The sequence below is a fragment of the Pseudomonas sp. CNPSo 3701 genome, from assembly GCF_028674975.1.
Taxonomy (GTDB): Bacteria; Pseudomonadota; Gammaproteobacteria; order Pseudomonadales; family Pseudomonadaceae; genus Aquipseudomonas; species Aquipseudomonas straminea.
Map to the genome: position 1 here is coordinate 56,088 of NZ_JAQZSI010000006.1, position 56,746 is coordinate 112,833.

The following is a 56,746-nucleotide window of genomic DNA, read 5'->3' on the forward strand; positions in this document are numbered from 1 at the left end:
CGGTCCTGGTTACAGCTGGTCAGGCACTACCTGCGTAAAAGATCCGCCCAAGCAGTGCGACCCATCTACGGGCGAAGTCTGCCCGCCAACCGATCCGACTGATCCAACAGACCCCACCGATCCGACCGATCCAAATAACCCCGGCGACGACGGCAACGGGCCTGGGGACGGCGACGGTGAGCCCGGCACGCCCGGTGGTGATGGTGACGGCGACCAAGAAAAACTCGGCCCGAAAATCGACAAGACCAACAGCCTGCTTGATGGCATCAGCAAGGCCCTGGGCAACCTGGGCGATGCCTTCAAAGAGTTTGCCGAGGATGCCCTGGGCGAGAAGTACGACGGCGAAGGTGAGGGCGATGAAAAGAGCATCGGTGATGCCGCTGCAGGTCTGGCTGGCAATTTCGCCGGTGCCTTCGGCCAGGGCATGACGGACACGCTCGCGGCTCAGGAAGCCTCTGATATTGCCACCCTGGCGGACATCTCCAACATCGTTAACAACGAGTGGTTTAGCCCCGGCACCGCTGCCTATAAGGCCATCTACATCATCGATGGCGTGTTGCCTCGCAGCACCTCGTGCTCGCCCTTCGACGTGAAGATCGATGCCGGAAAGCTGCACACCAACCTGCGCCTGGATGCCTGCGAGCTGAGCCGTATCAAGCCATTGCTCGAGTGGATTATCTGGATGCTGACCCTTATCGGGGTATGGCGCATCGCCTATGCCGGTCTGCGGCTGGAAAACGCTAAAGCTGAGAAAGGAGGCTTCTGATGTTCGGGCTTCGCTGGATTACCGGTTGGCTGGGCAAGTTCTTCCCCAATCTGTTCAAGCGCCTCAATGGCTGGCTCCTGGCCTTTATCACGCCGCTGATCGCGCCGTTTTTCGAGTTCATCACCAAGTTCTTTCGCAAGGTCGTCTTGTTCCTCGCGATTATCGCCGCCATCGGCGTTCTGCTGATGGCCTTCGCCGCCGCTATCAACGGCATTGCCGGTGGGCTGGTAAACGCCATGGCGCCCGACCTGATCAGTTTCGGGCGCATGTTTCTGCCTTCCAACCTCAGCGCGGGCATCACCATTTTGCTGTTCGCCCGGCTGCAGTCGCTGATTTTCATGTGGGCACACCGCCTCACCGAAAAGTTTATCCACACCTGAGGATCGCCCATGGCCGTCTATATCGTTACCGGCAAGCTGGGTGCTGGCAAAACCCTGCTGTGCATTCTCAAGATTCTGGAGTACCTCAAGGCCCGCCGCCGTGTGGCGGTCAACGTCGATGTGAAGATGGACAAGCTGTGCCGGGCCGATAACAAGTACTCGCGCCTTGTCCGCCTGCCTGACCTGCCATCGGCTGAAGATCTGGTCGGCCTGGGCTTCGGCCATGAAACCTACGACGAAGAGAAATTCGGCGGGATCTTCCTCGACGAAGCCGGCGTGTGGCTCAACTCCCGCGACTGGAACTCGGGTGGCCGTACCGACCTGCTGAAGTTCTTCCTGTTCCTGCGTAAACGCCGCTGGGATCTGTGGTTGTGCGTGCAGAACGTCAACGTCATCGATAAGCAGATCCGCGAATCCATCGCCGAGCACGTGGTGTACATCAACCGCTGGGACAAGCTAAAGATTCCCTTCGTGTTCCGCCTGCCGCTGCGTGTTCTGAGCCTGGGTATGTGGAAAGGCAACCTACCGAAACTGCATCAGGCCATCGTGAAATACGGCGCCAAGTTCAACTCGCCCAAGGTGGAAGACTGGTTCTATCAGGGCAAAGAGTTCTACAGCTATTACGACACCACCCAGGAATACAACAAGGACTACGACAAAGGCTCGTACTCCATGCTTCCGCCCGGCTACTGGCGTCGCCGCCTTCCTGCATCACCTCGCGACCTGGGGTTTCTCATGCGCACCACCAAAATCTTCTTCCGCCGTACTCGGGTGGTGAACGCCTTTTTCCTGGGCGGCCTGATCACCCTGTTTGTCTCGCTCCCGGTGTTCGCCGCCATTGCCTGGATTCGCTACCCAAGCGCGTCGGTACAGGCACAGGCCGCTGAGCCTGAGCAGAAGAAAACGACGCTTGAAGACGAATTCGCCGGCCTTCGCATCGCCTCCTATGGGCTTATGTCCGGGCAGGCCCGCTACGTGTTCGTGGATCCAGACGGCAAGCGCATCCGCTCAGAGGATCTGCTCTCCCGCGCTATCACCATCGATCCACGGGGGTCGCGAGAAGTGCGGTTGCTGCGTGGCACTGACTCTCTCACCGTCTACAGGTAATCGGCCATGAAACGTTGGTTTTCTCTGGCACTGCTGCCACTTGCCCTCACTTCCACACTCGCCCGCGCTGCAGTGGAGAAGATCGAACTGTACGACTCCACTCTGCAGGATTTCGTCGAGTGGGCCGCCGTGATGCTGAATAAATCGGTGGTGGTGGGCTCCGATATCCGCTCCGCGCCTATCTCCATTTTTGCCACCTTCGATGGCCCTCAGGAACTGGAACAACTGCTGGAAAACGCCGTCCTGTCCTCGGGCTTTCACTACTCCAAAAGCCCCAACGCGATCCGCATCAGCGCGCAGCCGATTCAGGAATCGCCCGTCCTGGTCACTGAGGTGATTCAGCTGCAGCACCTGCAATCCGACTTTGCCGAACAGTCCGTCCGCGATGTGCTGGCCTCCCGCGCCGACCGCACCAACGAGGCAGCCAAAACCGGCCAGGTACTCGTCACGCCGTCGCCTACCTCGAACGCGCTGATCGTCACCGCCACGCGCCCCCAGCTCGACGCCATCAAAGAGGTGGTAAGCGAAATCGACCGACCGCGGCGCCAAGTTCAAATCACCGCGGTGGTGGCTGAACTCTCCGACAACGACTTCGAGGCGCTGGGCCTGAATGCCGCTGCAGGCTCTAACCGTCTCGATCTGTCGGGCCGCACCATCCGGTCTTCTGATCGCTCCGACCTGGGCTTTAGCCTCACGTTCTCCGGGCCCACCATCTCGGCCTTCCTGCAGGCGGTGCGCTCCAGCTCCAGCAGCAACCTGTTATCAACGCCACAACTGCTAACCCTCAACCGAGAGTCAGCATCCATCGTCGTCGGCCAGAACGTCCCATTCATCACCGGCCAGACCACCAGCGGCTCCACACCGGCATCAGATCCGTTTCAAACCATCGTGCGCCAGGATGTGGGCCTTACCCTGCAGGTGACCCCGTTCATTACGCCTTCCGACGCTATAGAACTGAAGGTCAGCCAGTCTGCCTCGACTGTTTCTGACGACAACACAGCCGCCGACATCATCACCAACACGCGCCGAATCCTTACCAATGTTCAGCTCAAGGATGGCCAGGGGGTGCTCCTGGGTGGGCTGCGATCCACGCAAACCGATCGCTCGACCAGCTCGGTGCCCATCCTCGGCGATATCCCCTATCTGGGGCGCGCCTTCCGCTACGAATCCAACCGCGTACGCACCACCAATCTCGTGGTGCTCATAACCGCCCGTATCCAGGCCCTGAACCACAACGAGCTGATGCCGGCTGATGCGGGGCCGTGGATGGATCTTTCGTTCGGCGCGTTGCCCGGCGGTGGTTTGGGCGCAGCCCGTGACACCGCCGGGCGCGCGACGGGCGCCCGGTGACGTCCCTGTAACACGTCAGATAAACGTACGTAGATAACCAGACAAAACCAGAGTGATACACAAATGAGCAGAGCAAAGGATTTCACCCGGCTTGATATCGAAACGGGTCTGGTCAGCGACACAAGCCGGCTTTTCGTTGATCCCGGCTGTTCGGGTTTCGTTGACCTGTCGGGTGTGCGCCTTCTGCGCTGTGGCGTCGATACCGTGCGCCAGTTGTACCGGGGGCTTATCCGTCCCGACATTATGTGCCTGTTTGAGAAGCCCGGCACCATGGTCGAATTCGCCGGCCAGATCTGGCACTCGGGCCGTGTCAGCAAGGACTCTGGTTACCAGTACAAGCTCCAGAACGCTGACCTGGGCATCATCCTGCTGGTGAAGAACTTCAACGCCAAGATCGACGCCATCGGCGCCCACCTGAAAATCGAAGTCTCGCCCCATGCCATCGACGCGCTGTCGCCTGAGCGCTTGCAAGACCGCATGAACTATTACGCCTCGGCTGTCCTAACCCATCGCGAAATCAACCAATGCGCCGTCCATCTCGCACTAGACCTGCAAGGCTGGAAACCGCCTTTGGATCTGGTGGCCCGTATGCACTGCCGTGCACGTACCCAACGCGATATTTCCGGCATCAATGAAATCAACTGGACTACCAAATCCAGCACCTATGGTCGCGGCGAAACCTTCATGTTCGGCTCTGCCAGTGGTGTGCAACTGGCGATCTACAACAAGACCGAGCAAGCCCGGGCAACCGACAAGCTCGACTACTGGGAAAGCGTCTGGAAGCGCCGCGACAGCTTCGACCCGCAAGATCCGGACAACTATGACCCTGAGTCCGATGTATGGCGTGTAGAGCTGCGTTATCACCACTCGGTCATCCAGCAGTTCGCCAGCGGCTCAATCGACCTCAAGTCCGGCGCCCTGATCGACACCAGCTCCTTTGCCGCCTTCGCGGGGCATCTTGACGGCCTGTGGCGCTATGGCCTGCGTCAATTCAAGCTGCTCTGCCGCCCTGGCTATTTTGAGCCCATCTGGACGCTGATCCGTGAAGGCGTGCGCGTCGATCTGCCGGTGGACTCCCTGCTCGATGACACCGAATACAAGCGCTACTACAAGACCTCGCGTGGCTTCTCCGGCAAGAACGTGGAGCTGTTCTTGGGAAACTTCGTAAGCCTGCTGGCAAGGGAGAAGGTGGGCGCAAAAAAGGCGTTTAAGACCCTGCAGCAATGGGACTGCTGGCCGGTCATTCGCGATCACTATGCCGCCAAGGACATGACTCAGGACGATCTCTATAAACACATCAAGGATCTGCTGCAGGAACGTCACGTGCGGTGGGGTAGGGCGGTATGACGGCACGTAAAGACGGTGCCACTTGGACGGCTGATTTCTATGAGAATGGCCGGGCAGGGCGCCGCATTCGCAAGAAGGGCTTCAAGACCAAAACTGCAGCCCAGCGCTATGAGTCGGATTACTTCGCCTCACTGCAGGACACTGGCAGGCCAATTGATGATCGCCTATCCGATTTGGTGACCCTATGGCACTCACTGCACGGCAGCAGTCTCAAGGACGTGAAGGGCCGACTGTCTCGCACCCTGGCTGTCGTCGAACGCCTCGGTAACCCTCTGGCCTCTCAGTTCGATGCACTCGCCTGGGCTCGTTATCGGCAGTCTCGTCTCAAGGACGTCTCGCCCCACACGGTCAACCATGAGCAGCGCTATCTATCGGCGGTTTTCTCTGAGCTGATCCGCCTCGGCGCATGGCACGGCGTCAACCCGCTGGCCAAGATCCGTCAGATCAAGACCGATCAGACCGAGCTCACGTTTCTGACCCTGGATCAGGTCGGCCTGCTGCTCGATGAGTGCCGCAAGTCGTCCAACAACCATACCTACCCCGTCGCCCTAATCTGCTTGGCCACTGGCGCACGCTGGGATGAAGCCGAAAGCCTGAGTCGCGCTAGCCTGTTTGGTGGTAAGGCGCACTTTCACCGGACAAAGAACCGAAAGTCCCGGTCGGTGCCGATCCCCAAGGAGGTTGAGGAAGCTGCGCTATCGGTTGCTATGCCAGGATCTGGCCGGCTGTTCATGCCCTGCAGGGCCGCTTTCCGTAGTGCGTATCAGCGTTGCGGATTCCATACGCCGGGACAGCTAACCCATATCCTGCGGCACACGTTCGCCAGTCATTACATGATGGGGGGAGGGGATATTCTCAGTCTGCAACGCATCCTGGGGCATTCGTCCATTGCGATGACCATGCGCTATGCGCACCTGTCGCCTGATCACCTGTCATCCGCTTTAAAGCTCTCCCCGCTAAGCCAGAGCGGCCATCTTCCTACCTCGACGCGGTGTCTAATTGTCTAGCGCGTTCACCAATCGCCATAATGGTGGTTCTAAAGGATCAGCATTAAGGCGTTTTATGGAAAGCAGGATTCCCGTTCCAACTGACAACCTCTTTAAGTTTTATGCGCTTTTTGGACTCTTACTTTTTGTGTTCGCTTGCGGCGCACTTATATACGTCAATCAAACTACAAACACGTTGATGTTTGAGTCCGTCGTCGAGCTTGAGAGGCTCAAAGAGCAAGAGAACCCTAGCCCATCTGTCGTTGCTAAGATTTCTGCGTTAGAGCGAATGATGGACGTTGGTCGTGAAAATAAGCGGTTCTATGTCAGCTCTACAGGTTTCTTAGCTGGCATCGGTTTTTGGCTTGCTGTGTACGGTTTCGCTCGATGGCATCGCAAGCTTCAACCACTCATCGATGAGTCACAGAGGGTTCAGCTTGAGATCGCAAAGCTTCAGTTGGCGAAGCTACAGCTTGAAGTCGATGAGCTGAAAGGGAAGCGAGTGGACACGCCGTAGTCACTTTGTAGTCACTGGCGCAAACAAAAAAGGGCTTACCTTTCGGTAAACCCTTGTTTTGTTTGGTGGCTACGCAGGGACTTGAACCCCGGACCCCAGCATTATGAATGCTATGCTCTAACCAGCTGAGCTACGTAGCCGAGTGGCGCGCATTTTCCTTGTCTGTCGGGGGGGTGTCAAGCCCTGGTGCAGAATAAATTTACGAACTTTCAACTGCTTAGGCGTCTGGCCTGGTTTTTCTCCTGCCGCGGCTCACTCAATCGATCTCCACGCGATTGCGTCCGTTCTGCTTGGCGCGGTAGAGCGCCTTGTCGGCGCGGCCGAGGGCGTTGTCCGGGGTAGCATCCTGAGGGCTCAGTTGGGTGAGGCCAATACTGAGGGTCAGGTGGATTTCCTCACCGTCGACGCGCAGCGGCTGGCAGGTCATGGCGTGCTGTACGCGACAGGCGAAGTCGCGTGCCGGAAAGCTGTCGGCGCCGCTTAGCAGTACAGCGAACTCCTCACCGCCGATGCGCCCGGCCAGGTCACTGGTTCGTAGCTGCGCACGCAGGATGTCGCTGAAATGGCGCAGGGCGCGGTCGCCGATGCCGTGCCCCCAGCGGTCGTTGATCAGTTTGAAGTGGTCCAGGTCGCACATCAGCAAGCTCGAGGTACTGATGTCGCGGCGCTGAATGCGTGCTTGTTCGGTTTCCAGATAGTTCATGAACACGCGGCGGTTGGCGAGTTGGGTGAGGGCGTCCATGGAGGCGAACTCGTGCAGTTCGCGCTCGAAGCGTTTGCGCTCGGTGATGTCGGTGACCATGCCATGCCAAACGACGCTGCCATCCGCTCTACGCTGTGGTCGTGCTTCGCCCAGGTGCCAGCGCAGGCCTTGCACAGGTAGTTGCACGCGGTATTCGATGTGCCAGATGCAGACCTCACGCAGGGCTTGTGCGCGAGATTGATTGAATATCTCCAGGTCGTCCGGATGCAGGCAGCTATCGAGCAGTGTCGGGTTCTGCAGCATCTGTTCCTGGGTCACTTCGAACAGGTCGCGAACGCCAGCGCTGAGATAAGTGAAGTGGCCACTACCATCCACCTGGCTACAGAACTGAAAGACCACACCTGGCACTTGGTCGGTCAGTTGGGTGATCAGCTCGACGTTCTGTTGCAGACGCTCGGACAGTGAACGCAGTGTGCTGATATCGGTGGTGATACCAAGCATGCGCACGGGGTTTCCGCTTGCGTCCCGGCTGACCACCTTGCCGCGGCTGCATACCCATTTGTAACTGCCATCTCGGCAGCGCAGGCGATGCTCAACCTGATATTGCTCGGTCTGGCCGCTGATGTGGGACTGTATCGTCTGCTTCACCTGTTCGAGTTCGTCGGGGTGAACGCGCGTGTAGGCATCCTCGATACGGTTGCTCACTTCACTGGCTGTATAGCCAAGCATGGATTTCCAGGCGGCAGAGTAGTGGATCCTGCCAGTGCTCAGGTCGCGATCCCATACCCCGGTGCCGCTGCCTTGGATGGCCAATGCCAGCAGCGTTTCCTCGGCCTTGGCATGAGCCAGGGTGAGTATCTGGGCGGCGCTGTCTGCGATGTCCTGCAGTGACAGGTGCAGGTCGGTATCAATGCTTCGTGGCGTTGTGTCAGCCGCATAAAGCACGCCCAGGCACTCGCCCGTATTAGTGTGCAACGGATACCCAGCAAAGCAGCTCAGGGGCTCGGGGCAGGCCGTCGTTTCCTGAATCAGCAGGGCGGACTGGCCAAGTCGAGTGCGTGCGATCAGCAGTAACAGGGCATCCTGAATACTGCCGGACTGCGGAGAGTCGAGCTTTATTGGCTCATTACCGCTGCCGATGGTAACAACGCCACAGAGACTAAAGCCGGAACAGCGCTTGGCAAGGCGCAGCAGCGCATCTAGGCGCGCTGGCGCAGTGCTGGCGGGCGACAATCCAGGGGCAGAACACTCACGGTCGGGTTTCACGGTTCAGCGCCTGCAGGGAAGGGCAGGGCCAGTATACTGCTGCGCCGCACAAAGCATAGGCCAATACTGGCAAAAAGCCGTATCGCAGGTCGCCTTGTACAACTATCGAGCTGCAGAAACAACAAAGCCGCGTCTTTCACGCGGCTTTGTCGGTCACGGCGAGGGCTCAGACGTTGAAGCGGAAGTGCATTACGTCACCGTCCTTGACGATGTATTCCTTGCCTTCCAGGCGCCATTTGCCCGCTTCCTTGGCACCGGCTTCGCCCTTGTACTGGATGAAGTCGTCGTAGGCGATGACTTCGGCGCGGATGAAGCCTTTCTCGAAGTCGGTGTGAATGGCGGCAGCGGACTGCGGGGCGGTGGCGCCGACTTTGACGGTCCAGGCGCGAACTTCCTTCACGCCGGCGGTGAAGTAGGTCTGCAGGTTGAGCAGCGAGTAACCGGCGCGGATCACGCGGTTCAGGCCGGGCTCGGTCATGCCCATGGTTTCCAGGAACATCTGCATCTCTTCCAGATCGTCCAGTTCGGCGATCTCGGCTTCGATCTTGTTGCACACCGGTACGACGATGGCGCCTTCTTCCTCGGCGATGGTTTTCACCACGTCCAGGTGCGGGTTGTTCTCGAAGCCGTCTTCGGCAACGTTGGCGATGTACATCACCGGCTTGGTGGTCAGCAGGTGGAAGGTCTTGGCCAGGCGCTTCTCGTCGTCACCCAGGTTCTTGAGCAGGCTGCGCGCCGGCTTGCCTTCGGTGAAGTGCGGGATGAGCTTTTCCAGCAGCGCCTTCTGCGCCACGGCTTCCTTGTCGCCGCCCTTGGCGGTACGGGCGACGCGTTGCAGCTGCTTCTCGCAGCTGTCGAGGTCGGCCATGATCAGCTCGAGGTCGATGATCTCGATGTCACGCTTGGGGTCAACGCTGTTGGCGACGTGGATGACGTTCTCGTCTTCGAAGCAACGCACCACGTGGGCGATAGCGTCGGTCTCACGGATGTTGGCGAGAAACTTGTTGCCCAGGCCTTCACCTTTCGAGGCGCCGGCGACCAGGCCTGCGATGTCGACGAACTCCATGGTGGTGGGGATCACGCGCTCGGGCTTGACGATCTCGGCCAAGGCGTCGAGGCGCGGGTCGGGCATCGGCACGATGCCGCTGTTCGGCTCGATGGTGCAGAACGGGAAGTTCTCAGCGGCGATGCCGGACTTGGTGAGGGCATTGAACAGGGTGGACTTGCCGACGTTGGGCAGGCCGACGATGCCGCAATTGAATCCCATGGTGTATCCCTCGCGCCAATGGCGTTAGCTGAAATTAGAGAGTGGCTTTCTGGCTGTGCAGCTTGCGCTTCGCTACCGTCCAGTCACCGGCGAGTATTTCCGGGAGGACGCCCAAGGCGAAGTCGATGCTGGTATCCAGCAGTTCCTGTTCGCCCCGCGGCGCGCGGCCGAGGACGAAGTTGGAGACCATGCTGGCGTGCCCGGGGTGGCCGATGCCAAGCCGCAGGCGGTGGAAATTGTTCTGGTTGCCGAGCTGGGCAATGATGTCGCGCAGCCCGTTATGTCCGCCGTGCCCGCCACCCTGTTTGAGTTTGGCGACGCCGGGAGGCATGTCGAGTTCGTCGTGGGCCACCAGGATTTCTTCGGGCTTGAGCTTGAAGAAATTCGCCAACGCCGCTATGGACTGGCCGCTGCGGTTCATGAAGGTGGTGGGGATGAGCAGACGAACTTCGCGGCCCTGGTGATTGAACTTGCCCACCAGGCCAAAATACTTGCGATCAACGCTGAGATTGACGCGTTGGCTGTCCGCCAGGCGCTCAACGAAAAGGGCCCCTGCATTGTGCCGGGTCTGGTCGTATTCGGGGCCCGGGTTACCCAGGCCAACGATCAGTTGTACGGCAGTCATACAGGAGCCCTTTCTTGAAGCAGGCGTAGCGAGCCGGAATTACTCGGCGGTGCTTTCGCCTTCGCCTTCGGCTGCGTCTTCTGCACGAACGCGCGGCAGGTGAACGCTGGCAACCGGCAGATCGCTACCGTGGGCCAGAGCAACCAGCTCAACGCCTTTCGGCAGTTTGATGTCGGACAGGTGAACGGTCTGGTCCAGATCAACGTTGGCGAAGTCGACTTCGATGAACTCCGGCAGGTCTTTCGGCAGGCAGGAGACTTCAACTTCGTTCAGCGAGTGCAGAACTTCACCGCCTTTCTGCTTCACGCCAACGGAGGTAGCTTCGTTGATGAAGTGCAGCGGAACGTGTGCAGTCAGTTTCTGGCCGGCAACCACGCGGATGAAGTCAGCGTGCAGAACGAAGCCTTTGGCCGGGTGGCGCTGCAGTGCTTTGATCAGAACGTTTTCTTTCTTGCCGTCAACGGTCAGGTTCAGCACGTGGCTGAAGGCTGCTTCGTTTTCCAGCAGCTTGGCGAAATCCTTGGCAACCAGGCTGATGGACAGGGGAGCCTTGTCGCCACCGTAGATCACGGCAGGAACCAGGCTGGCGTTACGACGCAGGCGGCGGCTCGCACCTTTCCCCAGGTCGGAACGCGCTTCGGCATTCAGGGTAAATTCAGCAGTCATTTCACTTCTCCAGAATAACCAAACCGCCCGTTACGCTTGCGACCAGCGGCGGGGCGGTTCGGTGAAAGGCCTGGCCAGGTGGCCAGGCATGTTTCGTCAGGGGCGTTCCGGGTTAGCGGAACATCGCACTGATCGATTCTTCATTGCTGATGCGGCGTACCGCTTCAGCGACAACCGGCGCGATGTCCAGTTGACGAATACGCGAACAGGATTGCGCGGCGGCGGACAGCGGGATGGTGTTGGTCACCACCAGTTCGTCCAGTACCGAGTTCTCGATGTTCTCGATGGCACGACCCGACAGCACCGGGTGCGTGGCATAGGCGTACACCTTGGCAGCGCCGTGTTCCTTCAGAGCCTTGGCCGCGTGGCACAGGGTGCCGGCGGTGTCGACCATGTCGTCGACCAGGATGCAGGTACGACCTTCCACGTCACCGATGATGTGCATCACTTCGGAGTGGTTGGCCTTTTCACGACGCTTGTCGATGATCGCCAGATCGACGCCCAGGCTCTTGGCCACGGCGCGAGCACGCACCACACCGCCGATGTCCGGGGAAACGATCATGAGATTGTCGAAGCGTTGATCTTCGATGTCGTCGACCAGTACGGGCGAGCCGTAGATGTTGTCGACTGGAATATCGAAGAAACCTTGAATCTGATCCGCGTGCAGGTCGACGGTGAGAACCCGGTCGATGCCTACCACGGTGAGCATGTCGGCCACGACCTTGGCGCTGATTGCCACGCGAGCGGAGCGCGGGCGGCGATCCTGGCGGGCATAGCCGAAGTAGGGAATGACTGCAGTGATTCGAGTCGCTGAGGAGCGGCGGAAGGCGTCGGCCATCACCACCAGCTCCATCAGGTTGTCATTGGTTGGCGCGCACGTCGGCTGAATCAGGAAAACGTCCTTACCGCGGACGTTCTCGTTGATTTCGATCATGATTTCGCCGTCGGAGAATTTACCGACCGAGGCATCACCGAGGGGAATGTGCAGCTGACGAACGATACGTCGCGCCAGATCGGGGTTAGCGTTCCCCGTAAAGACCATCATCTTGGACACGCGCAGTACCTGCCGGCTGAGGGTAACCTGGATGAGTATAAAAATGGCAGGGGCGGCTGGATTCGAACCAACGCATGCCAGGATCAAAACCTGGTGCCTTACCGCTTGGCGACGCCCCTGTATCGTGTGTGACGCAATGCTGCTCAATTCGGTAGTACGAGCCACCCTTGGGTGGTTATGGCAGGGGCGGCTGGATTCGAACCAACGCATGCCAGGATCAAAACCTGGTGCCTTACCGCTTGGCGACGCCCCTGTAACGTATAACCGATGCTACGCATTCACTTCCTGGCCAGTTCTTGCAGCTTGCGGTGCAACATCGAAACGTTGGCACCCTGCGCAACAAAACTTGGCAGTGTGGCTGGAAGTTGGCGGGCGACTTTATCAGCATCGTCCCGGTTTGGGAAGCTCCCAAACACACAAGCTCCAGTGCCGGTCAATCTTGTCGGAACAAATTTGTTCAGCAAGATCAGCGCGTTACGAACAGCTGAGTAACGCTTCTCGACGACCGGCTGGCAGTCGTTACGACCACCCCCCTCAAGAAGGCTGCGAACTTTAATGGGCGGCGTATCGCGTGTCAACTCAGGGTCGGAGAAAACTTCTGCTGTACTGACAAGCACTTGCGGTACGGCGACGAGAAACCAGGGCTCGGGCAGCTCGACCGGTGTGAGTTTTTCGCCGACACCTTCAGCGAAGGCCGCGCGGCCGCGCACGAAGACCGGTACGTCGGCGCCCAAGCCGAGGCCCAGGGTGGCCAGGCGATCTTCTCCCCAGCCCAGTTGCCACAGGTGATCGAGGCCGAGCAGGGTGGTTGCCGCATCCGAGCTGCCACCGCCGATGCCGCCGCCCATGGGCAGGCGCTTGTTCAGCCAGATGTCCGCGCCCAGGCGGGTGCCGCTCTGCTGTTGTAATTGCCTGGCGGCGCGCACGATCAGGTTGCTGTCGTGGGGCACGCCGTCGATTTCGGTATGCAGGCGGATCACGCCGTCCTCGCGACTCCTGAAGCCCAGTTCGTCACCGTGATCGAGAAACTGAAACAGGGTCTGCAGCTCGTGATAGCCGTCGTCGCGGCGCCCGAGAATGTGCAGCATCAGGTTGAGCTTGGCCGGTGCCGGCAGGATCAGTTCGGCGTCAGCGGAAATGGCGTGGGTCGTCATTGGGCAATGGCTGGCAAGAGGGGATGAGTGAGTCGCGCAGGCTAGCGCAGCCGGTAGCCCGGGTCGAGCGCAGCGACGACCGGGATGATGATCCTGGGTATCGCTGCGCTCAACTGCAGGCTACGACGGGGGAATTACGAGCATAAAAAACGCGCGATGCGGAGGGGCATCGCGCGCGGGACTGGGGCGATTACTGGCCGAGGTGGCGCGGTTGCCAGTCCTTGATCACCAGGGTCACCTGAATATCGTGGCCTTCGAGGCGCAGGCGCTCGGGCAGCCAGTAGCCATCCTGTTCGGCGTAGCGGGTGTAGCTCACTTCCCAGCCATCCTGGCTGAGCTGCGCCAGGCGGCTGTCTGCGTCCAGGGTGATGCGGCTCTTGCTGTCCGGTGCTGGGAGGCCGCGAATCCACCATAGCAGGTGCGAGACGGGCAGGTTGAGGCCCAGTTGCTGTTGCAGCAGCTCTTCCGGGGACTCGGCCTGGTAACGACCCTGGTTGGCGACTTCCAGCTCGACCTTGCCGGGGCGACCAGTCAGGCGCGCTGCGCCGCGGCCGAGCGGGCCAGAGAGGCGGATATCGGCGTAATCCTGGCGTTGCAGCCAGAACAGTGTGCCGCTACCCGAGTCGCGTGGGGCACGGATGCCGACCTTGCCGTTGATCTGCCAGCCATCGAGGGTACCGATCTGTTGCTTGTGCGCCTGCCAGCGAGCCGGGTCGCCCAGGCCCTGTTCCACCGCCTCGCGCGTGGAAAGGCCAGAACAGCCGGCCAGCAGGGTAATCATGGCGAGTACGAGTAGGGGGCGAAGCGACATCAGGGGGTCTCCGATCCGGTCAGGCGCTGCACGGTGCTGCGCAGAATTTCACTCTCGGGTTGTTCCTTCAGGGCGTCGCGCCAGATCTTCCGCGCTTCGCGCTGTTTGCCCTGAGCCCACAAGGCTTCGCCCAGGTGGGCGGCGACTTCGTGATCCGGGAAACGCTCGAACGCCTGGCGCAGCCACTTCTCCGCGTCGGCCAGGTTGCCGAGGCGGTAGTTGGCCCAGCCGAGACTGTCGAGAATGGCCGGATCTTCCGGATTGAGGTCATGGGCTTTCTGGATCAGATCCAGGCCTTCCTGATGGCGATCGGTGCGGTCGACCAGGGTGTAACCCAGGGCGTTGAGGGCCATGGCGTTGTCTGGTTCGCGCTCCAGGATCAGGCGCAGGTCGCGCTCCAGCTGCTTCAGATCGCCACGCGGCTCGGCGAGCATGGCGCGGGTATAGAGCAGGTTGATGTCGCCCGGGTATTGCTTGAGCGCCTTCTGGATCAGGTCCCAGGCCTGGTCGGGCTTGTTCTGCTTGGACAGCGACTCGGCTTCGATCAGGTACAACTGCAGGGCGTACTCCGGATCGCTATCGCGGGCTTCGGCCAGGTGCTTGGACGCTTCTGCGCCGCGGCCGTTGGCGACCAGCAGATCGGTCATGCGCGCCTGGGCGGGCAGGTAATCGGTGCCAGTGCCGACCATCGAGTAGGCGAGCAAAGCTTCATCCACTTCGCCGAGGGCTTCGTGGGCACGGCCGAGGTTGTATTGCGCCGCGTCGACGTGGGCGTCGCGCTGGATCAGCTCTTCCAGATAGACGATGGCCTCGCGCCAGGCTTCGGCCTCCATGCAGACCAGGGCCAGGGAGAAGCGCAGGTCGTCGTCTTCCGGGAATTGCTGCAGCAGCGAAGAGAATTCGCCACGGGCTTCATCCATGCGGCCCAGCTCGACCAGCTGGCGGGCGTAGGTCAGGCGCAGGCGCTTGTCGCTCGGGTTGCGCTCCATGCCTTTCTTGAGCAGCGGCAGCGCTTCCTCGCCGCGACCCAGGCTCTGCAGCAGGCGCGCGCGCAGCAGCAGGGGGGCGGACTGGTCCTGTTTGGCTTCGCTGGTTTCCAGCAGCTTCAGGGCTTCTTCGGCACGGCCGTCCTGTTGCAGGAGCAGGGCTTTGCCGAACAGCAGCTGGCCGTCGTTCGGGTATTTCTTGAGCAGGCGGTCGAAGCTCTGCAAAAGACCTGCGCGGGTGTCCGGGTCGGTTTCCGCGGCGGCCAGGGCAAGGAAGTCGAAATGCGTGTTGCCCTGGCGCTGGCGTACGCGCTCCATGTAGTCCATGGCTTCGTCGTAGCGGCCGGCGCGGGCCAGTTGCACGGCGGCGGCGCGCTGGGCGTCCATATCGTCGGGCGCGTTTTTGGCCCAGACCAGTGCGGTATCCAGCGCTTCCTGGTCGGCGCCTAGGTATTCGGCGATGCGGAAGCCGCGCTCGGCGACGCCGGCATCCTGGGTCGCGTTGGCCTGCTGCACATAGTTGCTCAGAGCAATGTCGAAGCGGTTGCGCTGGCCGGCCAGTTCGGCGGTCAGCAGCGCCAGTAGGGTTTCCTGGCTGAACGAGCCGTAGTTGTCCGGCGCTTTGGCGGTGGCCTCGGTGCCCGGATCTTCCACGGGAACGTTGCCGTCCGGCGCGGACGGCGCAAAAGTCTGACAGCCACCCAGCAAGGCCAGGGCGGTGAACAACGCGATGGGTCTATTCATAAGAGGGGATGCGACTAACCTGCGGTTTTGGCCATCATGACACAAGCCGTTGGGCAAGCCCATGGGGCAGCCCGCGTGTCCTGGCGATGTGAGGTTGGACTGCCGAAGCCCGGGCGGGTTGCATTCAATCCGGGTGCACCCTTGTGGTGCTGGCGAAGTCATTCTCATTGCCGTCGATCAGCCCTGGCTATCGGCGCCATGCATGGTGCAATGGTTGTCCTGCACCGGCCGAAGTAGGACAATTACCGGCTTCCACCCCCCTGTCAGCGACGTGCATGGCCTTTATCGCCCTCGGTATCAACCACAAGACCGCTTCGGTGGATGTTCGCGAGCGCGTGGCTTTTACTCCCGAGCAGCTCGTAGAGGCGTTGCAGCTGCTTTGCCGCGACACGCCGAGCCGTGAGGCGGCGATCCTGTCGACCTGCAACCGCAGCGAGCTGTACCTCGAACAGGACGGTCCTGGCGTCGATGCGGTGCTGCGTTGGCTCGCCGATTACCACCATGTGAGCGTCGAAGAGCTGCGCGCCTGCGCTTATATTCACGAAGATGATGCGGCTGTTCGTCACATGATGCGCGTGGCCTCCGGCCTCGATTCCATGGTGCTCGGTGAGCCGCAGATTCTCGGCCAGATGAAATCCGCCTTTGCCGTGGCTCGCGAGGCCGGCACCCTGGGCCCGCTGCTGGGGCGCCTGTTCCAGGCCACCTTCAGTACCGCCAAGACCGTGCGCACCGATACAGCCATCGGCGAGAACCCGGTGTCGGTGGCCTTTGCCGCCGTCAGCCTGGCCAAGCAGATCTTCGCCGACTTGCATCGCAGTCAGGCGCTGCTGATCGGTGCCGGCGAGACCATCAGCCTGGTGGCCCGCCATCTGCACGACCAAGGCATCAAGCGTATTGTGGTCGCCAATCGCACCCTGGAGCGCGCCAGCAGCCTGGCCGAGCAGTTCGGCGCCCACGCTGTGCTGCTCTCCGACATTCCCCAAGAGCTGGTGCACAGCGACATCGTCATCAGTTCCACTGCCAGCCAGCTGCCGATCCTCGGCAAGGGCGCCGTGGAAAGCGCCCTCAAGCAGCGCAAGCACAAGCCGATCTTCATGGTCGACATCGCCGTGCCGCGTGACATCGAGCCCCAGGTCGGCGAGCTGGATGACGTGTACCTTTATACCGTCGATGACCTGCACGAAGTCATCGCCGAAAACCTCAAGAGTCGCCAGGGCGCGGCCCAGGCTGCCGAGGAACTGGTCGCCGCCGGCACCGACGATTTCATGGCGCGCCTGCGCGAGCTTGCCGCCGTCGATGTGCTCCGCGCTTATCGCCAGCAGGCCGAGCGCCTGCGCGACGACGAACTGGCCCGGGCCCAGCGCATGCTCGCCAATGGCGCTGCCGCCGAAGATGTGCTGGCCCAGCTGGCCCGAGGCCTGACCAATAAGCTGCTGCACGCGCCCAGCGTGCAACTGAAGAAATTCTCCGCCACCGGGCGCATCGATGCGCTGGGCGTGGCTCAGGAGCTGTTCGCCCTCGACGAAGGCGCGTCGTCCCGGCTTGGTCAATAAATAGAAGGCATGCAATGAAAGCTTCGCTGATCAATAAACTCGACCTGCTGCAGGACCGCTTCGAAGAGGTCACGGCGCTGCTCGGCGACGCCGAGGTGATCACCAACCAGACTCAGTTTCGCGCCTATTCCAAGGAATACGCCGAGATCGAACCGGTGATCGCCGCGTTTCGCGAGTTTCGCAAGGTGCAGGGCGACCTCGAAGGCGCACTGGCGCTGCTCAAGGACAGCGACCCGGACCTGCGCGAAATGGCCGAGGAAGAAGTCGACACCGCCCGCGCCCGCCTGGCCGAGCTGGAAGACAGCCTGCAACGCATGCTGCTGCCCAAGGACCCCAACGACGGCCGCAACGTGTTCCTCGAAGTGCGCGCCGGTACCGGTGGCGACGAGGCGGCGATCTTCGCTGGCGACCTGTTCCGCATGTATTCGCGTTACGCCGAGAAGCAAGGCTGGCGCGTAGAAGTGTTGTCCGCCAATGAGGGCGAGCACGGCGGCTTCAAGGAAGTGATCGCCCGGGTCGAGGGCGACAACGTGTTCGGCAAGCTCAAGTTCGAGTCCGGCGCCCACCGCGTGCAGCGCGTGCCGGAAACCGAGTCCCAGGGCCGCATCCACACTTCGGCCTGCACCGTTGCCGTGCTGCCCGAGCCGGACGAGCAGATGGCCATCGAGATCAACCCGGCGGACCTGCGCGTCGACACCTACCGCAGCTCTGGCGCCGGCGGTCAGCACGTCAACACCACCGACTCGGCGATTCGCATCACCCACATTCCCACCGGCACCGTGGTCGAGTGCCAGGAAGAGCGCTCCCAGCACAAGAACCGCGCCAAGGCCATGGCCTGGCTGGCGGCCAAGCTCAAGGACCAGCAGGATGCCGCTGCCCACAAGGAAATCTCCGACACCCGCAAGCTGCTGGTCGGCTCGGGCGACCGCTCCGAGCGCATTCGCACCTACAACTTCCCGCAAGGGCGGGTGACCGACCACCGCATCAACCTGACCCTGTATTCCCTGGGCGAAGTGATCGCCGGCGGCGTCGATGCGGTGATCGAGCCGCTGCTCGCCGAGTATCAGGCCGATCAGTTGGCCGCGTTGAGCGACTGAACCGAAAGCAGGGTGGAGCGGGGACTTCTTTATCCACCCAGGATGCCAGCGCCCCGATCCGCCCAGGAAGCCCGCCATGGCCACTATCGAATTTCTGCTTAACAGCATTGCGTTGCCCGACTCACCGACGCCGCGCCTGGACGCCGAGCTGCTGCTGGCCCATACATTGGGCAAGCCGCGCAGTTACCTGCGGACCTGGGCTGACCGTGAAGTCGAGCCAGCTGTCGCCGAAGCCTTCGCCGCCAGTCTGACGCGTCGGCGCAACGGTGAGCCGGTCGCCTATATCCTCGGTCGTCAGGGGTTCTGGAGCCTGGATCTGGACGTCGCGCCCCACACCCTGATCCCGCGCCCGGACACCGAGCTGCTGGTGGAAACCTCGCTGGCGCTGCTGCCCGGTGGCACGGCCAGGGTGCTCGACCTGGGCACCGGCACCGGCGCCATCGCTCTGGCGTTGGCCAGCGAACGGCCGGCCTGGCAGGTCACCGGCGTCGACCGGGTGGATGAAGCCGTGGCGCTGGCCGATGGAAATCGCGCCCGGCTGGGCCTGGCGAATGCCTCGTTTCGCCCGAGCCACTGGTTCGCGGCGCTGGCTGGCGAGCGCTACGGGCTGATCGTCAGCAACCCGCCCTACATTGCCAGCGATGACCGTCATCTGGGCGAAGGCGACGTGCGGTTCGAGCCGAGCAGTGCGCTGGTCTCCGGCGTCGACGGGCTGGACGACATCCGCCTGATCATCGAGCAGGCGCCGGCGTATCTGGCGGCGCCCGGCTGGCTGCTGCTCGAACATGGTTTCGACCAGGCCGAGGCGGTGCGCGGGTTGTTGAGCCAGCGCGGTTTCGTCGAGGTTCACAGCCGCCGTGATCTCGCCGATCATGAGCGCATCAGCCTGGGGCGGTGGCCACATGAATGAACACCTGAGCGACGAGGAGCTGCTGCGCTACAGCCGGCAGATTCTGCTCTCGCAGATCGATGTAGACGGGCAACTGCGCCTCAAGGGCAGCCGCGTGCTGATCGTCGGCCTTGGCGGCCTCGGCTCGCCCGTGGCCCTGTACTTGGCGGCGGCCGGTGTGGGCGAGCTGCACCTGGCGGATTTCGACAGCGTCGACCTGAGCAACCTGCAGCGGCAGATCGCCCACGACACCGCGAGCATCGGCCGGAGCAAGGTCGACTCGGCACTGGCGCGGCTCGGCGCGCTCAATCCCCAGGTAACGCTGCGCCCCCATCGCCAGGCCCTGGATGCGGACTCCCTGGCCGCAGCCGTTGCGGCAGTAGACCTAGTACTCGACTGCTCGGACAACTTCACCACTCGCGAAGCCGTCAATGCCGCTTGCGTGGCGGCGCGCCGGCCGCTGGTCAGTGGTGCGGCGATCCGCCTGGAAGGGCAGTTGTCCGTGTTCGATCCGCGCCGCGAAGACAGCCCTTGTTACCACTGCCTGTACGGTCATGGCAGCGAAGCAGAGCTAACCTGTAGCGAAGCCGGCGTGGTCGGGCCGCTGGTCGGTCTGGTCGGCAGCCTGCAGGCGCTGGAAGCGCTGAAGCTGCTCGCCGGCTTCGGCGAACCCCTGGTCGGCCGCCTGTTGCTGATCGATGCCTTTGGTTCGCGCTTCCGCGAACTGCGGGTAAAGCGCGACCCGGGTTGCGCCGTATGCGGGAATGGCGCCGATGTGTGACGCGCCGATCGGGGTATTCGACTCCGGCATTGGCGGTCTTACGGTGTTGCGGGAAATCCGCACGCTGGTGCCGCAGGAAACCTTGTTCTACGTGTCCGATAGCGGCCACGTGCCCTACGGTGAAAAGAGCCCCGAGTACATTCGTGAACGCTGCCGGTTTATCGCCTCGTTCCTGCTCGAACGCGGCGCCAAGGCCTTGGTGCTGGCCTGCAATACCGCGACTGTTGCTGGTGTGGGTGAGCTGCGCACTCTTTATCCGCAGCTGCCGATTGTGGCCATGGAGCCAGCGGTAAAGCCTGCGGCAGCCGCGACGCGCTCTGGGGTGGTTGGCGTACTGGCCACCACCGGGACGCTGAAAAGCGCGCGTTTCGCTGCCTTGCTCGACCAGTTCGCCAGTGATGTGCGGGTGGTCACCCAGCCCTGTCCGGGTTTGGTCGAGTTGATCGAGGCGGGGGATCTGCACGACCCTGCTTTGCTTGCTTTGCTGCGCGGTTACGTCGAGCCTCTGCTGGCCGAGGGCTGCGACACCCTGATCCTCGGCTGTACCCACTATCCCTTCCTGCGGCCGCTGCTCGAGCAGTGGCTTGACCCGTCGATCAGCCTGATCGACACGGGCGCGGCGGTGGCCCGGCAACTGCAACGGTTGCTGGCCAGTCGCAACCTACTGGCCAACGGGCCGCGTGGCGTCGATCGCTTCTGGTGCAGCGGCGAGCCGGCGGCCATGCAACGGGTGTTGCCACTGCTTTGGGGGAGCGCCGAGCCGGTGGCCGTGCTGCCTGGAAATTAATTGGCCGTTAGGACAGTAAATATTTTTAGAACGAAGGGAACTTGTCTAAAGTCTGTAACTGTAGTTTTCACCCTGCCTCACTTAAAAGACTAAAAAAGTCCCTATACAAGGATGCTCCAATGAAGAAGCTGGTTGGCTTGGCCGCTGCAGTTGCGTTGTCTCTTGGGTCCGTTACAGCAGTTCAGGCCGCAGGCCTGAGCGTTTCCGTCGGCCAGACGGGCGACTCCACCATGGTTTACCGCCTGGGTGCGCAGTTCGATTTCAACAGCCGCTGGTTCGAAAGCAGTGTCGGTCATCTGGGTGGTTACTGGGATGCCGGTTACACCTACTGGCAGGGTGATGATACCGCCACCAACCACAGCATTTCCTTCGCACCGGTATTCGTTTACGAGTTCGCCGGGCAGACCGTCAAACCCTACCTGGAAGCCGGTATCGGGGTGGCAGCATTCTCCAGCACGCGCCTGGAGTCCAATGACCTGGGGTCGTCGTTCCAGTTCGAAGACCGCATCGGTGCGGGCCTGCGTTTCGCCGGTGGTCATGAAGTGGGCATCCGTGCGATGCACTACTCCAACGCCGGCATCAAACAGCCGAACGATGGGGTAGAGGCGTATTCGCTGCACTATCGCTTCAACTACTAAGCCGTAGGTAATACATAAAAAAACCGGGCCAAGGCCCGGTTTTTTAGGCGCCAGGTCAGCGATAGATGCTGCCGATACCGCGGCGTTCTTCCAGGCACTCTGGCGCGCCCATTTCGAACTCGCGGCAGATCAGTGGGCGCACTTCGTAGATGGTGCAGCGCATGGTGTCGCGATCCAGTGCCGCGCACCAGCCATCGTCCAGGCGGCGCATCACTTCGCCGCCCCATTCGTCGCTGTCGATGAAACGCTCAGGCACACAGGTATCGGTGATCAGCATCACTTCCAGTTGGCAGCAGCAGGCCGCGCAGGTGCTGCAGCTGACCTGTTCGTCGATCTGGGTATGGGGAATCTGTAGGGCGTCGCTCATCGGCCTAGTCTACGCGAGGCTGCACGGCGCCACGCAAACCTTACATCGGGCGGGCAGCGTAGAGCCGGGCGAAACCATGCAGCAGCGGCAGCATGATGGCCCAGAGCAGCGCCACCAGTGCCAGAGTAGTGGCCTCGCCGAAGGGCAGGCGCAGCAGACCGAGCCAGGTGCTGGCGCCGTAGGAGAGTAGCGCGAAGCAGGCGCCAACGAGGCTGGCGCGCCACCAGGGCGCGGCCGTCCACGCCATGCAGTGATAGAGCGTGGTGCCCACCAGAAGCCAGACAAATGCCTGCCAGAGCGGAATCAACTGGCGCGCCTCACCGAAATCGAACAGGCCCAGCTGCAGCAGAAAGCTGTCCACGGCGCTGCCGAACAGGAAGGCGCTGACCAGCAACTTGCCTTCGCGTTGCCAACTGCCGATACGCATCAGGTGTACCAGCAGTACCACCGCAACCACCCATAGCCAGTCGCCGCCGCCGAGCAGGCAGGCGAGCCAGCCGATTAAAAACAGCAGGGCGTTGAGCAGGTTTCTAGACACTGGATGCTATCCGGTTGCTGAACATAAAGGGCGCCGATGGTGCCTGTGCCAGCAATGTTGGTGCAAGCTTCGGGCGTGTCAGGAAATGTCCCGCTCGCTACGCAGCAGGCGGCGGCTTAGGGCCAAACGCAGGCGCGCAGGCAGCCGACCGAGCAGGCCGAGCGCAGCAATGAACGGGCCGGGAAAGGCGATTTCCAGCGGGCGCGCTTGTAGGCGCTTGGCGATATGCCGGGCGGCCTTGTCGGCTGACCAGCGCATCGGTGTGGAGTAGCCGCTGTTTTCCGAGTGCGCCGTGTCGACGAAACCCGGGGTGACCACGGTAACGGCGATACCTTCCCGGGCCAGATCCACGCGCAGGGATTCGAGCAGGTAACGCACAGCGGCCTTGGCGGCCCCGAAGGCGCCGGCGCCCGGCAGCGGCAGGTAGGTGACCGCACTGGCAACACCGACCAGGTGCGGCGCCTGACCACGACGCAGCAGCGGTAGGGCAGCGACGATGCAGTGGCTGGCCGAGAACAGGTTGCCGCGCATCACCCGGGCCAGGGCGTCCGCCTCGAAGTTGCTGGCGTCCACATGTTCATAGACGCCGGCATTTAGGATCGCGCAGTCCAGCGCGCCCCACTGTTCGGCGAGCCTGGCGGCGATGGCGTCCACATCGGCGGGTTCGCCCAGATCGCCTGGCAGCACCAGCACCCGACCAGGAAAGCGCTCTGCCAGCACCTGCAGTGGCTCCTCGCGTCGCGCGCTCAGGGCCAGCAGATGGCCTTCTTTCAGCAGGCGCTCGGCTAACGCATGACCGATGCCACTGCTGGCACCGGTCAGCCAGATGCGCCGGCTGAACGCGCTCATGACGCCTCGCTGGCCGAAGGCAGGTTCTTGAAAGCGTCCAGCGCGCGTTGGCGGCTGGCGCGCAGGTCGACGATGGGCTTGGGATAGTCCACGCCACCGCCGAACAGGCTGGCCTGGCCCTTGCTGCCGGCGTGCGGATCGTGAATCGCCTTGTCGCTGAGTGAGGCCAACTCGGGCAGCCACTGGCGGATGAAGCGGCCGTCAGGATCGAAGCGTTGGGATTGGCTGATCGGGTTGAAAATACGGAAGTAGGGTACCGAGTCGGTACCGGTGGAGGCGCTCCACTGCCAGCCACCGTTGTTGGCAGCCAGATCGCCGTCGATCAAGTGGCGCATGAAGAAGCGCTCGCCCTCGCGCCAGTCGATCAGCAGGTTCTTGGTCAGGAACATCGCCACCACCATGCGCAGACGGTTATGCATCCAGCCGGTTTCCAGCAGCTGGCGCATGGCCGCGTCGATGATCGGGATGCCGGTGCGGCCTTCCTGCCAGGCCTTCAGGTCTTTGGCTGCATTACGCCAGGGCAGCGCTTCGGTTTCCGGGCGGAAGGCACGGGCCATGGACACGTGCGGGTAACCGACCAGAATATGGGCGTAGAACTCGCGCCAGATTAGCTCGTTGATCCAGGTGACGGCGCCCTGGTTGCCGCTTTCGAACTCACCGCCGTTGGCATTCAGCGCCGCGTGCAGGCACTGACGCGGCGACAGCACGCCGGCCGCCAGATACGCTGACAGCTGGCTGGTGCCGGGGCGAATCGGGAAATCGCGGTTGTCGTGATAGTCCTCGATCCACTCATCAGCGAAGCGCTGCAGGCGTTCACGGGCCGCTTCTTCACCGGCGGGCCAGGCATCGCGCAGCGCTTTGTTGGGTGTATCGAAACCGGACACCTGCCCAGGGATCGGGTCGCCAGCTATCTTCAGTTTTTCTTGTGCCTTGGGCAGCGCTACCAGTTTCGGCAGGGCCGTATGCAGGCGCTGATAGCAGACGCCGCGGAACTGGCTGTAAACCTTGAAGTAGGTGCCGGTGCGGGTCAGCACGCTGCCTGGCTTGAACAGCAGGCGATCGAGGTGGCTGTGGAAATTCACGCCCAGCTCGTCCAGCGCCGCGCTCACGGCTTCATCACGGCGGCCTTCGTTGACGCCGTATTCCTCATTGACGTGTACGGCATTGGCCTGCAGTTCCTGGGCGAGGGTGCCAAGCACCTTTGGCGCGGTGTCCCAGTCATCCGCTGTGCGAATCAGCAGCGGCACGTTGAGGCGTTGCAGCTCGCGGCTCAGCTCGGTCAGGTTGCGCAGCCAGAAATCCACCTTGCACGGCGCATCATCATGCTGCTGCCACTGGCCCGGGCTGAGCAGAAACACTGCGACCGTCGGCCCGGCCTGCATGGCGGCGGCCAGAGCCGTGTTGTCGGTGACACGCAGGTCGGTTCGAAACCACATCAGTTGTAGCATGGGGCGTCCTATTCGAGCAGATGGCGATCTGCGAGGTTTTGCAGCGCCGCCAGCGGATCGGCGACCACGGTGACGTCCGCTGAGTCGGGAGCGCGGGCGACCAGTTGCTCGGCTTCCTGCTGATTTTCGATACCGATCAGCAGGCAGGGTATGCCGTGGTCGCCCAGCCACTGCTGCAGGGTCGACTGGGCGTCGGTATTGGAGTCGGCTTCGCAGAACAGCAGCAGTGCGCGAGGGCGACGGCGGCTGATGGCCAGCGGCAGCTCATCAAGGGGCATCGGCCCGTCGAAGGCATCCACCGGGCAACCCGCGGTGCCGATCAGCCAGGCGCACAGCCACAGCTGCGGCGACATCGGCGACTGGCAAAGGTTGATCAGCATCAGTGGCTGGCCTTGGTGCTGACGATTGTCGTGATACACCCGTGCGCCCAGCTTGCTGCGCAGCCAGCTATGCAGGAACAGCCGTTCGGTGGCCGCTCCGGGCAGTTGTGGCCAGCGCGCTTCGAGGGTTACCAGCAATGGCAGCAGCAGGTGCTGGCAAAGGATCTGCACCGGATAGAGCGCGAGTTCGGCGTTGAAGCGTTCATCCAGCTGGCGCTCGTCCAGGGCGTGGATGGCATCGCACAGGCGGTCACGTTTCTCCTGCCACTGCGAAGCCTGCTCGGCAGGCAGCGGCTGGTCGGCGCGCAGCAGGCTTTTCACTTGGCCGACGGAAACGCCTCGATTAAGCCAGCCGAGTACGGTCTGGATGGTCTGCACCTGCTCGGGTGAATACAGGCGGTGGCCCTTGGCGGTGCGGTGCGGGACGATCAGGCCGTAGCGGCGCTCCCAGGCGCGCAGGGTCACCGGGTTGACGCCAGTGATGCCGGCCACGTCGCGAATCGGCAGATAACCGGCGGCGACCAGGTCCTGCGCAGTGCCTGGCTGGTTGGAAATTGGCCGGCTCATATGGCGTTTCGCAGGCTGAGGTTTTCCGGGTGCGGCTGCAGGTAGACCTGCTGGGCGATGTAGCGATCCGGGTGCTGACGGAAATGGTGCTTGAGCAGGGTCAGCGGCACCACCAGCGGGATGATGCCCTTGCGGTACTGGGTGATCAGCTGCTGCATTTCCTGCTTTTCCTCGGCGCTGAGGGCGCCCTTGAGGTAACCGCTCAGGTGCTGCAACACGTTGCTGTGGGTGCCGCGAGTGGCGCAGCGCTTGAGGGCGGTCATCAGCTCGGCGATGTAACGGCCGGCCAGTTCGTCCAGATCCTGCGCGGAGAGGTCGCTGAGCATCTGGCCCAGGCGCTTGTAGCGCAACGGGTCCGTGGCCATCAGCAGGTACTTGTGGCGGGCGTGGAATTCGATCAGCGTGCTGCGGGTCAAGCCCGATTCACAGAGTGTCTGCCACTGCGAGTAGGTGAACACGCGGGTCAGGAAGTTCTCGCGCAGCACCGGGTCGTTGAGGCGGCCTTCTTCCTCGATGGGCAGGTTCGGGTGTCGCTCGCAGAGCACGCGGGTGAATATGCCGCGGCCTTTGGGTTCGCTAGGATGGCCATTATCCTGGTAGACCTTGACCCGCTCCAGGCCGCAGGACGGTGACTGCTGCATGACGATATAGCCGCTGATCGCCGGCAGTTCGGCCGCAACCTGTTCACCGTAGGCGGCTAGCGCATCGGTGTGATCCTGATCTGGATGCGCGGTGCCTACCACGCGCGGCGCGGACGGGTCGCCGACCAGGCGAATGGGCTCGCGTGGCGTACCCAGACCGATGGCCACTTCGGGGCAGTAGGGTATGAAATCGAAGTACTCGCTGAGCTGTTCCAGGCACAGCCTCGACGCCTTGTGGCCGCCGTTGTAGCGAACTTCGGCTCCCAGCAGGCAGGCGCTGACGCCGAGTGTGGGTTTTCTGCGGTACTGCGGGCTCACGGACATGGCGCACCTTCAAAAATGACCTTGTACAAGGCTTTGTTTTTGTACAGGGTTATTTCATCTTAAGCCTGATCTTGTACAAGTCAAATTTCGTGTACAGGGTTATAGGCATAGAGCCGGTCAATTCAGCCAGGTTCAACGCCATCCCATCAGCCAGCGTTCGGCGTCCTGCAAGTCACGCCAGTCCAGGCGCTGGACGCGCTTGCTAAGCACCGCCTGCAGCTCCACTTCGAGCACGGTGCCCTCTTCGTCGCAAAACAGTTCGGTGACCAGAAAATGCTTTTCGCGGTTTTGCGGCGTTGCTGCCGTCCACTTCGACAGCAGCAGTTTGCGTGGCGTCAGCCAGTGTTTGGCGGCGTTCATTGGTTGTGGGCGATCAGTTTGCGGGCTGCTTCCTGGCCGCTCAGCCAGGCGCCCTCGACACGGCCAGACAGGCACCAGTCGCCGCATACGTAAAGGCCCAGGTCGGCATCGGCCAGGGCGCCAAGCTGATGAGCGCCGGACGGGCGCGCGTACAGCCAGCGATGGGCCAGACTGAACACCGGCGCGGGCACGGCGCAGCCGATCATTTCCGCAAAGGCGCCGTGCAGCTGTTCGATCACCTGATCTTTAGCCAGATCCAGATGTTGGCGGCTCCAGGTGCTACTGGCGTGCAGCACCCAGGTGTCGGGGATGGCATCGCGGCCTGGTTTGCTGCGGTTGCGTGCGGTCCAGTCGAGCACCTCGTCCTGCACGAAGCAGCCCTCCAGCGGTGTCTGTAGCGGCTCGGCAAAGGCCAGGGCTACCGCCCAGGTCGGTTCCATGGTTACCCCGGCTACGGTGCTGGCCAGCTTTGGTGCGGCTGCCAGCAGGGCGCTGGCCTGTGGTGCGGGAGTGGCAATGATCACCTGGGCGAACGGGCCGTGACTCTCGCCGTCGGCATCGAGCAAGTGCCAGTGCTGTTCGCCGCGAAACACCTCGGTGATGCGGCAGGAAAACTTCACCGGCAGCGCACCGAGCATGGCACGGGTAATGGCGCTCATACGCGGTTTGCCGACCCAGCGCATCTGCTCGTCGGCCGAGGGGCTGAGCAAGCCGTTTGCGTATTGGTAGAGGTTGGGCGTCCAGGGTTCGACCCAGCCACGGGCCTGCCATTGGGCCACAGTGGTGGCGAAGCGGCGATCACGGGCGGTGAAATACTGGGCGCCGAGGTCTAAGGCGCCAGCGTCGCTGCGCTTGCTGGCCATACGGCCGCCGCTGCCGCGACTCTTGTCGAACAATTGCACGGTGTAGCCGGCGGCGTGGAGCGCCTCGGCGGCGGACAGGCCGGCGATGCCGGTGCCGATGATGGCGATTGGAGCTGCGTTGGTCATGGTTACCTCACCTACTGTCGAGTCGCCGCGACTGCCTGTCGTCGACTCGCTGGGCCTCAGGCTACGCCTCGAACATCGCTCGTACAACGTGCAGGACATACACGAGCACGTTCGTGTCGGGCAGTATCTGCAGCCAGGGCATCTACTCTTCAGAATAGGTGCGCCCGACAATAGTTTCCCCCGTTTCCGTCGGCGGCAGGCGGGGGCGCGGATTGTTCTTGAGCAAGCTTACACGCGTCGTGTTGAACGCTGAGACACAGCATAACGAGGAGTCTGTCATGCATATCCTGATCACCGGCGGTACCGGCCTGATTGGCCAGGCGCTCTGCCATCAGTGGGCCGCTCAGGGCCACCAGCTGACAGTGTGGAGCCGGCGCCCCGAGCAGGTGCCGGTGCTGTGTGGCACGGCCGTGCGGGGCATCGCACGCCTCGAGGACATCGGCGATGAGCCCCTCGATGCGGTGGTCAATCTGGCTGGCGCGCCGATTGCGGACCGCCCCTGGAGCAAGGCGCGCAAGCAACTGTTGTGGGAAAGCCGTATTGGGCTTACCGAACGCCTGGTGAGTTGGCTGCAGGGGCACGAGCAGAAGCCGGCGGTGCTGCTATCCGGCTCGGCGGTCGGCTGGTATGGCGACGCCGGCGAGCACATCATCGACGAGCAGGCCAAGCCAGGCGCTGATTTCGCCGCGCAGCTGTGCATCGCCTGGGAGGAGACCGCCCAGCAAGCCGAGGCGCTGGGCATTCGCGTAGTGCTGCTGCGTACCGGTCTGGTGCTGGCCAAGGAGGGCGGCATGCTCAAGCGCATGGCCACGCCGTTCCGTTTCGGTCTCGGTGGGCGCATCGGCAGTGGACGCCAGTGGATGCCTTGGATTCATATCGCCGACCAAATCGCCCTGATTGATTTTCTCTTGCAGCATGAGGAGGCGCGCGGTCCCTATAATGCGTGCGCGCCACATCCGGTGCGCAATGCCGAGTTCGTCAAGGAGCTTGGTCATGCGGTGCACCGGCCCACGCTGATGCTGCTGCCGGGCTTCGCCTTGCGCGCGGCTCTTGGCGAGATGTCGCTGTTGTTGCTTGGCGGCCAGCACGCGTTGCCGGCCAGGGCGCAGGAGGCAGGCTTCGAGTTTCGCTTCACCCGCCTGGACGTGGCGCTGGTCGACCTGCTGAGCCTTCACTAACACCTGTTCGCGATCCGGCTGGGGCTTGATCGCGACACCTTCAAGGGATATTGCATGACCGATCACGCCTTACTGCTGGTCAACCTCGGCTCGCCGGCGTCCACCGAGGTTGCCGATGTGCGCAGTTATCTCAATCAGTTCCTGATGGACCCCTACGTGGTCGACCTGCCCTGGCCGCTGCGCCGACTACTGGTTTCGCTGATCCTGATCCGCCGCCCGGCTCAGTCGGCCCACGCCTATGCGTCGATCTGGTGGCCGGAAGGCTCGCCGCTGGTGGTGCTCAGCAAGCGCCTGCAGGAAGCGATGAAAAACCAGTGGACCCACGGCCCGGTGGAACTGGCCATGCGCTACGGCGAGCCGTCGCTGGAAACCGTGCTGGCACGCCTGGCCGGGCAGGGCATCACCCAGGTCACCCTGGCGCCGCTTTACCCGCAGTTCGCCGACAGCACCACTACCACGGTGATCGAGGAAGCCAAGCGTGTGGTGCGCGAGCGCAAGCTGCCGATCCGTTTCTCGATCCTGCCGCCGTTCTTCCAGGATCCCGATTACATCGAGGCCTTGGCCGACAGTGCTCGTCCGTACCTGGAGAAAGACTTCGATCACCTGCTGCTGAGCTTCCACGGTTTGCCGGAGCGCCACCTGCGCAAGCTCGATGCGACCAATCACTGTCTGCGCGGGCCGGACTGCTGCCGCACGGCATCGCCCCAGGTGCTTGCCACCTGCTACCGGGCCCAGTGCATGCGCAGCGCCGAAGCCTTTGCCACGCGCATGGGGCTGCGCCCGGAGCAGTGGTCGGTGTCATTTCAGTCGCGCTTGGGCAGGGACAAGTGGATCGAGCCCTACACCGAGGCGTGCCTCGACGAGCTGGCCGCGCAAGGTGTGAAGAAACTTTTGGTGATGTGCCCGGCCTTCGTCGCCGACTGCATCGAGACCCTGGAAGAGATCGGCGACCGTGGCCGCGAGCAGTTCGTCGAGGCCGGCGGTGAAAGCCTGGAGCTGGTGCCCTGCCTGAACGACCACCCCAGCTGGGTGGAGGCGCTCAAGCGGCTGTGCGAGCGAGCCCCGCGGAGCGTGTAAAAAAATGCCCGGCTAGTGCCGGGCATTTTTCTTTGCTTCTCAGATGTCAGGCGCCTCGTCGGCAGCCTTGCGTTTCCACCCATCGTTGCCGGGCAGAATCAGATTCAGCAGGATCGCGACGATGGCGCACAGGGCGATGCCCTTGAGGCCGAAGTCGCCCGGGCCGTCGCCGGTGCCGATCAGCACGCCGCCGATGCCGAATACCAGGGTCACCGAAACGATCACCAGGTTGCGCGCCTCACTGAGATCGATGTTATGGCGGATCATGGTGTTCATGCCCACCGCGGCTATTGAGCCGAACAGCAGACACAGGATGCCGCCCATCACCGGTACCGGAATGCTCTGCAGGATGGCGCCGAACTTGCCGATGAAGGCCAGGGCGATGGCGAAGATCGCCGCCCAGGTCATGATCCTCGGGTTGTAGGCCTTGGTCAGCATCACCGCGCCAGTGACTTCGGCGTAGGTGGTGTTGGGCGGGCCGCCGAACAGGCCGGCGGCCGAGGTGGCCAGGCCGTCGCCGAGCAGTGTGCGGTGCAGGCCTGGCTTCTTCAGGTAGTTCTTGCCGGTTACGCCGCCCACCGCGATGACACCGCCGATATGCTCGATGGCCGGTGCCAGGGCGACCGGTACGATGAACAGGATCGCCTGCCAGTTGAATGCGGGAGCGGTGAACGCCGGCACCGCCAGCCAGGGCGCATCGGCCACGTGGCCCAGATCCAGGGCGCCGAAATAAAGCGACAGGGCGAACCCCACCACGACGCCGGAGATGATCGGCACCAGGCGGAAGATGCCACGGCCGAACACGGCGACGACCAGCGTGGTCAGCAGGGTCGGCATGGAGATCCACATCGCCGTGCTGTAAGGCAGCAGCACGCTGCCGTCACCGGCCTTGCCCATGGCCATGTTGGCGGCGATCGGCGCCATGGCCAGGCCGATGGAAATGATCACCGGGCCGATCACCACCGGCGGCAGCAGACGGTCGATGAAACCGGTACCCTTGATCTTCACGGCCAGGCCGAGAAAGGTGTAAACGAAGCCCGCCGCGACCACGCCGCCCATGGTTTCCGCCAGGCCGAACTGGCCCTTGGCGAGAATGATCGGGGTGATGAAGGCGAAGCTCGAGGCCAGGAACACCGGTACCTGGCGACCGGTGACGATCTGGAACAGGATGGTGCCCAGGCCCGCGGTAAACAGCGCCACGTTGGGATCCAGGCCAGTGATCAACGGCATCAGCACCAGCGCGCCAAAGGCCACGAACAACATCTGGGCGCCGGACAGCACCTGGCGCCACAGCGGATCGTTGAATTCGTCGCGCATCGATCAGGCGTCCTTCTGCTTGGTGCCGAAGATCTTGTCGCCGGCATCACCGAGGCCCGGGATGATGTAGCCGTGTTCGTTGAGGCGCTGGTCGATGGACGCGGTGTAGATCTGCACATCCGGGTGCGCTTCATTCACCGCCTTGATACCTTCGGGGGCAGCGACGAGCACCATGGCGCGGATTTCCTTGCAGCCAGCCTTTTTCAGCAGGTCGATAGTGGCGACCATGGAACTGCCGGTGGCGAGCATCGGGTCGATGATCATCGCCAGGCGCTCGTTGATTTCCGGCACCAGCTTTTCCAGGTAGGTGTGCGCCTGCAGGGTTTCCTCGTTGCGGGCCACGCCGACGGCGCTGACCTTGGCGCCGGGGATCAGGCTGAGTACGCCGTCGAGCATGCCGATGCCTGCGCGCAAAATCGGCACCACGGTGATCTTCTTGCCGGAGATCTTCTCGACCTGCACGGGACCCGCCCAGCCTTCGATTTCATAGGTTTCCAGGCGCAGATCCTTGGTCGCCTCATAAGTGAGCAGGGCGCCCACTTCCTGGGCCAGCTCACGGAAGTTCTTGGTACTGATATCCGCGCGGCGCATGAGGCCGATCTTGTGGCGAATCAGCGGGTGGCGGATCTCGAGGACGGGCATTGCAGGGTCTCCGGCAAAAATGGGCAAAAAACACGCTAGGTTAAAGCATTGCATTGCAACTTGGCGCTGCCGATATGGAACTTTTTGCATTCGTCGAGCAACGGCTGTGCCATTTGTCGTGTGTCGCTGCCGGCGCTTGCGCCTTGTCAGGCGGATGCGTAACGTGGCCGACTTTTTTCTGACCCGGTGAAAAATCCCGCGCCGGGGCCACCCATGCGGAGCCGCCTGCGCCCGCCAACGAGGACACCCTATGTCTGCCGATCTCGCCCACATCCGCCAGGTCATGGCCGAAGCCGACTGCCTGTACAGCGAAGCCGACGTGGAAGCCGCCATCACCCGCGTCGCCGCCGCCATCAACGCCGATCTGGCCGAGCGCAACCCGGTGGTGTTCTGTGTGATGAACGGCGGGCTGATCTTCTCCGGCAAGCTGCTCACCCAGCTCGACTTCCCCCTGGAAGCCAGCTACCTGCACGCCAGCCGCTACCGCAACCAGACCAGCGGCGGCGAGCTGTTCTGGAAGGCCAAGCCGGAAGTGTCGTTCATCGACCGCGACGTGCTGATCATCGATGACATCCTCGACGAAGGGCACACCCTGGGCGCGATCATCGATTTCTGCCACCACGCTGGCGCCGCCAACGTGCACACCGCGGTGCTGATCGACAAGGATCACGACCGCAAGGCACGTCCGGACCTGAAGGCCGATTACGTGGGCCTGCCGTGCATCGACCGCTACATCTTCGGTTACGGCATGGATTACAAGGGGTACTGGCGCAACGCCCCGGGCATCTTCGCGGTCAAGGGGCTCTGAGAGCCTGTTCACGGTCTTTTTGGCGACATGAGGAGACGGCTACAAGACAGAAGCGGACATCAGCGCAGTATCTGTGGGAGCGGGGAACGGCTGCTCCCGCCACTTTGCAGGCAAAGCGCTGAAATCACCCCCGAAGATCGTGAATGGCTTCCAAGCCCCTCGGCTGGCTGGCACGCGATTCAGGCGTCGCTTGGCCAGCTCTCGCAGATCGCTCGCGCCTGTGGCAGATCCCGGGCATAACTTAGGCGCCCATGGGCCCGCTGCAGGCCGGCGCGACGCAGTTTCAGGCGCAGTGACGGTGAGGCGCCGCTGATGATCAGGGCGATGCCCTGCTGGCGGTATTCCAGTACGGTGCTGTGCAGGGCGGCGAGGGCGGTCATGTCGAGCATCGGCACTGCGCTGACATCCAGAATCACCACGCGGATATGCGGATCGAGCCGGCGCAGTGCTTCCAGTGTGCGCTGCGCCGCGCCGAAGAACAGCGGCCCGCGGATGGCCAGGGCCAGCACGTGTTCGGGCAGGTCGCTCAGGGCCTGATGGCCGTTGCGCGGCAGGCGCTGGGCATCGGTCAGCTCGCTCATCCGTTTGATGAACAGCCCGGCGGCTAGCAGCAGGCCGACGCCCACTGCCAATACCATGTCGAACAGCACCGTCAGCGAGAGGCAGGTGAGCAGCACCAGCACGTCGCTACGCGGCGCGATGCGCAGGGTATGAGCCACGTGATGGGCCTCGCTCATGTTCCACGCCACGATCAGCAGCAGAGCGGCCAGCGCGGCCATCGGCAGGTAGCTGAACAGCGGGGCGAGAAACAGGATGGCCGCCAGCACCACGCCAGCATGAATGATTGCGGCCAGCGGCGAGCACGCGCCGGCCCGCACGTTGGTGGCGCTGCGGGCAATGGCTGCGGTGGCGGTGATACCACCGAACAGCGGTGCGACCAGATTGCCGATGCCTTGGCCGAGCAGTTCGGCATTGGGGTCGTGCTTGCTGCCGGTCATGCCGTCGGCCACCACCGCGCAGAGCAGCGACTCGATAGCGCCGAGCATGGCGATGGCGAAGGCCGGCGCCAGTAACTGGCGGATCAGTTCGAACGACAGCACCAGCGGCTGACCATCGGCGCCCGGCAGTTGCCAGGGCCAGGCGAAGCTCGGCAGGAAAGGTGGAATGCCTGGGTAGCTGACGCCGTCGACGCTGTAACTGAAACGCTCACCGAGGGTCGCTACCGGCAAGCCACCGTGTTCCAGTGCCAGGCCCAAGAGCGCACCGACCGTCAGCGCTACCAAGTGTCCGGGTACCCGCGGCACCAGCCGCGGCCAGACCAACAATACGCCGAGGCACGCCAGCGCAACCATCGTGTCCCCGGGCTGGATGCCTGGCAGCGCATGCCAGAGCATCTGTATCTGCTGTACGTAGTGGCTCGGCTGCCCGGCCAGTTGCAGGCCGAGCAGATCCTTGAGCTGCAGGGTGGCGATGACGATGCCGATGCCGGCGGTGAAGCCAAGGGTGACCGGATAGGGCACGAACTCGATCAGTCGCCCGGCCTTGAGCAGGCCCAGGGCGATCAGGATAAGCCCGGCCATCACCGTGCACAGCAGCAGGCCGCCAATGCCGAACTGCTGGGTAATCGGCAACAGGATCACCACGAAGGCCGCCGTAGGGCCGGAGATGTTGAAGCGCGAACCGCCACACAGGGCAATCAGCGGTGCGGCGACCAGCACCGTGTAGAGGCCGTGTTGCGGCGCTACGCCGACGGCGATCGCCAAAGCCATGGCCAGTGGAATGGCGATGATGCCCACCGTGAGGCCGGCGGCCAGGTCGCCGCGCAGGCTGGCCCAGGAGTAGCCTCTACGCAGGCTCTGGCGGCAGGCGGCGAACAGGGTAGGCATGGCGGCGCTTCCTGAAAGGAATGCCGGCAGTATAGAACGGCGCCGGACGCCCGGGTGTTGACTTAGGTCGCGTACCGCCTTGCCTGTGGCGGTGATAGGAGCGCCGGATGCGCGGTGCGTTGAGCGCTCGTCACGCCAGGGGTACACTGCCGGCCCCGTGTTCTGGTTGGCTGGAGTGAGCGATGCGTAAAGACAAGAAGCAGGTCATTGGTGACGACATCAGCGATGAGCAGATCAAGCTGTTTCTCGCCGTGGAACCGGCCGATGCCACGCCGCCTTCGCTGCACAAACTGGTTAAAGCCTACCGCGGCCTGCGTGACCACGACTTCGAACGTTTCCTGGGCTTCTTCGTCGAGGCCGGTTACGACCTGGATGCCAAGGACGCTGACGGTAATGACTTCGTTGCCTTGATCCAGGATCAGCGCAATGCTGAGGCCTACATCGCGGCAGTCAAAGCTGCTCGCAGTTAAGAACCTGTCCACGAGTTTTTAGGCGACGTGAAAGAGGCTGCTACAAGGTAGAAACAGAAGCTCAGCGATTGCGTAGGAGCGGCTTTAGCCGCGAGTTTTTATTAACGCAAACAAAGAGCTCGGGGCTAGAGCCCCTCCTACTAAAGCCTCGCGTTCACCGGCGGCGACATCCAGTCGTCGCCTATCTGATCAGCGCAGCAAGCTAATCGCCGCGCTTGCTGTCGATCCGTTCCAGGCGATTGCCTTCGAAACGCAGAAAGTAGTTCATGCCGTTGCGCGGCCCATAGCTCCATTCCTCGATCTGCACCTCATGGGTGAAACCGTAGCGGTCGGTCTGATCCTTGTAGCCGATGAACGAGCGGTTGTTCGGTTCGCCGCATTTGGCCTGTACTTCGGCCGTGGTGTCGCCGGTGCTGGCGATCGCTCTGTCGCAGCGCCAGGTCGAGGCATTGGCGGTGCCGGCCAGCAGCACCAGCAGGGCGCAGGGAAATAGTGTCTTGATCATGGTCATTGCCGGCGTTTGCGCTCGATGCGCGTTAGCCGATTGCCCTCGAAGGTCAGGATGGTAAACATGCCGTTGCTGGGCTCGTAGGCCCATTCCTCGATATTGGTTTCGCGCCGGTTGTAGGGGCCGACCGTGTAGCCGACCGGGTCACGGAACGCGGGCTCACCGCATTTCTGCATCACCTCGAAGGTACGATCACCAAGGTTCACCAGCTTGCTGCCACAGCGCAGCGTGTCGGCGTGACTCAGCAGTGGGCTGGCGCATAACACCAGCAGCAGGCCTAGTCGTTTCATGCTTGTCACTCGCTGCCCAGATGAAGGGGAGTGGCCACACGGCCATCGGGTTCTGCCTGGCCGAGGTTAACGTCGAGCAGGTAGATGCGCTCGTCCGCCAGTTTGTCGCGGTCCACCAGATAGTCCTTGATCGCCGCCGCGCGCTGCTGCGCGAGCTGGCGCTGCAGACCGCGGCTGTCACTCCAGGATGCCAGGACCGCCGCATGCAGTTTGGCGGTGCGTTCGTCATCGCTCAGTTTGGCCCATTCGGCCGGCGGCTGCTGCTTGAGGCGCGCGCGGTAGATGCCTTCGAGTAGCGGGGCTTTCTCGTCCTCGGGCACCACCAGCTCCTCGGCACTGCCCGGCACCTTATCGCCACGGCGCTGCATGATGCGGTACAGGTAATCCTGATATTCGCGTTGCAGGCGTCGCTCTGCGAGCAGCGGACCGTCGGCACTCTGGGCAGCTGCGCCTTCGATTTCCAGGCGCAGGGCGGGGCGTTCCTGCAGGGCGTCAGCCAGGGTGTCCAGAGTCTTTTGCGCCTGCTCGTCGAGCTCGGCGCTGCCAGGGGCGAAGGCCACAGTGCTCAGGTCCATGTCGCTGCCGCCCCTGACCAGCCCACCGATGAACTTGAACGGTGCCTGGGCGGTGCGCAGCACCAGGTTGCGCAAGGTCTGCCAGACGATGGGCATGACGCTGAATTGCGGGTCGTTGAGGTTGCCCTGCAGCGGCAGTTCCAGGGAGATGCGCCCCTGGGTGTCTTTGAGCAGGGCCACGGCCAGGCGAATCGGCAGGTCGACGGCGTCCGGGCTGTCGACCTTTTCGCCCAGCTGCAATTGCTCGACCAGCACCTTGTTCTCGGCGTTGAGCTTGCCGTCGTTGATGCGGTAGTGCAGGTCCAGATTCAGGCGGCCCTTGCGGATGCGGTAGCCGGCGAATTTGCCGGAGTAGGGCGTCAGGGTAGTCAGCTCGACCTGCTTGAACTGGGTGGCGATATCCAGGCTCTGTAGCGGATCGAATGGCGTCAGGCTGCCTTTGATGCTGACCGGAGCGTAGCGGTCCACCTTGCCGGTGACGTTGACCGGCGCCGGTTTGCTGCTGGTGCTGTCCAGGGTGCCGATGCGGCCATTGAGCTGCTGCACGGCGGTGGCGAAGTTGGGCCGCAAGCTGAAGTCGGCGAAGTTGGCCGAGCCGTCCTTGAGGCTGACCTCGCCGATGCGGATCGCCATGGGCTTATCCGCCGAGGCATCGGCGGCGGACTTGGCCTGGGAGGCGTTGCCGGCCGGTTGCTTGATGATCAGCTCGTTGACGTTGGTGGTCAGGTCTTCGTTGATGATGAAGCGCGCATAGGGCTGCTCCAGGTCCACCCGCTCGATGTCCAGGCGCTCACCGTGGCGGTAGTCGATGCCGCCCAGGTCGAGCTGCTTCCAGCGCAGCAGGTCACGGTCCTTGATGGTGTCCAGGGTGTGCAGCTGGGTCACCTGCGCCTTGCCCTGCACGCGCAGCGCCAGCGGCTCGGTACCGGTCAGGGCGACATCGAGATCGCTGTTCAGCAGCCCGCTGCGCAGCTCCAGGTGTACGAAGGGGCTGATATAGGCCTGGGCCACACGCATATCGACGTTGCGGGTGGCGACCTTCAGGCTGGCGGTGGTCGGGCTCAATTGCACCTGGCCGTCGGCCTGCAGCTTGCCCTGTTTGCCGACGCCGGTATCCAGCTTGAGGTTGAAAGGCGAGGTACCCAGGCTGTCGAAGTTCTGCATGTCCAGATTCAGCGGGCCGAGCTCGACGGCGACCTCGTCGTCTGGCACGCGGTCCACCAGATGGGCGTGGTAGTCGCGCAGTTGCACGTCCTTGACCTGCACTTGCCAGGCCGGCTTTTTCGCTGGCACGTCGTTTTCTGCCTTGGCGGTCTCAGGTTTGACAGGCTCGGGACTGTTCGACTTGGCTGCTGGGGCCGGTTTCTCACCTTGTCCGGATTTACCGGCAAACAGCTTCTGCCAGTCCAGCTCACCATCCTTTTCACGGCTCGCCCAGGCTTCGAGCTGCTGTCCGCGTACCTTGCCGATCACTACTTGCTGCTTGGCCAGATCCAGCGAGGTTTCGCTGACTTCCAGCGATTGCAGCTTGATCAGCGGCTTACCGTCCGGCGCCTTCATGGCGAACGGCGCCGCCTTGAGGCGCGTGTTGCTGAGGCTCAGCTCGGTGCCCTTGCGCAAGTCCAGGCGGTAGTCGGTGCTGAGGTTGACCACGCCCTGTTCGAGCACCAGCGGCACAGCGTCGCGCACGTAGGGCCAGAACGCCTGCATGGGTTCGTCGGTGATCTTCAGGGTGCCGCTGGAGCTGAACGGGCTCAGGCTCAGCTCGCCGCTCCAGTCGATACGTCCGCCCGCCGGGCCGGTGGCCACCAGGGTCATATCGGCGTTGTCGTCGGGCAGGGTGCTGAGGTTGTGCAGCTCGAGGTTCAGGTCGTCGTAGTGGATGTCGATCGGCTCCTGCGGGCGCAGGTCCTGAAAACGCAGGTTACCGCCGGCCAGTTCGATACGGTCGATGCGCAGCGGAAACGGCTCGCCAGGCTCATCGGTTTTGGGCTCGCTGGGCGGCAGCTTGAACAGCTGCGCCAGGTTGAGGGTGCCGTCCTTGCTGAAACGTACCTCGGTGTGCGGCTTGACCAGGGTGACGTCCGCCAGGTGCAGGGCGCCGCTCCACAGGCTGTCCAGCTCCAGGTCGACCGCCAGGTGTTCGAACGCCACCTGCTCCTTGCCGGGCTCACCCAGATGCAGGCCCCACAGTTTCAATTCCAGGGTGAAGGGGTTGAGCTGCAGGCGATCCAGCCGCGCCGGCTGGGTCGCGTAGTTCTCCAACTGCTGATTGGCGATACGCAGGGCAACGCCCGGCAGGATCAGGAAGCCGATCAGGCTGTACAGGCCCAGAGCAATCAACAGAGCAGTGGCAGCGCGGCGCAATCCTTTGGGCATGGTTTCGCTTCATCTTCCTGGCGGGAGTGCCTTGGATTATGGCACGGGGCCTAGGTTCCGAGGGAAGGGTGGCCCGTTCAGAAATGCAGCACTAGGGTTTTCAGCGGTGGGTTGCCATCGGCCGAGGGAAAGTCTGCCGCCGGTGGCAGCTGTTCGTATTCGCGTACCGGGCGGCCGAGCTTGCTGGCGCAACGCAGCACCTGCTCGCGCCATTCGTCCATGGGCACTTTCGCCAGGTTGTTGCAGCACACCAGGGTGCCGTCCTCGGCCGTGGCGAGAATCGCCGGCTTGAGCAGGCTCTGGTAATCGCGCAGCAGGTCGACGGTGCCGAAGGCGCTCTTGGCCCAGGCCGGCGGGTCGAGAAACACCAGGTCGAACTGGCGCTGTTCCAGGCGCGGGTAGCTCGGCAGCTTCTGGCCACGGCGCGCGGCGATGGGCAGCCCGGCCCACTGGCGGATCGCCGGGAAGTAATCCGATTGCACGAACTGCATGGGCGCAAGATTCGGGTTAAGTGCGCCATTCTCGCGGCCCACCGCCAGGTTGCCTTCGGCGAAGTCGAGGTTGACCACCTCACTCGCGCCGCCGGCGGCAGCATTCAGGCCCACGCCGCAGGTGTAGGCGAACAGATTGAGCACGCTTTTGCCGGCGCTGTGGCGCTGCACCCAGCCGCGGGCGTTGCGCAGGTCGAGAAACAGCAGCGGGTCCTGACCGGCATGGCGGCCACGCACCCTGTAGTTGAGCCCCCATTCCCGGCCCACCAGATCGACCAATGCGCTGTCATCGGCGACGTACACCGCGTCGCTGCGATCAATGCGCGAGTTGCCCTTGGAGCGGTCGTTGTAGACCAGCAGGGTGGTCAGTCCGAGGCTTTCGTTGATCTGGCCGTGCAGGGCAAGCAGCTCGTCGCGGCCGAGTGTCTGGTGAAAGCTCTGCACCATCAGCTGCGGGCCGTAGCGGTCGACGGTCAGGCCGCCGGCGCCCTCCTGGCTGCCATGGAACAGGCGATAGCAGTCGGTGCCCTGGGCGTGCAGGTCATTGAAAAGGTTTTCGCGGGCGGCGAGGGCGGCGCGCAGCGCCTGGTCAAGAGAAGGCACGCGCGGCGTCTCGGAAAAGGGAGGGCCGGCAGTTTAGCAAAAAAGCGCCGGCTGCCGGTTCGAGGCCGATGTCTCAGAGCCTGTTCAAAGTCTCACGAGCTAGAGCAATGCAAGGCCTAGGCGGCCCCGCAAAAACAGGCGAGGACCGGTCGGAGTCGCGCTCGACTTTACGAGCTGTAAATGAGCAGTCCGACTGGGCTGGCATTCCAGCCTGTTTTTAACGCCGCAGTGCCGACGCGCAGCAGACTTTGAACAGGTTCTCAGGTCAGGGTGCCACGCGCCGGGCGGCTCGCTGCGCTGCGCTGTTGACCACCGCCCAGCGCAGCAGCTTGGCGGTGCGTCTGACGCCGGCGCGGATCACCGGGCGGCGCCAGGCGGCCTGATGTTCGCCCAGCAGCTCGCTGGCCCAGTCCGGCAGCAGGTCGACGCCGGCCTGCATCATCAGGCTGCCAAAGGGCTTGGCCAGAATATTCGGCACCGGCGCGGCATACAGCAGCCGAACCACTTCGCGGGTGCGGTCATCGCACAGCAGCTGCGGGCGCATGCGTTGCAGATAATCGCCGATGGCCTGGCTGGATTTGGGCACGTTCTGGGCGCCCAGGCGTTCGGCGATCAGCGCCACCTCGCGGTAATAGCGATCCTGCTCGGCGACCGGCAGTTCTGGGTCCACATAGCTCAGGTAGCCGGCCAGAAACTGGCTGACTTCGGAGACGTGCACCCAGGTCAGCAAGTCTGGATCGTACGCGGCATAGGGGCGGCCATCCGGCGCCTGGCCAACCACCTGCAGGTGGATGCGCCGCACCTTGTCGATCAGCTGCTCGGCGTCGTGCCGGCCGCCATAGGTGGTACCGGCGACGAACAGGCTGGTGCGACGCAGGCGGCCGATCATGTCCTGGCGGAAGGTGGAGTGATCCCACACACCGGCCAGGGCCAGCGGATGGAGCATCTGTAGCAGCAGGGCGGAGATGCCGCCGACCATCATTGAGGTGAAGTCGGCGTGGACCTTCCAGACCATCGATTCGGGGCCGAACAAACCGGCATCGAAGCGCGGCTGATCAAGGTCGAGCACGCCCAAGGACGCGCCGGTAAGGCTGTGCACCTGCTTTTCGATCTGACGACGTAGGCTTTCCATGACGCGCAGTTTCAGCGCTTGCCCGATCCAAGGCAAGAGACTCCATGGCCTCACAAATGTCAGGCCATGGAGCGGGCGTCAGCTGTTGAGACGCTGTTCGATCAGGCTGTCGACCACGCTCGGGTCGGCCAGGGTCGAGGTATCGCCAAGCGTGTCCAACTCGTTGCAGGCGATCTTGCGCAAGATGCGCCGCATGATCTTGCCCGAGCGGGTCTTCGGCAGGCCCGGCGCCCACTGGATCAGCTCCGGCTTGGCGAAGCTGCCGATCTCTTTGCCGACCAGGCTTAGCAGCTCCTTCTTCAGCTCGTCGCTCGGCTCTACACCGTTCATGGTGGTGACGAAAGCGTAGATACCTTGGCCCTTTACGTCATGGGGGTAGCCGACCACAGCGGCCTCGGCCACGGCGTTGTGCAGCACCAGGGCGCTTTCCACCTCGGCGGTGCCGATGCGGTGGCCGGAGACGTTGATCACGTCATCGATACGCCCGGTGATCCACCAGTAACCATCCTCGTCGCGGCGCGCGCCGTCACCGCTGAAGTAGTAACCAGGGTAGGCGGTGAAGTAGGTTTCCAGCATGCGCTTGTGGTCACCGTACACGCTGCGGATCTGGCTCGGCCAGCTGGCCTTGATCGCCAGCACGCCGGCGCCCGGGCCGTCGATTTCCTTGCCCTGTTCGTCGAGCAGTACCGGCTGCACGCCGAAGAACGGCCGCGTCGCCGAGCCCGGCTTGAGGTCGGTGGCGCCGGGTAGCGGGGTGATCATGATGGCGCCGGTCTCGGTCTGCCACCAGGTGTCGACGATGGGGCAGCGCTGCTCGCCGACCACCTTGAAGTACCATTCCCAGGCTTCCGGGTTGATCGGCTCGCCGACGCTGCCGAGCAGGCGCAAGCTGCTGCGCGAGGTTTTCTTCACCGGCGCCTCGCCTTCACGCATCAGCGCGCGCAGGGCGGTCGGCGCGGTGTAGAAGATGTTCACCTGATGTTTGTCGATTACCTGCCAGAAACGCGAGGTGTCCGGGTAGTTGGGCACGCCCTCGAAGATCAGGCTGGTGGCGCCGTTGGCCAGCGGGCCGTAGACGATGTAGCTGTGTCCGGTGACCCAGCCGACATCGGCGGTGCACCAGTAGATATCGCCGTCGTGATAATCGAACACGTACTTGTGGGTCATCGCCGCCTGCAGCAGGTAGCCGGCGGTTGTGTGCAGCACGCCCTTGGGTTTGCCGGTGCTGCCCGAGGTATAGAGGATGAACAGCGGATCCTCGGCATCCATCGGCTCGGCGGGGTAGTCGGCGCCTACCTGCTGCACGGCTTCGCCGTACCAGAGGTCGCGCCTCTCATCCCAGCCGACCGCGTTGCCGGTGCGTTTCACCACCAGCACGGTGGAGACGTTGGGGCAGCTCGCCAGGGCCTTGTCGACGTTGCTCTTGAGCGGGATCAGCTTGCCGCCGCGTACCGCTTCATCGGCAGTGATCACCGTGCGGCAGTCGGCGTCGAGAATGCGGTCGCGCAGCGCGTCCGGCGAGAAGCCGCCGAATACCACCGAATGCACGGCGCCGATGCGCGTGCAGGCGAGCATGGCGTAGGCCGCCTCGGGCACCATCGGCATGTAGATGCACACCCGGTCGCCTTTCTTCACGCCGCGCTTCTTGAGCACATTGGCCAGACGGCAGACCTGCTCGTGCAACTGCTTGTAGGTGATGGAGGCCGAATCCTTAGGATCGTCGCCTTCCCAGATCAGCGCCACCTGGTCGCCACGCTTGGCCAGGTGGCGGTCGATGCAGTTGTGGCTGATGTTCAGCTGGCCGCCGGAAAACCAGCGGATATCGCCTTTGCTCAGGCTGCCACTGCAGACTTCGTCCCAGGGTTTGAACCAGTCGAGAAAAACCTTGGCCTGCTCGCCCCAGAAAGTCTGCGGGTCGTCGACCGACTGGCGATAAAGGCGCTGGTAGGCGGCGTCGTCGAGAAGCGTACGCTGGCGGGCGGCGTCGCTGACGGGGTAGCGATGAGGGAGAGACATGGCGGGTACCTTTGTTGTTATGTCCGCAATAGACACTAAGGTTAGCAGCCAAGTTTTGAGGCGCTGTTGCCGAGTGACGCAAAGTGTTGCGGACGCCCGGCAATGGGCGCCCGCAATAGGCATCAACCGCGATGACGACCGCGGAAGTAGTTGATCAGCCCCTGGGTCGAGCCGTCTTCCGCGGCGCTCGGCTCGCTACCGACCATGCGCGAGTAGACGCCCTTGCCCAGCTCCTTGCCGAGCTCCACACCCCACTGGTCGAAAGCGTTGATGCCCCAGATGGCGCTCTGGGCGAACACCTTGTGCTCGTACAGCGCCACCAGTGCGCCGAGGCGGCGAGGGCTGATGCGCTCCAGCACCAGGGTGTTGCTCGGCCGGTTGCCGGGGATGACCTTGTGCGGCGCCAGGCGCTGCACGTCGTCTTCGTTCATGCCCTTGGCGCGAAGTTCGGCCTCGGCTTCCTCGCGGGATTTGCCGAGCATCAGTGCCTGGCTCTGCGACAGACAGTTGGCGTACAGCCACTGATGGTGATCGGCGACCGGGTTGAAGCTCACTACCGGAACGATGAAGTCCGCCGGGATCAGCTGGGTGCCCTGGTGCAACAACTGGTGGTAGGCGTGCTGGCCGTTACAGCCCACGCCGCCCCAGATCACCGGGCCGGTGGCGCCGCTGACCGGGCTACCGTCCTGGCGCACGCTCTTGCCGTTGGACTCCATGTCCAATTGCTGCAGGTGCTTGGTGATGTTGCGCAGGTAGTGGTCGTACGGCAGGATCGCCTGGCTTTGAGCATCCCAGAAATTGCCGTACCAGATGCCCAGCAGGGCCATCAGCACCGGCATGTTCTGCTCGAAGGGCGCGGTCTTGAAGTGCATGTCCATGCTGTAGGCGCCGGCCAGCAGCTCCTTGAAGTTGGACATGCCGATGGACAAAGCAATCGGAAGGCCGATGGCCGACCACAGCGAGTAACGGCCGCCCACCCAGTCCCACATCGGGAAGATGTTTTCCTCGCGGATACCGAAGCTCACCGCCGCCTCGCGGTTGCTCGACACGGCGATGAAGTGGCGGTACAGCTCGGCCTCCGAGCCGCCCTGGGCCAGGTACCAGCCGCGCGCCGCCTGAGCGTTCTTCAGGGTTTCCAGGGTGCCGAAGGATTTCGACGAGACGATGAACAGGGTGGTTTCCGCCTGCAGCTTGGCCGACAGCTCATGGAACTCGCTGCCGTCGATATTGGCCAGGTAATGGCAACGCACGCCGCGCTGGGCGAACGGCAGCAGCGCCTCGGACACCAGCTGCGGGCCGAGGAAAGAGCCGCCGATGCCGATGTTCACCACATCGGTGATCGGCTTTTCGGTGAAGCCGCGCCACAGGCCGCTGTGGATGCGCCCGACCAGTTCGGTCATCTGCTGCAGCACGCGCTGCACCTGGGGCATCACGTCCACGCCGTCGACCAATACCTTGTCGCCCAGCGGCCGGCGCAGGGCGGTGTGCAGTGCCGGACGGCCTTCCGAGGCATTGAGTTTCTCGCCGTCGAACATGGCGCGGATCGATTGCTCCAGGCCGACTTCACGGGCCAGGGCCATCAGCAGAGCGATGGTCTCGTCGCTGGCCAGGTTCTTCGAATAGTCGAGAAACAGCCCGCAAGCGCTCAGGGAAAACTGCTCGAAGCGCCGTGGGTTGGCGGCGAAGGCATCGCGCATGCTGAAGCGCTGCATGGCCTGGCGGTGCTGTTGCAGCGCCTGCCAGGTGGGAAGGGCAAGAACATCGAGCGGCTGACGGTGATACGCCATGGGGCTTCCTTGTTGGGGCTTGGGTTGGGGCAGGCTTCAGTGGTGATTGTGCATACTAAAAAGCCCGGATGAGTCTCCGGGCTTTCAGTGTAGGCGATGCGGTCGATCAGTAGCCCTGATCCAGGCTAAAACTCAGGTTGTCGATCAGCCTGGTGTTACCCAGGTAGGCCGCCACCAGCACCACCAGCTCGCGGTCGCCAGGGCTGACTGCGCGCAGGCTCTGGGCTTCGCGCACTTCCAGATAGTCGGCGCGCAAACCGGCGGCGGCGTGCTCCTGCTGCGCCGCAGCGAGCAGCTTGGCCAGGTCGCGCTCGCCGTTCTTGATGGCCTGGGCGATTTGCTTGAGCGAGCGATAGAGCACGCTGGCGGTCTCGCGTTGCTCGTCACTGAGGTAGCCGTTGCGCGAGGACAGTGCCAGGCCGTTTTCGGCGCGCACCGTTGGCTCGCCGATGATCTGGATCGGCATGTTCAGGTCTCGCACCATCGTGCGGATCACCGCCAGTTGCTGGAAGTCCTTCTGGCCGAACACGGCTATATCCGGCTGCACCATGTTGAACAGCTTGGTAACCACCGTCGCCACACCTTCGAAATGCCCCGGGCGGCTGGCGCCACACAGGCCCTCGGACACACCGGGCACGCTGACGCGCGTCTGCTCGCCCATGCCGCCGGGGTACATTTCCTCGACATCCGGGTGGAACAGCAGATGGCAGCCCGCTTCGGTCAGGCGCTGCTGGTCGGCCTGCAGGGTGCGTGGGTATTTGTCGAGATCTTCGGCGGGGCCGAACTGCATCGGGTTGACGAAGATGCTGGCGACCACGAAGTCGGCGCACTGCGCGGCTTTTTCCACCAGCGCGGCATGGCCGGCGTGCAGGTTGCCCATGGTCGGTACCAGGGCGATTTGTTTGCCTTGCTTGCGAGCCTCAGCGATGGCGGCGCGCAGCTCGCCCACGGTCTTGACGGTGTTCATGCGGAGAATCCGTGCTCTGCGGCAGGGAAGCTGACTGCTTTCACTTCTTTCACGTAGGCGGCGAGGGCATCCTGGATGCTCGGCTGACCGTGCATGAAGTTCTTCACGAACTTGGCCACCCGGCCGCTCAGCGACAGGCCGAGCATGTCGTGCAGCACCAGTACCTGGCCGTCGGTATCCGGGCCTGCGCCGATGCCGATCACCGGCACTTTCACTGCGCGGCTGATCTCGCCAGCGAGGTGGCTCGGCACGCATTCGAGCAGCAGCATGGCCGCGCCGGCCTGCTCCAGAGCGATGGCGTCGGCGACCATCTGGCGCGCCTGGTTGTGTTCGCGGCCCTGCACCTTGTAACCGCCGAGGATATTCACCGCCTGGGGCGTCAGGCCCATGTGCGCGCACACCGGCACGCCGCGTTCGGCAAGTTTGGTGATGGACTCGGCCAGCCAGGCGGCGCCTTCTACCTTGATCACGTGGGCGCCGGCCTGCATCAGCAGCCCGGCGTTGTGCAGGGTCTGCTCGACGGTGGCGTTGGCCATGAACGGCAGGTCGGCGACGATCAGCGCGCCGGCATTGCCGCGTTTGACGCTGGCGGTGTGGTAGACGGTATCGGCCATGCTCACCGGCAGGGTGCTGTCGTGCCCCTGCAGCACCATGCCTAGCGAGTCGCCGATCAGCAGCACTTCGACGCCGGCCTTGCTGCAGGCGTCGGCGAAGGTGGCGTCGTAACAGGTCAGCATGGTGATTTTCTCACCCTTCTGCTTGAGCGCTCGCAGGGTGGTCAGGGTTACATCAGGCATGAAGGTATCCTCACTCGGAACCTGTGCGGGCCTGTTGGGCAGGCTCTCGTGGCGCAGGTTCACGTTGGCATCGAAGGGGCAGCAATGCTGCTTCAATGTGGCCCCGGTGGGGGCAATGGGTGGCTATAGTCCCGATGGCAGGGGCGCAAGTCAATCGAATGTGTTACCGCGCTGTTACGCCGTTACCGCAGGCGTGTGCCCAGCGTATCAGGGCTGTAAACGCTCCAGACCTTCGAACGGGCAGGCCGCCAGCAGTTCGCTGAGATGACGGCCGTCGGGCAGTTGCAGCCCGTCGGCAAGTTCCGCCAGCGGGTACAGCACGAATGCGCGGGCGTGCATGTGATAGTGCGGCACGCGCAGGCGCGGCTCGTCGATCAGCCGTTGGCCGAACAGCAGGATGTCCAGATCCAGGGTGCGTGGTCCCCAGCGCTCATGGCGTTCGCGGCCCTGGTCCAGCTCGATGGCCTGCAGGGCGTCGAGCAGCTGCAGTGGCTCTAGCCCTGTCTCCAGTGCAGCGACGGCGTTGGTATAGCGGGGCTGGCCAGGCAGCAGCGAGTCGCTGACATAGAAGGAGGACACCGCAGCCAGACGAGTGTCTGGCAATTGCTCCAGGGCCACCAGGGCCTGGCGCAGCTGTTCGGTGGGCTCGGCCAGGTTGCTACCCAGGCCGATATAGACGCGTTCCATCACTTACTCGCCAGCGCCGCCGCTCTGCGGAGTGCGCTGGCGCTTGCCGCCACCGCTGCGGCGACGCTTGCGCGGCGCGCTGCCAGGCTCGTCCTTGCTGGACAGATTGCGGATCATCACCCGGCGATCACTGTCGCTGGCGTCTTGATACTCGGTCCACCAGTCGCCCAGGCCGCCGGTTTCCTCGCCGGCGCTCTCGCGCAGCAGCAGGAAGTCGTAACCGGCGCGGAAGCGGGGGTTCTCCAGCAACAGATCGGCGCGCTTGCCGCTGCGGCGGGGCAGACGTTCCTGCATGTCCCAGATTTCGCGGATCGGCATGGTGAAGCGCTTGGGAACGGCGATGCGCTGGCACTGCTCGGCGATCAGTTCGTGGGCGGCTTCCTGCATGGCAGGAATGGCCGGCATGCCGCGCTCCTGCAGGCGAATCACCCGTGCCGGCAAAGCCGGCCAGAGCAGAGCGGCGAACAGGAAGGCAGGGGTGACCGGTTTGCCCTGATGGATGCGCAGGTCGGTGTTGTCCAGTGCGTTGCGGATCAGGGTGTCGGTGTATTCGGGGTTCTGCCGCAGCGCCGCGGCGCTGGCCGGGAACAGCTGGCCGAACAGGCCATAGTCGACCAGCAGATCGTAGGTGTAGATGGCGTAGCCGCTGAGGAACAGCTTGAGCACTTCATCGAACAGGCGCGCGGCCGGGATACCGCCCAGCAGGTGCGCCAGGTCGTGGATCGGGTCGGCGCTGTGCTTCTCGATGTCGAAGTCCAGTTTGGCGGCGAAACGCACGGCGCGCAGCATGCGCACCGGGTCTTCCTGGTAACGCTGAGTCGGGTTGCCGATCAGCCGTACCAGGTTGTTGCGGATGTCGTGCATGCCGTTGGCGTAGTCGAGAATCCGCTCGGAAACCGGGTCGTAGTACAGCGCGTTGATGGTGAAGTCACGGCGCTGGGCGTCGTCTTCCAGGGTGCCGTACACGTTGTCGCGCAGGATGCGGCCGCTCTCGTTGCGCGAAGACTGGTTGCTGTTCTCTTCCTCGTCGCCTTCCGGGTGGTTGGCACGGAAGGTCGCGGTTTCGATGATCTCGCGGCCGAAGTGCACGTGCACCAGCTTGAAGCGGCGACCGATTACCCGCGCATTGCGGAACTCGGCCCGCACCTGCTCCGGCGTGGCGCTGGTGGCGACGTCGAAATCCTTGGGCTCGATGCCCAGCAGCAGGTCGCGCACGCAGCCACCAACCAGATAAGCCTCGTAGCCGGCGTTCTGCAGACGCTCGACCACGCTGATGGCGTGGCGGCTGATCTGCCCGCGCTGGATCGGGTGCTGGTTGTTGTTCAGCACGTGCGGCGTGCTGTGAGGCTGGTGCGCATGGCGCAGCGGCGAGCGGAAGGACTTGAACAGCTTTTTCAGCATGGAGGGCACTGTATGGCGAATTGAGCGGCCAGAATAATGTAAAGGCGCAGAAATAGCGCGGATTCTAGCATCAGGTGACTTAGGGGCGTAAGCGGGGTGGCGGGCAGGCCGGGGCGGGAAAGGACAAGGGGAGCCGAAGCTCCCCTTAAGTAGTGCGTTACGTCGTTCTTGTTATGCAGGCTGTTGTTCTTGTTGGGGTGCCTGTTCCGGATCAGGTCCGGAGTACCTCCCGAGTGGGAGCAAGAGCGAACGGATTATTTTGGATGCTGACGCTACCTCAGGCCCTGATCTTCACCCGTGGGTGCTGACCGTCGACATTTATTGTTGTTGTCTGTCTGGCTGTGGTGCCGAGAGGCGATCCTCTCCAAAATAATCAGTTAGCTGCGCCTTCTGCGATCTTGTTCTTATTGTGCTGAAGCCGTTACGTCTTATTTTTATTATCGTGGGTCATGCTTGTTATTGTTGTTGTGCCAGAGATAAAGCATTCGGCGTGCCAGTTTTTATTTTTCTTTTAAAAACAATGGCTTGAGATTTTCGACTGTTTGCCGGGCAAAAAAAAGCCGGGATTCCGTTACCGTAAACCCCGGCTTTGTTACGTGTTGTCATGATCAGCGGTAACACCCGCCCTAGAGCGTGCGCGGCGCTCTACTCGCTGGCCGCGCCCGACTTGCGACGTGGGATGCCCAGGCGCTGACGGCGCTCCCACAGGCACTTGCGGCTGATGCCCAGTTTGCGAGCCAGCTCGGTCTCGGTCATGTGGTCCTGATGCTCGAGGACGAAGTGCTGGAAGTAGTCTTCCAGTGACAGGTCTTCGCTGGGATCCTGGCTGGTTGCATTCACCGCGGCGCTTTGCGTCGCCAGGCCCATGAACACGTCCTCGTCCAGATCCTCCAGCTCGATGTCGATGCCCAGCAGGTCGGCGTTGATGGTGCTGCCGTCGCAGAGGATCACCGAACGCTCGATGGCGTTCTCCAGCTCACGCACGTTGCCTGGCCAGCTGTAATGGTGGATGGCCTGCTCGGCATCCGGGCCGAAGTGCAGGTCGCTGCGGCCCATGCGCGCCGACTGGCGGGCCAGGAAGGCGCGGGCGATTTCCAGTACGTCGGCACCGCGTTCGCGCAACGGTGGCAGCTTCAGGGCGATGACGTGCAGGCGGTAATAAAGGTCTTCCCGGAACTGGCCGGTTTTCGACAGGGTTTTCAGGTCGCGGTGGGTCGCGGCGATCAGGCGCACATCGACCTTTTGCGATTGCACCGAGCCGACCCGGCGGATTTCGCCTTCCTGCAACACGCGCAGCAGGCGCGCCTGGGCTTCCAGGGGCAGTTCGCCGATCTCGTCGAGAAACAGCGTGCCGCCGTCGGCCGCTTCCACCAGGCCGGCGCGGCTGGCGCTGGCCCCGGTGAAGGCGCCTTTCTCGTGGCCGAACAGCTCGGACTCGATCAGGGTTTCCGGAATCGCTGCGCAGTTGACCGAAATCAGCGGCGCCTTGGCGCGCTTGGAGAGGTTGTGCAGGGCACGGGCGACCAGTTCCTTGCCAGTGCCGGACTCGCCCTGCACCAGCACGTTGGAGTCGGTGGGCGCCACTTTGCGGATCTTGCTGTACAGCTCCAGCATGGCCGGGCTGGAGCCGATGATGCCGATCTCGCCGGTGGCCGCCTTGTCGCCCTTGTCGGCGCCGCGTGCCGCGGCAGGGGCGCCGGCGGACTGATTGCGTGCTTCGCGATCACGCAGGATGCGCGCTACGGCCTGGAGCATTTCGTCGTGGTCGAAGGGTTTGGCGATGTAGTCGACGGCGCCCATCTTCATCGAGTCGACCGCCGAGCGCAGGCTCGCATAGCTGGTCATGATCAGCACCGGCGCGCCCTGGGCCAGCTTGATCAGCTCGGTGCCCGGTGCGCCCGGCAGGCGCAGGTCACTGACCACCAGATCGAAGCCGGGAATATCGAAACGTTCCTGGGCTTCCTGTACCGAACCGGCTTCGCTGACCTGGTACTGGTTGCGTTCGAGCAGGCGACGCAGGGCGGAGCGGATGATGGTTTCGTCTTCGACGATCAGGATATGAGGCATTTAAACGAATTCTCTCGACGGTCTCGGAACCTGCTTCCCGGTGCTGCGGCCAAGATGGGCCACGCGCATCCCCAGGAATGCGGTTCTTCGGAATTTAGTTCGCCAGTGGCATGGCCTCGATGTGCCGCGGCAGCGTCACCCGGATGCGGGTGCCACGTTGCTGCTCGGGGTCGATCGGGCTGTCGATTGTTATCTGGCCATAATGCTCTTCCACGATGGAATAGACCAGTGCGAGGCCGAGTCCGGTTCCTTTTCCGGGGTCCTTGGTGGTGAAGAATGGCTCGAACAGTCGGTCCATCACGCCCTTGGGAATCCCGCTGCCTTCGTCCTCGACGATCAGGTCGACAGTGTGCTCCGAAGCCTCGCTGCGCACGCGGATCGCGCCGCCAGCAGGCGAGGCGTCGCGAGCGTTGCTGAGCAGGTTGATCAGCACCTGGGCCAGACGCTGTGGGTCGCCTCCGGCGCGGTGCGCGGGGTCGCACAGGTTGAAGAACTGCACGTCGACGCTGCGCCGGTTGAGCGCCAGAAGACCGATGGCTTCCTGAGCGACTTCGGCCAGGCACACCGGTTCGTCCGCCTGCTGGTGGTTGCCGGAGTGGGCGAAGTTCATCAGCGAGTGAACGATACGTGTGACCCGCTTGGTCTGCTCGAGAATCTGCCCGCTGATTTCGGTCAGTTCCGGATCGCTTTCCCGTTCCTCGCGCAGGTTTTGCGCCAGGCAGGCGATGCCGGTGATCGGGTTGCCTATCTCGTGGGCCACCCCGGCGGCCAGACGGCCGATGCTGGCCAGGCGCTCGGAATGCACCAGCTTGTCTTCGAGCATCTGCGTGTCGGTCAGGTCCTCGACCAGCAGCACCAGGCCGCTGTTACCGGGTGCCAGGGGCTCGTCGATGGCCGCCTTGTGCAGGTTCAGCCAGCGGGTCTGGCCATCGAGGGCCAGGCGCTGTTTGTGCAGGTGCTCGTCCGGATTTTCGATAAAGCTTTGCAGCAGTTCGCGCCACGGTTCGGCGAGGGTCGACAGGCGTGAGCCGACGATGCGCTGGGCAGGAATTTCGGTGAGTTCTTCCATGGCCTTGTTCCACATCAGGATCTCGTGATCCTTGGCCAGCGAGCAGACGCCCATGGGCAGTTCCTGCAGGGTCTGGCGATGGTAGCGGCGCAGGGCGTCGAGCTCGGCGGCCAGGCCGGTGAGGCGCGAGTGGTAATCCTCCAGGCGGCTTTCGATGAAGTGGATGTCCTCGGTCACGTAGCCTTCGCTGCCGGACTTGTAGGGCAGGAAGGATTCGATGATGTCCTGGGCGACGCTGGGGCCCATCAGCCCGGACAGGTTGGCCTCCAGGCGGTCGCGCAGGCGGCGCAGGGCGTAGGGGCGGCTTTCGTCGAAGGGCAGGTGCAGGTCGCGCAGGGCCTGTTCGACCTCGCGCTGGGCGGTCTTGGCGCCGAGCGGCTTGGCCAGCTGGGCGGCGAATTCCTGGGGCGACAGGGCCAGCAGCTCGCGGCGTTGCGGGCGGCGCACGTTGTCTACCGCGCAGGCTTCGGCGGCGCTGTCTTCCTCGGGGCTGGAGTCGGTGAACACCGAAACCAGGGTGAACACCAGCACGTTGATGGCCAGCGAGGCGATGGCTGCCATGTGCCAGCTGCTGTCGTCGAGCACGTAGACCAGATCCAGCACCGGCACGTACAGGCCGGGCAGGGTGCCGATCAGCGGCAGCAGCATGCTCACCGACCACACCGCGATGCCAGCCAGCAAGCCGGCGATAAAACCGCGGCGGTTGGCGGTCGGCCAGTACAGCACCGAGAGCACGCCGGGCAGGAACTGCAGGGTGGCGACGAAGGAGACGATGCCCAGGTTGGCCATGTCCTGCTGGGCGTCGAGCAGGGTGTAGAAGGCGTAGCTGGCCAGGATGATCGCGACGATCAGCGCGCGGCGCGTCCACTTCAGCCAGCGGTAGATGTTGCCTTCGGCCGGCGGCTGGTAGAGCGGCAGCACTACGTGGTTGAGCAGCATGCCGGACAGCGCCAGGGTGGTGACGATGATCAGCCCGCTGGAGGCCGACAGACCGCCGATGTAGGCGATCAGCACTAGCGTCGGACTTTCCACGGCCAGGCCCAGGCCGAGGGTGAAATATTCCGGGCTGGTGGTAGAACCCAGGCGCAGACCCGCCCATAGCACTAGCGGTACGGCCAGGCTCATCAGCAGCAGGAACAGCGGCAGGCCCCAACTAGCGCTGACCAGCGCGCGCGGGTTGAGGTTCTCGGTAAAGGTCATGTGGTACATGTGCGGCATGACGATGGCCGAGGCGAAGAACACCAGCAGCAGGGTACGCCACGGGCCTTCCTGCAGCGGCGTATGCAGGCTGGAGAGCGCGGTCTGGTTGAGCACCAGCCATTGCTCCAGATCGCGCGGGCCGTCGAACACGGCATACAGCGCGTACAGGCCGATGGCGCCCATGGCCACCAGCTTGACCACCGACTCGAAGGCGATAGCGAACACTAGGCCTTCGTGCTTTTCCCGGGTGGCCAGGTGGCGCGCGCCGAACAGGATGGTCACCAGGATGAACAGCCCGCAGAACGCCAGGGCGATCTGTGGCTGCACCGTCTCACGGGTGAGGATGCCGATGGCATCGGTCACCGCCTGGATCTGCAGGGCCAGCAGCGGCAGCACGGCGACCAGCATGCACAGGGTGCTCAGCGCACCGGCCCAGGTGCTGCGAAAGCGGAAGGCGAACAGGTCGGCCAGCGACGACAGCTGATAGGTGCGGGTAATGCGCAGGATCGGGTAGAGCAGGACCGGGGCAAGCAGAAAGGCGCCGGTCACGCCCAGGTAGCTGGCCAGAAAGCCGTAACCGTACTGATAGGCCAAACCGACGCTGCCATAGAAGGCCCAGGCGCTGGCGTACACGCCCAGCGACAGGGTGTAGGTCAGCGGGTGACGGATGAAACGACGCGGGATCAGCCCACGGTCGGCGCACCAGGCGACCGCGAAGAGGACCAGCAGGTAGGCGGCGCTGATCAGCATCAGCCCGCTGAGGCTAAAACTCATCGGCATTCTCGGCTTGGCGCGTCAGGGGAGGCGGCGGGTTGGCGCATGGGCTCAGAGCTCGTCGGCATCGCGCTGACTCTGCAGAACGAAGGTCACCACGATGAGGATCAGCCACAGCATGTAGGGGCGGTACCAGGCACCGTTGGGATCGATCCACCAGTCCATGATGGCAGGCGAGAACAGGTAGATGCCGACTACCAGAATCAGAACCAATCGATAGATATACATGCCGCGTCTCGCTACTGAGTGTGGCGATGGTAACGGAAGCGCGGGGCGCTGGCGAAGGGGCATCGTTCGGCTGGCGCGTGGCGCAGCGCTGGCGCATATCTTGCTGGCTGATCAATGCCCATAGCGGCTACGCTTTTACCGCGCGTGGCGTTGCCGCGCAATCTACGCACTGCATTGGAATCTTCATGCCTGATCTGCTTGCCGGATACCTGCCTGACGAGGCGGCCTACGACGAACTGCTCGACCGCCAGGGGCAGGTACGCCCGCACTGGCGGCCGGTGCTGAGCCAGCTGCGCCGCAACACGCCCGCGCAGTTGCAGCAGCGCCAGGCAATGGTGACCCGGCAGATCCAGGCCAACGGCGTTACCTACAACGTTTATGCCGATCCCGATGGCGCCGACCGCCCCTGGGAACTGGACCTGTTGCCCAACCTGATACCGGCGGCCGAATGGCAGACCATCGCCGCCGGCGTGGCACAGCGCGCGGGCCTACTCAACAAGGTGCTGGCTGATCTCTACGGCCCCCAGCATTTGCTGGCTGAAGGGCTGCTGCCGCCGGAGCTGGTGTTCGGGCACGAGAGTTTTCTGTGGCCGTGCCAGGGCGTGCAGCCGCCCGGCAGCACTTTTCTGCATCTGTATGCGGTGGACCTGGCCCGTTCGGCAGACGGCCGCTGGCAGGTGGTCGCCGATCGCACCCAGGCGCCGGCTGGTGCCGGCTTCGCCCTGGAGAACCGGCAGATCATTTCGCGGGCCTTTCCCGAGCTGTACCGCGATCTTGGCGTGCAGCACCTGGCCGGTTTCTTCCGCACTCTGCAGGATACTCTGACCAGCCAGGCGCCGGCCGGTAACGACACGCCCCTGGTGGTGGTGCTGACCGCCGGGCGTTTCAACGAAAGCTACTTCGAGCACCTGTACCTGGCGCGCCAGCTCGGCTACCCGCTGGTGGAAGGCAGCGACCTGACCGTGCGCGACGCCACGCTCTACCTCAAGACCCTTGCCGGCTTGCAACGCGTGCATGCAGTGTTGCGCCGGCTGGATGATGATTTCTGCGATCCCCTGGAGCTGCGCAGCGATTCGGCGCTCGGCGTGCCCGGGCTGCTGGAAGTGGTACGCCAGGGGCGCGTGCTGGTGGCCAATGCCCTGGGCTCTGGCCTGCTGGAGTCGCCCGGGTTGAGCGGCTTTCTGCCGGCGGTCAGCGAGCGTTTGCTCGGTGAGCCGCTGCTGTTGCCTGGCATCGACAGTGTCTGGTGCGGCGAGCCGCCGGTGCTGGCCAAGGTGCTGGAAGACTTGCCGAATTGGTTGATCCGTCCCTGTTCAGCAGCCCAGCGCTTGGCGCAGGGCCGCAATCCCGATGCCGAGCACCTGCGCCAGCAGCCGGAGGCCTACGTTGCCCAGGCTTCCGTGCAGCTGTCCCGGGCACCGGTGTGGTTCGGTGAGGCCGGTGTGCAGCCACGTGTCATCGGCATGCGCGTGTTCGCCGTGGCCAGTGGCGACGGCTACCGGGTGATGCCAGGCGGCCTGACACGTGCGGCCGTGGCAGGCGCAACCGACGTGATGTCCATGCAAAGTGGCGGCGTCAGCAAGGACACCTGGGTGCTGGGCGAGCGTCAGGCGCCGAGTGAGCAATGGCAGGGCACGCGGGCTCTGGGCGCTGCCGATCTGGTGCGCAGCGACCCCTACCTGCCCTCTCGGGTGGTGGAAAACCTGTTCTGGTTCGGGCGCTACAGCGAGCGCTGCGAGGACAATGCGCGGCTGTTGCGCATCATGCTGGCGCGTTACGTCGATGACGACGACGACCCGCGTGCGCTGCAGGCCATGTTTGCACTCGCCGAGACGCTCGGCACCTTGCCCGATGAGGCCCATGGCAGCCTGGAGGCGCGTTTGCGCGAAGCACTGCTCGGTAGCGAGTGGCCGGCCAGCGTGCGCGTCAACCTGCAGCGCCTGCAATGGACGGCCGGAAGCGTGCGCGGCAAGCTGTCCCAGGCCAACTGGCAGGCCATGGTCGAGCTGCAGCGCGATCTGCAGCAGCTGGAATGCCGTGATGGCGACCTTGGCCAGCTGCTGGATGTGCTCAACCGGCTGATGATTTCCCTGGCTGCGCTATCCGGTTTCGCCCTCGACGACATGACCCGCGACGAGGGCTGGCGCTTTCTGATGATCGGCCGCTGCATCGAACGCGTGCAGTTTCTCTGCGACAGCATCGGCGGCTTCCTGCGCATCGGCGCCAGTGACGACGCCGCGGCGCTGGACTGGCTTTTGGAACTGGGCAACAGCTCGATCACCTACCGCACCCGCTATATGGCCAGCGCCCAGCTGATTCCGGTGCTCGACCTGCTGCTGCTCGATGAGCGCAACCCACATGCCGTGGTGTACCAGCTGCGCCTGCTGCTGCGTGCCCTGAAACGTCTGGCCGAGCGTTTCGAGATGGAAGCCAATCCTGATCTGGCACAGCTCGAACGCC

General features: G+C 63.4%; 51 protein-coding genes and 3 tRNA genes (2 of these 54 only partly in view). 18 read left to right on the forward strand and 36 right to left on the reverse strand.

Annotated features, from left to right (window positions below; translation table 11 throughout):
• The 7 genes from PVA39_RS18180 to PVA39_RS18210 form a co-directional block, all read left to right on the forward strand.
• Window positions 1-766, forward strand: the 3' portion of a protein-coding gene (locus PVA39_RS18180; protein ID WP_274125228.1) for a hypothetical protein. 674 nt of this gene lie to the left of the window's left edge; the window shows 766 of its 1,440 coding nt (coding positions 675-1,440); its start codon lies beyond the left edge, outside the window; the stop codon is at window positions 764-766.
• Entirely contained in the window at window positions 766-1,146 is a 381-nt protein-coding gene (locus PVA39_RS18185; protein WP_093505210.1) for a hypothetical protein, read from the forward strand. Before PVA39_RS18180 ends, PVA39_RS18185 begins: the two co-directional genes overlap by 1 nt.
• 9 nt (window positions 1,147-1,155) lie before the next feature.
• Entirely contained in the window at window positions 1,156-2,253 is a 1,098-nt protein-coding gene (locus PVA39_RS18190) for a zonular occludens toxin domain-containing protein (RefSeq protein WP_274125229.1), read from the forward strand.
• 6 nt (window positions 2,254-2,259) lie between these two features.
• Window positions 2,260-3,603, forward strand: a complete 1,344-nt coding sequence (locus PVA39_RS18195; protein ID WP_274125230.1) for a type II secretion system protein GspD — start codon at window positions 2,260-2,262, stop codon at window positions 3,601-3,603.
• 63 nt (window positions 3,604-3,666) lie between these two features.
• Complete coding sequence (locus PVA39_RS18200) at window positions 3,667-4,950, forward strand: hypothetical protein (RefSeq protein WP_274125231.1); 1,284 nt, start codon at window positions 3,667-3,669, stop codon at window positions 4,948-4,950.
• Window positions 4,947-5,957 carry a phage integrase gene (locus PVA39_RS18205; protein WP_274125232.1) on the forward strand — a complete coding sequence of 337 codons (1,011 nt, stop codon included), beginning with the start codon at window positions 4,947-4,949 and terminating at the stop codon, window positions 5,955-5,957. The genes PVA39_RS18200 and PVA39_RS18205 overlap by 4 nt, the downstream gene beginning before the upstream one ends.
• Before the next feature lie 55 nt (window positions 5,958-6,012).
• Window positions 6,013-6,453, forward strand: a complete 441-nt coding sequence (locus tag PVA39_RS18210) for a hypothetical protein (protein WP_274125233.1) — start codon at window positions 6,013-6,015, stop codon at window positions 6,451-6,453.
• Window positions 6,454-6,516: 63 nt separating this feature from the next.
• Here the strand turns inward: PVA39_RS18210 and PVA39_RS18215 are convergent.
• The 11 genes from PVA39_RS18215 to PVA39_RS18265 form a co-directional block, all read right to left on the reverse strand.
• Window positions 6,517-6,593: transfer RNA gene (locus PVA39_RS18215), tRNA-Met, on the reverse strand.
• A gap of 116 nt (window positions 6,594-6,709) precedes the next feature.
• On the reverse strand, window positions 6,710-8,422 hold the full coding sequence (locus tag PVA39_RS18220) for a sensor domain-containing diguanylate cyclase (RefSeq protein WP_274125234.1): 1,713 nt from the start codon (window positions 8,420-8,422) through the stop codon (window positions 6,710-6,712).
• Between the two features lie 166 nt (window positions 8,423-8,588).
• A complete protein-coding gene (gene ychF / locus PVA39_RS18225) occupies window positions 8,589-9,689 on the reverse strand; it encodes a redox-regulated ATPase YchF (RefSeq protein WP_274125235.1) in 1,101 nt (366 codons plus the stop codon).
• 34 nt (window positions 9,690-9,723) lie between these two features.
• Entirely contained in the window at window positions 9,724-10,314 is a 591-nt protein-coding gene (pth, locus tag PVA39_RS18230; RefSeq protein ID WP_274125236.1) for an aminoacyl-tRNA hydrolase, read from the reverse strand.
• 39 nt (window positions 10,315-10,353) lie between these two features.
• Window positions 10,354-10,980: a 50S ribosomal protein L25/general stress protein Ctc gene (locus tag PVA39_RS18235; RefSeq protein WP_075931824.1), complete on the reverse strand. Its 627-nt coding sequence runs from the start codon at window positions 10,978-10,980 to the stop codon at window positions 10,354-10,356.
• A 112-nt stretch (window positions 10,981-11,092) separates the two neighbouring features.
• Window positions 11,093-12,034, reverse strand: coding sequence for a ribose-phosphate pyrophosphokinase (locus PVA39_RS18240; RefSeq protein WP_027906044.1), 942 nt, complete (start codon window positions 12,032-12,034; stop codon window positions 11,093-11,095).
• A 44-nt stretch (window positions 12,035-12,078) separates the two neighbouring features.
• Window positions 12,079-12,153, reverse strand: a tRNA-Gln gene (locus PVA39_RS18245).
• Between the two features lie 59 nt (window positions 12,154-12,212).
• Window positions 12,213-12,287 (reverse strand) — tRNA-Gln (locus PVA39_RS18250).
• A 25-nt stretch (window positions 12,288-12,312) separates the two neighbouring features.
• The gene (ispE, locus tag PVA39_RS18255) at window positions 12,313-13,188 is read right to left on the reverse strand and encodes a 4-(cytidine 5'-diphospho)-2-C-methyl-D-erythritol kinase (RefSeq protein ID WP_274125237.1); all 876 of its coding nucleotides are present in this window, start codon (window positions 13,186-13,188) and stop codon (window positions 12,313-12,315) included.
• Window positions 13,189-13,378: 190 nt separating this feature from the next.
• Entirely contained in the window at window positions 13,379-13,999 is a 621-nt protein-coding gene (gene lolB / locus PVA39_RS18260; RefSeq protein ID WP_274125238.1) for a lipoprotein insertase outer membrane protein LolB, read from the reverse strand.
• Window positions 13,999-15,729, reverse strand: a complete 1,731-nt coding sequence (locus tag PVA39_RS18265) for a tetratricopeptide repeat protein (RefSeq protein ID WP_274125239.1) — start codon at window positions 15,727-15,729, stop codon at window positions 13,999-14,001. The genes lolB and PVA39_RS18265 overlap by 1 nt, the downstream gene beginning before the upstream one ends.
• Before the next feature lie 275 nt (window positions 15,730-16,004).
• Between PVA39_RS18265 and hemA the strand changes: the two genes are divergently transcribed.
• The 6 genes from hemA to PVA39_RS18295 all read left to right on the forward strand — a co-directional run bounded on the left by hemA (window position 16,005) and on the right by PVA39_RS18295 (window position 21,474).
• Entirely contained in the window at window positions 16,005-17,282 is a 1,278-nt protein-coding gene (hemA, locus tag PVA39_RS18270) for a glutamyl-tRNA reductase (protein WP_274125240.1), read from the forward strand.
• A gap of 14 nt (window positions 17,283-17,296) precedes the next feature.
• Complete coding sequence (gene prfA, locus PVA39_RS18275) at window positions 17,297-18,379, forward strand: peptide chain release factor 1 (RefSeq protein ID WP_274125241.1); 1,083 nt, start codon at window positions 17,297-17,299, stop codon at window positions 18,377-18,379.
• A gap of 76 nt (window positions 18,380-18,455) precedes the next feature.
• A complete protein-coding gene (gene prmC / locus PVA39_RS18280; RefSeq protein WP_274125242.1) occupies window positions 18,456-19,289 on the forward strand; it encodes a peptide chain release factor N(5)-glutamine methyltransferase in 834 nt (277 codons plus the stop codon).
• Window positions 19,282-20,049: a molybdopterin-synthase adenylyltransferase MoeB gene (locus PVA39_RS18285; protein ID WP_274125243.1), complete on the forward strand. Its 768-nt coding sequence runs from the start codon at window positions 19,282-19,284 to the stop codon at window positions 20,047-20,049. Before prmC ends, PVA39_RS18285 begins: the two co-directional genes overlap by 8 nt.
• Complete coding sequence (murI, locus tag PVA39_RS18290; RefSeq protein WP_274125244.1) at window positions 20,042-20,836, forward strand: glutamate racemase; 795 nt, start codon at window positions 20,042-20,044, stop codon at window positions 20,834-20,836. The genes PVA39_RS18285 and murI overlap by 8 nt, the downstream gene beginning before the upstream one ends.
• A gap of 119 nt (window positions 20,837-20,955) precedes the next feature.
• On the forward strand, window positions 20,956-21,474 hold the full coding sequence (locus PVA39_RS18295; protein WP_093505676.1) for an acyloxyacyl hydrolase: 519 nt from the start codon (window positions 20,956-20,958) through the stop codon (window positions 21,472-21,474).
• Window positions 21,475-21,529: 55 nt separating this feature from the next.
• On the opposite strand, the gene PVA39_RS18300 is transcribed toward PVA39_RS18295, so the two are convergent.
• The 8 genes from PVA39_RS18300 to PVA39_RS18335 all read right to left on the reverse strand — a co-directional run bounded on the left by PVA39_RS18300 (window position 21,530) and on the right by PVA39_RS18335 (window position 27,937).
• On the reverse strand, window positions 21,530-21,841 hold the full coding sequence (locus PVA39_RS18300) for a YkgJ family cysteine cluster protein (protein WP_274125245.1): 312 nt from the start codon (window positions 21,839-21,841) through the stop codon (window positions 21,530-21,532).
• Between the two features lie 40 nt (window positions 21,842-21,881).
• Window positions 21,882-22,379, reverse strand: a complete 498-nt coding sequence (locus PVA39_RS18305; protein WP_274125246.1) for a DUF2878 domain-containing protein — start codon at window positions 22,377-22,379, stop codon at window positions 21,882-21,884.
• A 78-nt stretch (window positions 22,380-22,457) separates the two neighbouring features.
• Window positions 22,458-23,228 (reverse strand): SDR family NAD(P)-dependent oxidoreductase, encoded by a 771-nt coding sequence (locus PVA39_RS18310; RefSeq protein WP_274125247.1) that lies wholly within the window; start codon window positions 23,226-23,228, stop codon window positions 22,458-22,460.
• Window positions 23,225-24,676, reverse strand: a complete 1,452-nt coding sequence (gene phrB, locus PVA39_RS18315) for a deoxyribodipyrimidine photo-lyase (protein WP_274125248.1) — start codon at window positions 24,674-24,676, stop codon at window positions 23,225-23,227. Before phrB ends, PVA39_RS18310 begins: the two co-directional genes overlap by 4 nt.
• 8 nt (window positions 24,677-24,684) lie before the next feature.
• Window positions 24,685-25,623 (reverse strand): MerR family transcriptional regulator, encoded by a 939-nt coding sequence (locus PVA39_RS18320; protein ID WP_093505684.1) that lies wholly within the window; start codon window positions 25,621-25,623, stop codon window positions 24,685-24,687.
• Window positions 25,620-26,588, reverse strand: a complete 969-nt coding sequence (locus PVA39_RS18325; protein ID WP_274125249.1) for a YbgA family protein — start codon at window positions 26,586-26,588, stop codon at window positions 25,620-25,622. The genes PVA39_RS18320 and PVA39_RS18325 overlap by 4 nt, the downstream gene beginning before the upstream one ends.
• 132 nt (window positions 26,589-26,720) lie before the next feature.
• Window positions 26,721-26,948, reverse strand: coding sequence for a TIGR02450 family Trp-rich protein (locus PVA39_RS18330; protein WP_274125250.1), 228 nt, complete (start codon window positions 26,946-26,948; stop codon window positions 26,721-26,723).
• The gene (locus PVA39_RS18335; protein WP_093505690.1) at window positions 26,945-27,937 is read right to left on the reverse strand and encodes an NAD(P)/FAD-dependent oxidoreductase; all 993 of its coding nucleotides are present in this window, start codon (window positions 27,935-27,937) and stop codon (window positions 26,945-26,947) included. Before PVA39_RS18335 ends, PVA39_RS18330 begins: the two co-directional genes overlap by 4 nt.
• 278 nt (window positions 27,938-28,215) lie before the next feature.
• On the opposite strand from PVA39_RS18335, the gene PVA39_RS18340 reads away from it, so the two are divergent.
• Both PVA39_RS18340 and hemH read left to right on the forward strand, forming a co-directional pair.
• Window positions 28,216-29,115 (forward strand): TIGR01777 family oxidoreductase, encoded by a 900-nt coding sequence (locus PVA39_RS18340; protein ID WP_274125251.1) that lies wholly within the window; start codon window positions 28,216-28,218, stop codon window positions 29,113-29,115.
• Window positions 29,116-29,169: 54 nt separating this feature from the next.
• Window positions 29,170-30,192: a ferrochelatase gene (gene hemH / locus PVA39_RS18345; RefSeq protein ID WP_274125252.1), complete on the forward strand. Its 1,023-nt coding sequence runs from the start codon at window positions 29,170-29,172 to the stop codon at window positions 30,190-30,192.
• 39 nt (window positions 30,193-30,231) lie between these two features.
• Here the strand turns inward: hemH and PVA39_RS18350 are convergent, their stop codons facing one another.
• Both PVA39_RS18350 and upp read right to left on the reverse strand, forming a co-directional pair.
• A complete protein-coding gene (locus tag PVA39_RS18350; RefSeq protein WP_274125253.1) occupies window positions 30,232-31,509 on the reverse strand; it encodes a uracil-xanthine permease family protein in 1,278 nt (425 codons plus the stop codon).
• Between the two features lie 3 nt (window positions 31,510-31,512).
• Entirely contained in the window at window positions 31,513-32,151 is a 639-nt protein-coding gene (gene upp / locus PVA39_RS18355) for a uracil phosphoribosyltransferase (protein ID WP_013790052.1), read from the reverse strand.
• 250 nt (window positions 32,152-32,401) lie between these two features.
• Here upp and PVA39_RS18360 point away from each other — a divergent pair, with 250 nt between their 5' ends.
• A complete protein-coding gene (locus tag PVA39_RS18360; RefSeq protein ID WP_075931803.1) occupies window positions 32,402-32,959 on the forward strand; it encodes a hypoxanthine-guanine phosphoribosyltransferase in 558 nt (185 codons plus the stop codon).
• 179 nt (window positions 32,960-33,138) lie between these two features.
• On the opposite strand, the gene dauA is transcribed toward PVA39_RS18360, so the two are convergent.
• Window positions 33,139-34,845 carry a C4-dicarboxylic acid transporter DauA gene (gene dauA / locus PVA39_RS18365; protein ID WP_274125254.1) on the reverse strand — a complete coding sequence of 569 codons (1,707 nt, stop codon included), beginning with the start codon at window positions 34,843-34,845 and terminating at the stop codon, window positions 33,139-33,141.
• Window positions 34,846-35,027: 182 nt separating this feature from the next.
• Between dauA and PVA39_RS18370 the strand changes: the two genes are divergently transcribed.
• A complete protein-coding gene (locus PVA39_RS18370) occupies window positions 35,028-35,315 on the forward strand; it encodes a PA4642 family protein (protein ID WP_147176762.1) in 288 nt (95 codons plus the stop codon).
• A gap of 202 nt (window positions 35,316-35,517) precedes the next feature.
• Here PVA39_RS18370 and PVA39_RS18375 read toward each other — a convergent pair whose 3' ends face one another.
• From PVA39_RS18375 to PVA39_RS18440, 14 genes are all read right to left on the reverse strand, one after another.
• Window positions 35,518-35,826 (reverse strand): DUF2845 domain-containing protein, encoded by a 309-nt coding sequence (locus PVA39_RS18375; RefSeq protein WP_081729549.1) that lies wholly within the window; start codon window positions 35,824-35,826, stop codon window positions 35,518-35,520.
• The gene (locus PVA39_RS18380) at window positions 35,823-36,113 is read right to left on the reverse strand and encodes a DUF2845 domain-containing protein (RefSeq protein WP_093505701.1); all 291 of its coding nucleotides are present in this window, start codon (window positions 36,111-36,113) and stop codon (window positions 35,823-35,825) included. Before PVA39_RS18380 ends, PVA39_RS18375 begins: the two co-directional genes overlap by 4 nt.
• Window positions 36,114-36,118: 5 nt before the next feature.
• A complete protein-coding gene (locus PVA39_RS18385) occupies window positions 36,119-39,067 on the reverse strand; it encodes a DUF748 domain-containing protein (RefSeq protein WP_274125255.1) in 2,949 nt (982 codons plus the stop codon).
• A gap of 77 nt (window positions 39,068-39,144) precedes the next feature.
• Complete coding sequence (locus PVA39_RS18390; RefSeq protein ID WP_274125256.1) at window positions 39,145-40,161, reverse strand: class I SAM-dependent rRNA methyltransferase; 1,017 nt, start codon at window positions 40,159-40,161, stop codon at window positions 39,145-39,147.
• Between the two features lie 265 nt (window positions 40,162-40,426).
• The gene (locus PVA39_RS18395; protein ID WP_274125257.1) at window positions 40,427-41,293 is read right to left on the reverse strand and encodes an oxygenase MpaB family protein; all 867 of its coding nucleotides are present in this window, start codon (window positions 41,291-41,293) and stop codon (window positions 40,427-40,429) included.
• 78 nt (window positions 41,294-41,371) lie between these two features.
• Window positions 41,372-43,309 carry an acetate--CoA ligase gene (gene acs / locus PVA39_RS18400; RefSeq protein ID WP_274125258.1) on the reverse strand — a complete coding sequence of 646 codons (1,938 nt, stop codon included), beginning with the start codon at window positions 43,307-43,309 and terminating at the stop codon, window positions 41,372-41,374.
• A 122-nt stretch (window positions 43,310-43,431) separates the two neighbouring features.
• A complete protein-coding gene (gene pgi, locus PVA39_RS18405; protein ID WP_274125259.1) occupies window positions 43,432-45,096 on the reverse strand; it encodes a glucose-6-phosphate isomerase in 1,665 nt (554 codons plus the stop codon).
• 106 nt (window positions 45,097-45,202) lie between these two features.
• Complete coding sequence (gene panC / locus PVA39_RS18410; RefSeq protein WP_274125260.1) at window positions 45,203-46,063, reverse strand: pantoate--beta-alanine ligase; 861 nt, start codon at window positions 46,061-46,063, stop codon at window positions 45,203-45,205.
• Entirely contained in the window at window positions 46,060-46,860 is an 801-nt protein-coding gene (gene panB / locus PVA39_RS18415; RefSeq protein ID WP_147176756.1) for a 3-methyl-2-oxobutanoate hydroxymethyltransferase, read from the reverse strand. Before panB ends, panC begins: the two co-directional genes overlap by 4 nt.
• Window positions 46,861-47,067: 207 nt before the next feature.
• A complete protein-coding gene (gene folK / locus PVA39_RS18420; protein WP_274125261.1) occupies window positions 47,068-47,547 on the reverse strand; it encodes a 2-amino-4-hydroxy-6-hydroxymethyldihydropteridine diphosphokinase in 480 nt (159 codons plus the stop codon).
• A gap of 3 nt (window positions 47,548-47,550) precedes the next feature.
• Window positions 47,551-48,948, reverse strand: coding sequence for a polynucleotide adenylyltransferase PcnB (locus tag PVA39_RS18425; RefSeq protein WP_274125262.1), 1,398 nt, complete (start codon window positions 48,946-48,948; stop codon window positions 47,551-47,553).
• A gap of 645 nt (window positions 48,949-49,593) precedes the next feature.
• On the reverse strand, window positions 49,594-51,015 hold the full coding sequence (locus tag PVA39_RS18430) for a sigma-54-dependent transcriptional regulator (RefSeq protein ID WP_274125263.1): 1,422 nt from the start codon (window positions 51,013-51,015) through the stop codon (window positions 49,594-49,596).
• 94 nt (window positions 51,016-51,109) lie between these two features.
• On the reverse strand, window positions 51,110-54,064 hold the full coding sequence (locus PVA39_RS18435; protein WP_274125264.1) for a sensor histidine kinase: 2,955 nt from the start codon (window positions 54,062-54,064) through the stop codon (window positions 51,110-51,112).
• Between the two features lie 45 nt (window positions 54,065-54,109).
• On the reverse strand, window positions 54,110-54,286 hold the full coding sequence (locus tag PVA39_RS18440; protein ID WP_013790070.1) for a hypothetical protein: 177 nt from the start codon (window positions 54,284-54,286) through the stop codon (window positions 54,110-54,112).
• Between the two features lie 185 nt (window positions 54,287-54,471).
• On the opposite strand from PVA39_RS18440, the gene PVA39_RS18445 reads away from it, so the two are divergent.
• On the forward strand, window positions 54,472-56,746 hold the 5' portion of the coding sequence (locus PVA39_RS18445; RefSeq protein WP_274125265.1) for a circularly permuted type 2 ATP-grasp protein. The gene runs 188 nt beyond the window's last position; the window shows 2,275 of its 2,463 coding nt (coding positions 1-2,275); its start codon is at window positions 54,472-54,474; the stop codon falls past the right edge of the window.

Bases quoted from the DNA above. Each gene is read 5' to 3' on its own strand.
- PVA39_RS18195 (WP_274125230.1), top strand. From the start codon at position 2,260: ATGAAACGTTGGTTTTCTCTGGCACTGCTGCCACTTGCCCTCACTTCC.
- lolB (WP_274125238.1), bottom strand. From the start codon at position 13,999: ATGTCGCTTCGCCCCCTACTCGTACTCGCCATGATTACCCTGCTGGCC.
- phrB (WP_274125248.1), bottom strand. From the start codon at position 24,676: ATGCTACAACTGATGTGGTTTCGAACCGACCTGCGTGTCACCGACAAC.
- PVA39_RS18360 (WP_075931803.1), top strand. From the start codon at position 32,402: ATGTCTGCCGATCTCGCCCACATCCGCCAGGTCATGGCCGAAGCCGAC.
- PVA39_RS18325 (WP_274125249.1), bottom strand. From the start codon at position 26,588: ATGTCCGTGAGCCCGCAGTACCGCAGAAAACCCACACTCGGCGTCAGC.
- PVA39_RS18320 (WP_093505684.1), bottom strand. From the start codon at position 25,623: ATGAGCCGGCCAATTTCCAACCAGCCAGGCACTGCGCAGGACCTGGTC.
- upp (WP_013790052.1), bottom strand. From the start codon at position 32,151: ATGCCCGTCCTCGAGATCCGCCACCCGCTGATTCGCCACAAGATCGGC.
- PVA39_RS18425 (WP_274125262.1), bottom strand. From the start codon at position 48,948: ATGCTGAAAAAGCTGTTCAAGTCCTTCCGCTCGCCGCTGCGCCATGCG.
- PVA39_RS18210 (WP_274125233.1), top strand. From the start codon at position 6,013: ATGGAAAGCAGGATTCCCGTTCCAACTGACAACCTCTTTAAGTTTTAT.
- PVA39_RS18200 (WP_274125231.1), top strand. From the start codon at position 3,667: ATGAGCAGAGCAAAGGATTTCACCCGGCTTGATATCGAAACGGGTCTG.
- PVA39_RS18440 (WP_013790070.1), bottom strand. From the start codon at position 54,286: ATGTATATCTATCGATTGGTTCTGATTCTGGTAGTCGGCATCTACCTG.
- PVA39_RS18285 (WP_274125243.1), top strand. From the start codon at position 19,282: ATGAATGAACACCTGAGCGACGAGGAGCTGCTGCGCTACAGCCGGCAG.
- hemH (WP_274125252.1), top strand. From the start codon at position 29,170: ATGACCGATCACGCCTTACTGCTGGTCAACCTCGGCTCGCCGGCGTCC.
- ispE (WP_274125237.1), bottom strand. From the start codon at position 13,188: ATGACGACCCACGCCATTTCCGCTGACGCCGAACTGATCCTGCCGGCA.
- folK (WP_274125261.1), bottom strand. From the start codon at position 47,547: ATGGAACGCGTCTATATCGGCCTGGGTAGCAACCTGGCCGAGCCCACC.
- PVA39_RS18395 (WP_274125257.1), bottom strand. From the start codon at position 41,293: ATGGAAAGCCTACGTCGTCAGATCGAAAAGCAGGTGCACAGCCTTACC.
- PVA39_RS18375 (WP_081729549.1), bottom strand. From the start codon at position 35,826: ATGACCATGATCAAGACACTATTTCCCTGCGCCCTGCTGGTGCTGCTG.
- PVA39_RS18385 (WP_274125255.1), bottom strand. From the start codon at position 39,067: ATGCCCAAAGGATTGCGCCGCGCTGCCACTGCTCTGTTGATTGCTCTG.
- pgi (WP_274125259.1), bottom strand. From the start codon at position 45,096: ATGGCGTATCACCGTCAGCCGCTCGATGTTCTTGCCCTTCCCACCTGG.
- PVA39_RS18340 (WP_274125251.1), top strand. From the start codon at position 28,216: ATGCATATCCTGATCACCGGCGGTACCGGCCTGATTGGCCAGGCGCTC.
- PVA39_RS18435 (WP_274125264.1), bottom strand. From the start codon at position 54,064: ATGCCGATGAGTTTTAGCCTCAGCGGGCTGATGCTGATCAGCGCCGCC.
- PVA39_RS18330 (WP_274125250.1), bottom strand. From the start codon at position 26,948: ATGAACGCCGCCAAACACTGGCTGACGCCACGCAAACTGCTGCTGTCG.
- PVA39_RS18295 (WP_093505676.1), top strand. From the start codon at position 20,956: ATGAAGAAGCTGGTTGGCTTGGCCGCTGCAGTTGCGTTGTCTCTTGGG.
- prfA (WP_274125241.1), top strand. From the start codon at position 17,297: ATGAAAGCTTCGCTGATCAATAAACTCGACCTGCTGCAGGACCGCTTC.
- acs (WP_274125258.1), bottom strand. From the start codon at position 43,309: ATGTCTCTCCCTCATCGCTACCCCGTCAGCGACGCCGCCCGCCAGCGT.
- PVA39_RS18205 (WP_274125232.1), top strand. From the start codon at position 4,947: ATGACGGCACGTAAAGACGGTGCCACTTGGACGGCTGATTTCTATGAG.
- murI (WP_274125244.1), top strand. From the start codon at position 20,042: ATGTGTGACGCGCCGATCGGGGTATTCGACTCCGGCATTGGCGGTCTT.
- PVA39_RS18350 (WP_274125253.1), bottom strand. From the start codon at position 31,509: ATGCGCGACGAATTCAACGATCCGCTGTGGCGCCAGGTGCTGTCCGGC.
- PVA39_RS18310 (WP_274125247.1), bottom strand. From the start codon at position 23,228: ATGAGCGCGTTCAGCCGGCGCATCTGGCTGACCGGTGCCAGCAGTGGC.
- hemA (WP_274125240.1), top strand. From the start codon at position 16,005: ATGGCCTTTATCGCCCTCGGTATCAACCACAAGACCGCTTCGGTGGAT.
- PVA39_RS18190 (WP_274125229.1), top strand. From the start codon at position 1,156: ATGGCCGTCTATATCGTTACCGGCAAGCTGGGTGCTGGCAAAACCCTG.
- PVA39_RS18300 (WP_274125245.1), bottom strand. From the start codon at position 21,841: ATGAGCGACGCCCTACAGATTCCCCATACCCAGATCGACGAACAGGTC.
- dauA (WP_274125254.1), bottom strand. From the start codon at position 34,845: ATGCCTACCCTGTTCGCCGCCTGCCGCCAGAGCCTGCGTAGAGGCTAC.
- PVA39_RS18235 (WP_075931824.1), bottom strand. From the start codon at position 10,980: ATGACTGCTGAATTTACCCTGAATGCCGAAGCGCGTTCCGACCTGGGG.
- PVA39_RS18370 (WP_147176762.1), top strand. From the start codon at position 35,028: ATGCGTAAAGACAAGAAGCAGGTCATTGGTGACGACATCAGCGATGAG.
- PVA39_RS18380 (WP_093505701.1), bottom strand. From the start codon at position 36,113: ATGAAACGACTAGGCCTGCTGCTGGTGTTATGCGCCAGCCCACTGCTG.
- PVA39_RS18265 (WP_274125239.1), bottom strand. From the start codon at position 15,729: ATGAATAGACCCATCGCGTTGTTCACCGCCCTGGCCTTGCTGGGTGGC.
- PVA39_RS18430 (WP_274125263.1), bottom strand. From the start codon at position 51,015: ATGCCTCATATCCTGATCGTCGAAGACGAAACCATCATCCGCTCCGCC.
- PVA39_RS18185 (WP_093505210.1), top strand. From the start codon at position 766: ATGTTCGGGCTTCGCTGGATTACCGGTTGGCTGGGCAAGTTCTTCCCC.
- pth (WP_274125236.1), bottom strand. From the start codon at position 10,314: ATGACTGCCGTACAACTGATCGTTGGCCTGGGTAACCCGGGCCCCGAA.
- PVA39_RS18335 (WP_093505690.1), bottom strand. From the start codon at position 27,937: ATGACCAACGCAGCTCCAATCGCCATCATCGGCACCGGCATCGCCGGC.
- ychF (WP_274125235.1), bottom strand. From the start codon at position 9,689: ATGGGATTCAATTGCGGCATCGTCGGCCTGCCCAACGTCGGCAAGTCC.
- panB (WP_147176756.1), bottom strand. From the start codon at position 46,860: ATGCCTGATGTAACCCTGACCACCCTGCGAGCGCTCAAGCAGAAGGGT.
- prmC (WP_274125242.1), top strand. From the start codon at position 18,456: ATGGCCACTATCGAATTTCTGCTTAACAGCATTGCGTTGCCCGACTCA.
- panC (WP_274125260.1), bottom strand. From the start codon at position 46,063: ATGAACACCGTCAAGACCGTGGGCGAGCTGCGCGCCGCCATCGCTGAG.